The following is a 55,179-nucleotide window of genomic DNA, read 5'->3' on the forward strand; positions in this document are numbered from 1 at the left end:
TCAATGACAATCGACGGTCGAGTGCCCGGCATGCCGATCAACCGGTTAGGCGCGTTGACCCGGGGTTTATCGGTGAATTCCGGGGTCACCGCGCGGCTGCGGCGGCAGCTCGGGCGGTACGGGGAGGCGGTAGAGGCGCATAGGCGGCGACCGACGGACCAGCTTCGAGCCGCGCTTCGGATACCGGCGGTGCTCGGCCGGTCGCACCGACGATATCGCCGCCTGCGCTGTGCGCCGGCCGACCCCGTACGTGGTTTGCCACGCCCGCCCGAACGGCCCCGTACAGCTCGACGTCTCTGTCCAGTGCCAGGGCCCGGCAGGGGATCGGCGTGCGAGCGCCGCTGAGAACGGTATGCGACTGAAGCCGTCCGCCGAGGCCACCGCGTGCATGATCACTGTCGCCGTTTCCGGGGGATGCCGGCGACCACCCGAACTCATCGGCGGGTGCGGTCGGGCGGCCGTGTGCCGATTCGGGCGGACCGAATCCGGCCTCGCCGTGCGGAATATGGGTGCCCGGCCGGTATCGGGAGTCCATTGGGGGCGTTGCCCCGCCCGAAAATGGTAGCTACTGTCATAAAACAGTAACTACCATTTTCGAGAGGCTGTCATGTCGACCCTGCTGTATCGGATCGGGCGGTTCGGTTTTCGCGCTCGACGACTCGTGCTCATGTGCTGGGTGCTGCTCGTGGCCGCCCTGGGAGTGGGGGCCGCCACCCTGGCCTCCCCTTCCGCGACCTCCTTCAGCCTGCCCGACACACAATCCCAGGAAGCCCTCGATCTACTGGCGGAGCGGTTCGCCGAGGTTCCGTCGGCCGGCGGATCCGCCCAGATCGTCTTTATCGCCGAACACGGCACCGTGACCGATCCCGTGCTGCGCCGGCGGATCACCGAGGTGGTCGACGCCGCCGCCGGGGCGGCCGAGGTGGCGGCGGTGCGCAGCCCGTACGACAGCGGCCTGATCTCGGCGGATCGGCGGATCGCCGTCGCCGAGGTGACCTACGCCGTGTCCTTCGAGGCAGTGCGTGATTCGAGTCGTCAGGAACTGATGGACGTGGTCGAACGGAGCGGTTCGGCCGACCTGCGGGTCGCGGTGGGCGGCGACGTGATGGAGCTGATGCCGGATGTCAGTAAGGAACTCATCGGGTTGCTCGTCGCCGCGGTGGTTCTCGTGATCACGCTCGGGTCGCTGGTCGCCGCGGGGATGTCGCTGGTCACCGGGCTCACCGGGGTCGCGGTCGGGCTGCTGGGAATCCTCACGGCCACCGCCTTTCTCGACCTCGGCGTCACGACCCCGATCCTCGCGCTCATGCTCGGTCTCGCCGTCGGTATCGACTACGCGCTGTTCATCGTCTCCCGCTACACCCATGAGCTGACCCGGACTCCAGACTCCGAGGAGGCCATCGGCCGGGCGGTGGGCACCGCCGGATCCGCTGTCCTCTTCGCCGGCCTGACCGTGGTGATCGCACTGCTCGGACTCGGCGTCGTGAGGATCGGGCTGCTCACCGAAATGGGGGTCGCCGCCGCGGTGACCGTGGTCGTCGCGGTGCTGGTGGCCGTCACCCTGCTGCCGGCACTGCTCGGGTTCGCCGGGCGGCGGGTGCTGCGGCGCGGCCGGCTCCGGCAAGCGACCGCGGGTGCCTCGCCGGCGGCGACCGGCCGGCCGCGGCGGACGCTCGCACAGCGCTGGGCGGCGCTGACCACCCGCCGGCCGGTGACGACACTGATCGTCGCGTTTCTCGGACTCGGTGTCCTGACCCTGCCGGCGCTGGATCTGCGCCTCGGCGTGCCGGACCAGGGCACCTATCCCGAGCATTCGACGCAACGTCGGGCCTACGACGCGGTGGCGGAAGGGTTCGGTCCGGGGTTCAACGGACCGCTGCTGGTGGTCGTCGACCTCGCGGGCGCGCCACAGCCCGCGGACGCCGCACGGCAGGTGCACGCGGCCCTGGCCGGAGCCGAAGGGGTCGCCATGGTCGCACCGCCGGAATTCAACCCGGCCGGTGATACGGCCATCATCGGGGTCGTCCCGGAGAGCGGACCCGACAGCGAACAGACCGAGCAACTGGTTCAGCGGCTACGCGGCGGTGTCGCCGACAGCGTCGCCGATTCCGGTGCCCGGATCGCGGTCACCGGAACCGCCGCCGTCATCATCGACTTCAGCAGCCGGATGGCGGACGCCCTGTGGATCTACCTCCTGGTGGTGGTCGGTCTGTCATTCCTGCTGCTGATGACGGTCTTCCGCTCGATCGTCGTACCGCTGAAGGCCACCGGGGGTTTCCTGCTCACCGTGGCGGCGACCTTCGGTGTCCTGGTGGCCACCTTCCAGTGGGGTCATCTGGAATGGCTGGGTATCCGCGATACCGATGTGGTGGTGAGCATGTTGCCGATCTTCATCATCGGCGTCGTGTTCGGGCTGGCCATGGACTATGAGGTGTTCCTGGTGACCCGGATGCGGGAGGAATACGTGCACGGCGCCGCGGCGACCGCGGCGGTCCGCGCCGGTTTCGGGTACGGCGCGCGCGTGGTGTCCGCGGCCGCGATCATCATGGTGAGCGTGTTCGCCGGGTTCGCCACCGGCGAGGCGAGCGATATCGTGCAGATCGGGGTGGCGCTGGCGGCGGCGGTCGCGGTCGACGCCTTCGTGGTCCGGATGACCATCGTCCCGGCGGTACTCGCGCTCGTCGGTGAGAAAGCCTGGTGGTTGCCGCAGTGGCTGGACCGGCTCCTGCCGAACCTCGATGTCGAGGGGGAGAAGCTGCGCGTGGCGCCGGGTCCCGACCCCGCCGACGCACACCACCGCATTGTTGCGCCGGCGAAAGGTTCGGCAGGATGAAACCATGAGCACCGGCGGGCTGCGAGAACTCAAGAAGAAGCGGACGCGTGAAGCCATCCAGGATCACGCCCTGCGCCTCTACCGGGAAAAGGGATACGCCAACACCACGCTCGAGGAGGTGGCCGCGGCCGCCGAGGTCTCGCCGAGCACGCTGTTCCGCTATTTCCCCACCAAACCGGATACGGTGCTCTTCGACCGTGTGGACCCCATCTTCCTGGAGAAGTTCCTCGCCGAGCCCGCCGAGCTCTCCCCCCTGGAAGCCGGTCGCAATGCGCTGCTCGCCGTGCTCGCCAATACCGAGCAGGATCTGGCCGTAGTGGAAACCACCCGGATGAAACTCATTGCCACCGTGCCGGAGCTACGCGGCGCCGTCGCGCAGAAGGTCGAGACGGATCTGCCGCAGTTCATCGAGGCCGTCGCCCGCCGGACCGGCCGGGAACCGGCCGATCCGCGGGTGCGGTACTGGAGCGGTGCGGTGGCGGGCGTCGCTCTGATGGCCTATCTGCGCGCGATCGAGAACGGCGAGGACATCTACGCCGTAGTCGACGAGGCACTGGAGTTCCTCGCGAACGGGATGCCGCTCTGACAGCGAACGACGCCACCGGGTCCGCTACCCGAAGGCGCGCCCCTGCTCCTTGTCCAGTGCGGTCTCGGTCTTGTTCTTCAGTACGAAGAGGTAGACGACCAGCGAGATACCGATGACGACCGTCACGTACCCGATGAACCACGGCACCTGTCCGCCGTTCTTCGCGGCCTGGTAGATCATCGGCGCGGTACCGCCGAACACCGAATTGGCCAGGGCGTACCCGATACCGACGCCCAGGGCCCGGATATGCGAGGGGAACAGCTCGGCCTTGACGATGGCATTGATCGACGTGTAGCCGGTGAGCAGCACGTAACCGACGCAGGTCACCACCAGTGTCGCCGCCACCGAGGTGGCGTCCTGGAGGAAGGTGATGAGGAACCAGGTGTAGAGGACACCGCCGATGCCGAAGAACACCAGGACGGGTCTACGGCCCACCCTGTCGCTGATCAGTCCACCGACCGGCTGCAACAGCATGAGGAACACCAGCCCGGCCAGGTTGATCCAGGTGGCCGTCATCCCCTGACCTTCGAACGCGGTCTTGACCATGGCCGGGGCATTCACGCTGTAGGTGTAGAACGCGAGGGTCCCACCCATGGTGACCAGGAAGCACACCAGCAGCGGCCGCCAGTATTCGACCAGCAGGACGCGCAGGGAGCCCGATTCGGAATCCTCACCGCGCCGGACCGCGTCGAGCTGCTCCTGGGTCAGTGATTCGTCCATGCTCCGGCGCAACCAGAACACCACGACCGCGGCCATACCGCCGATGAAGAAGGCGATACGCCAGCCGAAATCGGAGATCTCCTGCTTGTCCATGAACACCTGCAACACCAGCAGCGTGAGCTGGGCGAGCACATGGCCGCCGATGAGGGTCACGTACTGGAACGACGAGAAGAAGCCGCGGCGTTCCCGGGTGGCCGCCTCGGACATGTAGGTGGCCGACGCACCGTACTCACCGCCGGTCGCGAACCCCTGCACCAGCCGGCACAGGATCAGGATCACGGCCGCGCCCACGCCGATCGTCTCGCGTCCCGGCACGAGTGCGATCACCAGCGAACAGGCCGCCATCAGCGAGACGCTGAAGGTGAGTGCCGCACGCCGGCCGCGCCGGTCGGCGTAGCGGCCGAAGAACCATGAGCCGACCGGGCGCATGAGGAATGTGACGGCGAAGATCGCGTACACGTAGACGGTGGAGTTCTTGTCCGCCGAATCGAAGAAGTGGCTCTCGAAATACGAGGCGAACACGGTGTAGACGTAGACGTCGTACCACTCGACGAGATTGCCCGACGATCCGCGCAGTGTGTTCCAGACCGCACGGCGGGTCGCCGCCCGCGACGAGGCCGATTCGGTGGCCGGTGGCCGGCCGTCGGGAACGGCCGGTCCCGAGGTTATGGTTTCGGACATAAGTGATCCCTCTCGTTCACCCGTACACGGAGCGCGCGAGGACCGGAATCCTGCGCGGCTCGGCACTCAGTGTGCAGGTAGAGGGCACGGTCCGGGGGTGAGGTTCGGAATATCCGTTGTCGGCGCAGGGCGGGTGAGCCCGGATATCCGCACAGCCGCAGGGTCTCCGGCGGCGGCGCGCGACGGACCGGATGCGGCTGTGGTCCGTCGGCGGTGCGCACCACCGGCGGTTACTGGTTCGTGAGCTGCGCGATCACCGTGGCCGGCCCCGGCCGCTCGGCGATCTCGGCCGCGACCTCCCGGGCGCGGCGCCGGTACGAGGCGTCTTCCAGCGCCTTCGTGACCGCCGGCGCGATACCGGCTGCCGAGTCGACCGTGATCGATGCCCCGGAGGCGGCGGCGCGCGCGGCATTGACAGGTTGGTCGGCGCCTTGGGGCCAGAGCACCATCGGCAGGCCGTGTGCCAGGGCACCGAGCACGGTACCGACGCCGCCGGCGCCGACCACCAGATCGGCCCGCTCGAGCAATTGCGCCAACGGGATGAAGGGCACATACCGCACATTCGACCGGCTTGCGTGGTCGCGCGGCGCCGGGACGGACCGGCCGGCTTCCGGATGCCGGAGGGACGAGCCGAGGGTGGCGATCACATCGGCCCCGGTACCCGCCACCGCCGCCACGACCGCCTCGAGAACGTCCGGGTCGGAGAAGATCGTGCCCAGGGTGACGAGCACCGTCGGCCTGCCGCGTTCACCGATGCCGGACAGGTCGATCGCGGCGTCCTGCGGGCGGCGGTGCGCCTGTGGCCGGACCGGAAGCACCCGCGTCCCGGGGGACCAGTCCGGGTCCTGTAGTTGCGGCGGGCACGGGTCGATACAACTCGACGGGGCGACGGGCCGGAGGCCCGCCCGGTCGTACCGGGTGGCGGCCGCGCGATCGATCTCCGTGGTGATCACCGTGGGCAGCGCCGGGCCGATACCCGCCCGGTGCCAGCCGACCCCGAGCCGGGCCGCGACGATCGGGCCGATCGCATCGAACGGTTCCGCGATCACCAGGTCCGCACCCCAGCCGGTGGCCCGGTCGATGCTGTCCTCGATACCGAGGTCGACGCGTGCGCCACCGAAGATCTCCCCGATCATCGCGGGTGCGGGCCGGTACATATCCGTCCCCGTGCGCCGGGCCGCTTCCTCGGAGAACGTGCCGGGCATCGCGCCCGCCCCGAGGTAGTCGACCGCCGGTGGAAGCTCGCCTTCGACAGTGTCGCGGAATCCGGCACTCGACAGGAGGCCGACGCTGTGCCCGGCCGCCACCGCCGCGTGCACGAGCGGCACCAGGGGCAGGATGTGGCCGAAGGCGGGGGTTGCGCTGAACAGCAGTTGCACGGGTTCTCCGGATCGTTGGGGATACGTTCGTCGGCAGCGGATTCCGATATCAGGGTGACATGTCCGCGGCCGGCGGTACGAATTCGCGGAGGGGCGCCGATGCCCGCCCGGCCGTGGCATCCGCGACCAGTACGGTCGCATCGAGCCGGATCGGTGCGGTGGGTGCGCCGCCGGCCGCGAGCCGGGATGCCATTCTCGGAATGCCATCGGGCGAGCAGGGATGTTTCGTGTTCGGTCCCACCGATCGCGGCCATGACGTACTTCCGGAAAACGAACGTGCCTGTGGGCGGCGATGCTAGCCGCGGAGATCCCCGGATATCACCCCACAGTGCGATTCGATCTCATACCGAGGGTTTACCGGGGTCGAGAATCCGGTCGATAGCGTCGGTTCCACGACATCACCACACCGTCTCGCACCGGGCATTACCCGCTGGGTCGGGTCTCCCATCGAGAGAGACCGGACGGCACCGGAAACGGGCGGGCGGGATCCGCACTCGACTCCGAGGAATTTCTATGACAACACCGGCCTTGGTCCCGGAATCACCGCCCCGGTCCGCGCGGCGCGGCGGCACCGGCGGCGACTACGCCCGCCTGCTGCGCCGGATCTCCGACGCGGGACTGATGAACCGGCGGCCCGGCTATTACGCCGTCCGGCTCGGTCTGGTGGGAATCGCGTACGTGGCCGGCTGGCTGGTGTTCGCCCTCGTCGGCGACTCGTGGTGGACACTCGCGGTGGCGGCGTTCCTGGCCGTGGCCTGCGCGCAGGTGGCACTCGTCATGCACGATGTCGCACATCGCCAGGTCTTCCGGCTTCGGCGGCCGACGGAACTCGTGGGCCGGATCGTCGGTAACGCGGGCATCGGCTTGGGCTACGGCTGGTGGCAGGACAAGCACACCCGCCATCACGCCAACCCGAACCACGAGGAACTCGACCCCGATGTCGCGCCCGACATCCTGATCTGGTCGCAACGGCAGGCGCGGGCCGGCCGCGGCCTGCCTCGTATCATCGGACGGGCGCAGGCATTCCTGTTCTTCCCCCTACTGCTGTTGGAAGGTGTCAACCTCCACATTGCGGGCATCCGCGCACTCCGCAATCGATCGATCGGACACCGCGGTGTGGAAGGCGCGCTGCTGCTCGGCCACTTCGCCGCCTACCTGGCCGCGGTGTTCGCGGTCCTGCCCGCCGACAAGGCATTCGCGTTCCTCATCGTCCACAAGGCGCTGTTCGGCCTGTACATGGGCTGCGCCTTCGCCCCGAACCACAAGGGTATGCCGACCCTGACCGGCGACGACCGCCCCGACTATCTACGTCGGCAGGTGCTGACCTCCCGCAATGTGCGGGGCGGTGTCCTGACCGACCTCGCGCTCGGCGGGCTCAACTATCAGATCGAGCACCATCTGTTCCCGAGCATGCCGACGCCGAATCTGCGCCACGCACAACGGATCGTCCGCGACTACTGCGCCGAAATCGGTGTGCCCTATCACGAGACCGGTCTGATCACGTCGTATCGGGAAGCGCTGGCCCACCTGCATCGGGTCGGCGCACCCCTGCGCGCCACCGGCTGACTCCGGGCGTACCGCGCCGCTTGTGCCATCGGAGTTCGCGATACCCCGAGCCCGCCGCGGGCCGGTCGGCGGTGCGGTGTGATCCGCGGCCGCCGACGGGCCCGACAGAGCGTCACCTACTGACTGCCGATGGAATCCACCACCGGATCCGGCCTCGGCACGGCCTGATCAGTAGTAGGCCCCGGAGAGCATGCCCAGCATGTTCAACCACACGATGTATTTCAGGAAGCCAGGCATATCCATCTTTCTCGGTTGTCGGTCCTGGTCATCGAACGGCGGCCATATGCGGATCGCCGTCCGAATCCCACGCGCCGCGCTGGAATGCGTGCGCTGCTGCGTCTTTCGCGCGCCGATGCGTATTCGTTACATTGCCGGCATCGACCGGCGGGTCCGCCCGGTCACAGCGGCAGTAGGTGATGCTTGCGCGGGTAGCGGATGACCTTCTTGTCGCGGAGCAGGTGCAGGGCCCGCCGCAGCTCCAGCCGGGTGGCCGACGGCTCGATCACACTGTCGATGTAGCCGCGCTCGGCCGCGACCCACGGGGTGGCGACGGTCGCGTTGTAGAAGTCGATCATCTGCTGCCGTAGTGCGGCCCGCTGGTCCTCGGGGGTGGCGTCGAGCACCTTGCGCTGGGTCAGGCCCACCGCGCTCTCGGCGCCCATGACCGCGATACGCGCGGTGGGCCAGGCCAGGTAGATATCGCAGCCGAGCGCCTTGGCGCCCATGACCGCCCACCCGCCGCCGTAGGCCTTGCGGACCACCACGGTGACCTTGGGGACGGTGGCCTCCACGTAGGCGAACAGGAACCGGCCGCCGCGTTTGATGACGCCCACCTTCTCCTGTTCCACGCCGGGCAGGAAACCGGGGGTGTCGACGATCAGTACCAGCGGAATCTCGAAGGCGTTGCAGATGTGGATGAAATGCGCTGCCTTGTCGCCGGCCTTGGCGTCGAGCGCGCCCGCGAGCACGGTCGGCTGGTTGGCGACCACACCCACCGGGTGACCGTCGACGCGGGCGAACCCGGTGATCAGGTTCTTGGTGGCGGCCGCGCCGATCTCGTGGAACTCACCGTCGTCGAAGATGCGCAACAGCACGTCGTGCATATCGTAGACGGCATTGTCCGAGTCGGGGACCAGTGTGTTCAGGCTCAGATCGGATTCGGTGACCTCCGGCTCCAGTCCGGGGTTCACGATCGGCGGGAGTTCGACGGCGCTCGACGGCAGGTAGCTCAGGTAGTTGCGCACCCACGCGAAGGCGGACGCCTCGTCCTCGGCCACATGGTGGATATTGCCGTAGGCGGCCTGGTTGTAGGCACCGCCCAGCTCCTCCATGTCCACCTTTTCACCGATGGCGTCCTCGATGATCTTGGGCCCGGTGACGAACATGTGCGCGCTCTTGGTGGCGACTACGACATCGGTGCAGATCGGCTGGTAGACCGCGCCGGCCGCGCAGTTACCGAGGATGAGCGAGACCATCGGTACCGCACCCGAGAGCGGTTCCATCTTGGTCGCCAACTCGCCGTACCAACGCAGCGACGTCACGGCCTCCTGGACACGCGCGCCGCCGGAGTCGTTGATACCGACCAGCGGGCAACCCATCCGGCCCGCCAGGTCCATGATCGCGGCGACCTTCCGGCCGAACATCTCGCCGATGGTGCCGCCGTACACGGTCTGGTCATGGGAGAACACCGCGACGGGCCGGCCGTCCACCAGCCCCCGTCCGGTGACCACTCCGTCACCGTAGAGGGCGTCCTTGTCCGCCGGGTTCCGCACGAGGGCACCGATCTCCACGAAGGTGCCCGGGTCCAGCAGCATCTCGATGCGGTCGCGGGCGGACGGTATGCCCTTACGCGCTCGCTTGGCGGCCCCCGCCTCGCCGGCCGGCTCCTGCGCTAGCTCCAGTTTCTTACGCAGGTCGGCCAGTTTCTCGGCGGTAGAGGTCATCGAGTACATCCTCATTTCTCAGCAGGAAATACCGCACCGTAATCGGGGGTGGATGTCACCGTACCCGGACTGCCGGGCGGGTGGGTTTGTGAGCTCTCACCGATGTCGGTCCGCGCGGCGAGAGCCGTCGGCGCCGCGGTGGTTCCGCGGCCTCCCGGACGTCCGAAAACAGACGAAAACGGACGAAAACGGATCGTGAGATGCATTGCCCGGCAACAGATCCAGGCGCCTAATGAAAGAGCGGGCGGCTATCAGAGCTCGAGTAGATCACTCCATGCAGCGAAGGACATCACTCCGGTAAGAAGGAAGCAGGCACCATGCCTACCATCACATCTCTGTCCCCGACCTCCGGCCCCACCACCGGGGGCACGAGCGTGACCATCACGGGCGCGGGTTACAACGGCCCCACCACTGTCCGCTTCGGCGCCACCGCCACCACCCTCACCCTTGATTCCCCCACCCGGATCACTGCCATCGCCCCCGGTGGTCCGGCCGGTACCGCGGCGGTCGGCGGATCGGTGGGCACGGCACAGGTCACCGTCACGGGCCCTGGCGGGACCAGTAACGGCCTGGGCTACAGCTATATGTGACACCTGAGAGAGCCGGGTCGTCGGCAGGTTCGGCGGGCGACCCGGCCTCGCCGTGGTCGAACCAGCGATGCCGGGGTCTCCGGCACAGTGGCCGGAGACCGGCGGGGTAAAGGGGGTTTTCGTTGGCAACCGTGTTGAAGGTGCTGTTGGCCGAACAGCATTTGAAGAGCCATCCGGACTTCTTGGCCGCGTACGACAGGTGCGCGGCCCAGCTCGACCCGCCCATCCCCCCGGGCTATGGACCGGCGAAAGCCCAGTATTACCAGTGGCTCTCCGGTCGCATGATCGGGCTGCCCCGTGACTATCACTGTCGGGTGCTGGAAAAGATGTTCCCGGGCTGGACAGTCGAGGGTCTGTTCCAGATCGCCGGATCGGCGCCGGCCCCCGGACGATCGCTGCCCGCGGGTGCCGCCGACGTCGATATCCTGCTCGAGGCTTTCTTCGGTGCCGAGATGGTTACGGGGGAGGCCCTTCTCGTGCACCCGTCGTTCGAGTTGACCGGGCCCGTGCACGACCGTCGTTCGCCGGGTGTCGCGCGCCGGTGCCTCTTCGGCAGGAAGGACGGGGCCCCCGCGCCGCGGCAGCCCCCGGAAACCCTGGTCGTACTGGAGAGCGACCTCCGCGGCCTGCTGTACGTTCTCGATCTGCTCCAGCGGCATACACGTATTCCGATCAGGGTGCGGAGTGACCGCGACGTCGCAGCACACCACGACCGCCCCTTCGTCAGCTTCGGGCTCGGCGGCAACGACTGTGTCCGCAGATATGCCGAGATCGCCGAGCGGCCACTGTTCACCGTCGACGACAGCGCGACCGGCGATGGCTTCTACCCACAGTGGGTGGAGCTCAGCGACGGATATCGTTTCGACGCGCACGGCGTCGCCGATATCGGCATCATCGCGCGGGTGCGACCGAGCCCCGACCTGCACCCCGGCCGATACTGGGTGTACTGCGGGGGCCTGGGCCTGCGTGGTACCGCGGGTGCGGGACGGTATCTCGCCGATAACTGGCGCCCCTTGCAGCGCAGTGTCGGCGACCACGATTTCGTGGCGATCGTCGGACTCCACAAGCACTCCGACGAGGCGAACGGTATGGAACATCTGCTGATCGGTTCGGCCGGATAACTCGCCGCCGGACGCGATCCACAGTGGTCCGGCCGGGTGGTGTCGGACGCCGCGGAACAGGGCATCATGCCCGGTGCGGGATCACGAGGCCGGATTCATAGGCCAGGACCACCAATTGGGCGCGGTCGCGGGCGTGGAGTTTGGTCATGGCGCGATTGACGTGGGTTTTGGCGGTGAGCGGGCTGATCACCAGGTGGGTGGCGATCTCATGGTTCGAAAGACCGCGCGCGACGAGGACGACCACCTCCCGCTCACGGGCGGTCAGCCCGATCGTTCCGGCGATCCGGTCCGGGGCCGGCGGCCGGCTGACGTATCGGTCGATGAGTTTGCGCGTGATCGACGGCGCGAGCAGCGCGTCACCGCGGGCCGCGACCCGGACGGCGTGTACGAGGTCTTCCGGGTGGATGTCCTTGACCAGGAATCCAGCCGCGCCCGCCCGCAGGGCATCGAAAACGTGCTCGTCGAGACCGTAGTTGGTCAGGATCACCACATGTACCCGGGCCAGGGCCGGGTCCGCGGCGATACGCCGGGTCGCCTCGATACCGTCCACGACCGGCATCTGGATGTCCACCAGTGCGATATCGGGCAGCTGCTCGCGAGCCAGCTCGAGGCCCCGGGCGCCATCGGCGGCCTCGGCCACCACCTCGATATCGTCTTCCAACTCGAGCAGTGCGCGGAAACCGCTGCGGATCAGCGGTTGGTCGTCGATCAGCAGGACCCGGATCACGGCGCCCGCTCCACGGGCAGTTCGGCTCGGACGGTGAACCCGCCCTCGCTGCGCGGCGCGGCGTGTAACCGGCCGCCGAGAGCGGTGACCCGTTCGCGCATCCCCAGTAGTCCCACACCCGGGCCGGAAGTGAGGTCCGGTGTGGCCCGACCGTCGTCGTCCACCCGGATCACCACAGAGTCCGGGTGGTAATCGATACGGACGGTTGCGGTCCCGGCGGCGGAGTGCCGGGTGATATTGGTCAGCGATTCCTGGATGATCCGGTACGCGGTCCGGTCCACGGCCACCGGTAGCGGGTCGGGCCGCCCGGCGACCGTCAATGTCGTATCCAGGCCGGTGGTGCGGACCCGGTCCACCAGCTCCGCGATATGATCGAGTCCGTACGACGGTGGGCGGTCGTCGCGCAGGACCGCCAGGGTGGCCCGCAGCTCGCGGGACGCCTCGCGCCCGGCCTCCAGGATCGCGAGCAGCGCGTCGGGCACCTGCTCGCCGCGCCGGCGGGCCGAGTGGACGGCCACCTCGGCCTGCACTTTGATCACCGAGATCTGGTGGGTCAGTGAATCGTGCAGCTCCCGCGCGATATGTAATCGCTCTGCGTCCGCCCGGCGCCGCGCGGTCTCCTCACGAGTCCTTTCGGCCTCGTCGGCGCGCCGCTCGGCCTGCCGCAATGCTTCGCCCGCCGCGCCCGCGGCGACCAGCCATGCCAACTGGAGCACGTCGCGCGATTCCATGAACGCCTGGCCCACGAGCAGTCCGCGCGGCGAAATCAGCAGCGCCAAGGGCATGGCCGCCACCATCACCACCGACCCCGCCACGGCCGCCACCCAGCGCCCGGCGCGGACAGCCGCGTACACGGCGACCAGGAACGCCACCGCGGGTACGTCCACCCCGAGGGCCTGATACGCCAACGCGGTCGACCCTGTCACGGCCAGCACGGCGACCGGCGCCCGGCCGGCCGCGGCCGGCGCCAGCCCGCCGACGACCAGCAGCACCCAGCCGACCGGCGGCCCGGACAACCCGGAAACCAGTTGGAACACCGCGATGCCCGCGGCGACCGCCCAGTTCCGGAGCCTTTCCATTGCTGCACCCTAGCTCGACGCGCGTGCAGCAGAATCGTGCACGGGGATGATCACCGGCTACTGCGGCCGCAGTACTCCTGCCGGTACCTGCGCCCTCGGCGGTAACCGGAATGCCTCCGTGCGCAGGACGACCGGAGGTGCACTCGGCGGCGACGATAGCCCATATCGGTTGTCGGAGAAGGAGGACGTCATGTCCGTTCAGCAGCTACTCGTCACCTCGGAGATCCTGGCGCAGGCGGCCGCCGCCGGGCCGACCGCCGGACGTGTGTGGTCCCTGGTGGGTGTGGCGGTGGGAGTCACGGGTGTGGTGCTCGGTGTGCGTGCCGTCATCCGCCGGGCCGGACAGCGTTCGGCGGTTATCGCACTGGTGGCCGGGGTGGTCGGTCTGGTGGTCGGTCTGGCGGTCGTCCTCGGCGCCGAGGGCGGACCCGGCACCGGGTACGGGATCGTCGGCGGCGTCCTCGCACTGGCCATCGGATCGGTCGCCGCGGTCCTCGGTGCGCTCGCGCTGTGGCGGGTTCGGCTCTCGCGGGGGCATCGGGTTCCCGGCCGGGGTCCTCATCGCGGGCGGTAGTCGGCGACAAGCCACTCTTCCCCTACACGCTGCACACTGACGGTTACCAGGGTGGGGACGCCGACCGGTTCCGGGTGCCGGACGTTACGGGTCTGCTGGGTCGCGAAAACCGTGACGAGGTAGTTGTCGGCGTCGACGGCCTCGACCGCGGTGCCCACCACCTCGCCCTGGGCGACGACCTCGGCCTCGGTCATGATCTTCGCGAGTGTGTCGCCGACGGTGTCGTAGCGGTGGGAGAACGCGGCGGTGGTCCCGTGCCGGACGCCGGCGAAGAAGGCGTCGAGACTGCGGAAGTCGTAGGTCAGCGACCGGTGCGCGTAGCCGGCGGCGACCGCGGCCACCCGGTCGCGATCGGTGATGCGGCCGCGCAGGTCGTCGAGTTCGTGCTCGGTGGAATACCAGCGCCATCCGAGAAGTACCGTCAGGACGACGAACGCGGCCGCGGCGAGTCCCCACGCCGATACAGTCGCAGGCGATGCGCGCCGTTCATCGAGCTTCCGCTCTGTGCCGGACGCCGGGGTGTCGCTCACTGTGGATCCTCGCTCGCTACGGAATTCTCGGTGTGCCGGGTTTTTTCGCCGATGGGGGAGACCTCGGGATCGATCCCGCACGGCCGAATGCACGTCATCGGCACGCCGCTCGCTGTCCTGCTCCGGTGAGGCCGGCCGGAGCCCACGGCCAGGCCGAACAGATGGCCGCGGATTCCGTGCTTCCCGCCGGATCGTCCGAGTTCAAACCGCTGATCAGTTCCGGCTTCAGTGACAGGACCTCCACGAGCTGATCGGGGCGAGCAGCGAGTATGCGCAACTGCTCGTGCAGCGCCGGGTAGTCGTCTTCGGGAAGGGACGGTTCGGTGAGCAGCCCGCCGTCCGTATCGAGGCCCGCGTCCTCGGAGAACATTGAGTTCACCAGTTCCGCGGCGTCGTCGAACAGCCCTACCAGGGCGGCGATCCCCTCGATCAGTACACCGACCTGTTCGGCGACACCACCGATCTCGGTGGCGAGTTTCCCCAGGTTGTGAATGAACACCGCCACCGCCGCGTGCTCGTTCGTCGCGTACTCGAGCAGATCGCCCAGAGCCGTCAGGACCGGTCCGATCCCCGTACCGTCGCCCTGGAGGACCCGGCCCACGTTCTCCGCCACCCGGCCAAGTTCCTCGATGTCGAGCGCGGTGAACAACGGCCGGAATCCGTCGAACAGCCGCGATACGTCCACGCCCGGCGTGGTCCGCTCACGTGGAATCGTTGCGCCGGAGTCGAGTACGGCACCTCCGGGCCCGGACTCGAACAATTCCAGGTAGTACTGCCCGAGCAGGCTCTGATAGCGGACCGCGGCGTGGGTGGTCTCCAGGACCGACCGGTCGTGACCGACGGTGAAACCCACCCGGGCCGTGGCGTCGTCGGCGATCTCGATCGCGGTGACGGTTCCGATCCGGGATCCGGCCACTTGTACACCGCTGCCGGCGGTGAGCCCGGAGACATCGGTGAAGACCGCCGCGTATTCGGTATCGCCCTCGGCGGCCGGTCCGCGCGCGGTGGTCATGATCAGGCTCAGGCAACACACTGCGACAACACCGAAGACGGACAACCCGATCGCGGGGCCACGCACGGATGACATCGGACTCCTTCTGGGGTCGGCCGGCCGTGCGATGTGCGGCGCGGTGCCGGCGACGATTCGAGCTGCGCTCGAGCCGGTCGGTCGACGACCGGGGACGCCGCGACGACGGGGCAGTTCCGGTGGCCGGTGACAGGCAAGGGCGACCGAACCGTATGGCACGACCGGTGGCAGACCCAGATCCAGAATCATGGCGAACATATCTCGGCGTAGCGAGATCGCCTGCCGCCGAAGATCTCTCGGCACAAAATGGCCGAGGCGGCCTACGGGCCATCCTCGGCGACCTTCAGATGCGCGGTGAGGTCATCGACGAATCGGCCGAGTAGTCCGCCGAAAGTGCCGCGGTCTTCGTCGGGCCGGTCGGCCAATGCTCCGGTGAACCAACCGAGCATCCCCAGTACAGGTGGGAGATCCCGCCGATGGTCACCGGTTTGCGCGCAGCCGAGGGCCGGGAGCGGATGCCGCCGTGCCGCCCTACCCGGCCCGGCCCGATACTCGTTCCACCACCACGAGCGGAATCTCCCGTTCGGTCTGCTGCTGATGTGCGGCCATATGCGGGAACCGGTCTGCCAGCATCGCGAACAGGCGCTCGCGTTCGGCACCGGTGGCGGTATGCGCGGTACCGGTGAACAGGTCGATACCCGCCGGGGTGGGCCGCTCGACGATGACCTGCGGCTCGGCCATCAGATTCCGGTACCACGCCGGGTGTTCGGCCGCGGCCATATTGGACGCCCACAACACGGTGCGATCATCGCCGTCGGTCAGGTACCCGAGCGGCACGATATGTTGCCGCCCGCTGCGCCTGCCGACAGTGGTCAGTAGAACGAGGTCGGATCCCTTCGGCATCCCGTCCATCGTGATCTTCCCGCCTTCGGCGCGGAAGTTCTCGACCACGGAACGATTGAACGCGCGCATATCACTCGGCAACGACATCTGCGAGATATTAGTCCCCCTGTTCCGCTGTGCGCGGATCGAGACGTCGGTGCCGCGCACGGCGGTAACCGATCTTCCGACTCCGCCGAGCCGGGTCGTGTGGGAGTCTTCGGATGACCGGCCGTCGTCGGGATCAACCCGCCCGGGGAGCGCGATCCGGCTCGGCGGTCCGGGCCGCCTCCTGGAAGTCGACGATGGCCTCGCCGTGGTCTCGCGCCCAATTCGTCAGGACTTCGATGGGTTCGACGAGGGTCCGGCCGAGGTCGGTGAGGCTGTACACGACCCGCCGTGGCGCTTCGGCACGACGGTCGACCAGACCGTACCGCTGGAGCCGGCGCAGTGTCTGGGTGAGGACCTTGCGCGAGATGCCGCCGATGAGGTCGACGAGTTCGCCGTGCCTGCGAGGTCGTTGGCTGAGCCCGAAGAGCACCAGCACGGTCCATTTGTCGGAGATGATCTCGACCGCCAGGCGGGTGGGGCAGTCGGCGAGGAAGGCCGGTCCGGCGGTGTTCTGCATGGAACTCGAAGGTACCAGGAGGTAACGCACGGCTCCGTAGCGTTCTGGAGCAGCGCATTCCGCGCTGGATACGGAGGAATCACCATGTCACGAGTCGTCGTATTCGACCGGTTCGGCGGGCCGGATGTCATGCATATCGTCGAGGAACCGGTCGTCGAGCCCGCAGCCGGTGAAGTACGGGTCAGGATCGAAGCGTTCGCCGTCAATCCACTCGATCTGATGATGCGTTCCGGCAGCATGCCCGCGGCCGTCACCTTGCCGCACGCCCGACTGGGCGTCGAAGGAACCGGCATCGTCGACGCGGTGGGCCCCGAGGTCACCGGATTGGCGGCAGGCGATCCGGTCGTCCTCACCGCCGTTCCGGACGCGAGCGTCCGGGGTAGCTACGCCGAATACACCACGGTCCCCGCGCGCCGTGTCCTCGCGCGGCCGGCCGGGCTCGGCGTCACGGAGGCGGCGGCGATCTGGGTCGCCTTCTCCACTGCCTATGGCGCGCTCGTGGAGAAGGCGCGGATGCGTCCCGGCGACCATGTTCTCATCACGGCCGCGTCCGGCGGCGTCGGCCGGGCGGCGATGCAGATCGCGAACCAGATCGGCGCCGTGCCTCTCGCCGTCACCCGGCATGCCGCGAAGCGGGACGCGTTGACGGCCGCCGGTGCCGCCGGGGTCATCGTCACCGACCAGGTGGATATCGCCGCCGCCGTCCGTCATCACACCGGCGGGATCGGTGCCGATATCGTCCTCGATCTGGTGATGGGCCCCGGCCAGCAGGATCTCCTGGCGGCGGCCCGTCCGGGCGCGACGCTGGTGGCGGCAGGCTTTCTGGATCCGCGACCGACGCTCTTCCCGGGCGGCACGCCGCTCACGATCCACGGCTACCGGAGTTTCGAGCACACCCTCGACGCCGTGGTGGTGCGGCGCATGGCGGCCTTCTTGAACGCCGGTGTACGCCTCGGCGCACTGCGGCCCGCCGTCGATGCGGTGTTCGGCCTCGACGATATCGTCGAGGCGCATCGCCACCTGGAGAAGGGGCTGCACGCCGGGAAGATCGTCGTCACGGTCTAACCGGGCCCGTGCGTACATGTTCGCCTGCCGTACATGGATGGCCGGCGCTGGTCGCGGCCGTGCGCGGTGGTTTCGGTGGCCACCGCGCACCGGCGATTCGTCGAGCGGGGCGGCGTATCCGGCGGCGATGCGGTGGACCCACCGCGCTGAGTGATCTGTATCTCTCTACGCCTCGATGGATTGATCTAAACATTTGTTTAGGTTTCACGATGGTCTCACGCGAACTGCGCAGCTTAAGGAGATCGTCATGAGCATCGCGACCAATCCAGCGGCCACCACGCGGATCCCCGCACTGAATCGCCCCGTCGCCCTCTTCGGCGCGATCGGCGCCGCGCTCCTGGCCAACCTCGTCGTCTGGCTGATCGGGGCGGCCGCCGGTGGCACCTTCGAAATGACCGACGCGGGCCGGGTGCAGAGTGTTGCCCCCGGCGGAATCATCATGATGACGGTGGTCCCGATGCTGACCGGTCTCGGCGCGGCCGTCCTGCTGTCCTACAAGTGGATCGGTGTGCTGCGCATCGCCGCGGTGATCGGCTCGGTGCTCGCCGTCGCCACCATCGGCATGACGGTGAGCGCCGACTTCGACACCGCGTCCACGGTCGCACTGTCGATCACGCACCTGACCCTGGTCCCCGCCCTCGTTGTCGCCACCGAGGGCCTGCGCCGCAAGTTGATCGACAGGTGAGATACGCGGACGAGAGAGGCCTGCGTCCAATGGGCGCAGGCCTCTCTTCGCATGCGATCGTCGCAATTCGTAGCGTTCGGATCGGGCACGTGGTCACGCGTTCTCGGTGTGAGCGGTGGCGGCCGAGGCCCCGCGCAGTGGTGCGATCTCGTGTTCGATGCGCTCGGTTCATCACGGCGCGCCGGTTCAGCGCGTCCCGGCAGGTAGGTGCGGCGGAAGCTGCGCGCCCGCTAACGAGCCCGAACGGGCCCTGTTCGTGTACGGCACGGAACCGGGATCCGGCTCGCCCGACGCACTGCAACTCCGCGCGGCCAGGATCCCCTCCACGCCGACCGGCCGATTCCGGGAGCTGTCGGGCAGCGATGTGGTCCGCCAACCGGTAGGCGGCGCCGCGAGGTCTGCGGCCGAGGAGGCCGGCGATTCCCGCCGGCCGAATCCGCCCGACTGGCTTTTTATTTTTTCTGACGTATGGTCGAAGTCGGTCGGATGGAACTTCGGAAAAGGGAGCGACAGTGGCTGATAAATCGCGCGGGAAATCGTTGAAGAAACCTTCGTCGACCCTCGGGCAGCGCCGGGCAGCGAAGCGTGAGCAGCAGGAGCAGTCGAGGGTTGTCGTACGAAAGAAGAAGCGCTGAAGTAGTTCCCATCTCTTTTGGCTCGGGCGAGCAACCCGGTAAGGGATGAGATCCGGACTGGTGACCCGGTGGGGTCGTCCTCGGTCCAATGGTGACGCGAGACGGTTGTTCTTGCCGTGATCGTCGCATTCGATTCTTTTCGGATAATTATTTTCACCGAACGGACGTGTAACGGTTCACGGCGATGAACCGTGCGATTTTTATATCTCAGGGAGTAATTTATGAACGCACCGGGAATCGCGGACCGAAGAAACGACTGCGGATCGAAGTTCAGCACCGCGGAGATCAAGTCCCGCATCGAGGCGATGTTCGACGTCCGGGCAACTCGCGCACGCACAGACAGGTACGACAGCCGTGATCGCGACGAAAAGGAACCCTAGGAGCCGGGCGTATGCGCGGCCGCGGCGCAGCGTGTTGCGCCCGGCCCCGGACCGCAAGACCGGCCGCTCGCCGCTCGGCGTCGCCCCGGCCCCTCTGGTGGGTGCGATCTTCGCGGAGTTACACCGCGGTGGGATCCCGGCGAGTCCTACCGGCGCATCGCCTGTTTCGCGGTCGTGGCCGGGCGACCGGGCCTCGGCGCCCGCGCGACCGACCGTCGCCGGAATCCGGACCGGCTCGGCGGCGAGCGTCGTCGTCATTATCGATCGGTCGATGGTGAATCGTCTGTTCGGTGCGTCCGACAGCGGTCGAGTGGGCTTCCGGCCGTTTCTTCGGGCGGCGAAGATGCGGTCCTGGGAGAACGAGTTGTGCGAGAAGACGACCGTGACGGCGACCGCCCTCGCCGCCCGGCGCCTCCTCATCGTGTGTGATGCCGGGCAGGTCTCCCCGGCCGAGCGCACGCGCGCGATCCGGTGGGTCCGCGAGGTGGCGCACCGGATCGGCTATGAATGCGCGATCAACGGCCTGCCCGACCTCGGCACCTCATACCTCATCGTGGTCGCCGGTACCGAGGTCGGCGACGCGGCACGGTCGGTCGTCGATTGGTATCGGAGCGGGGAAGTGCGATGACCTCGGACCGGCGGATCCGGGGCGCGATCCGACCGCCGGTCACGCGGCGCCGCTGTAAATGCCGGCGGCTTCCGCCGCGCTCAGCCAGTCGGGGAACTCGCCGAGCAGCCGGTTGTAGAGGTCGGCATCGGTCACCGTGTCGATATCGTCGACAGAGAAGAAGCCGGCATTGTCGACCCGGCGCCCGGTCATCGTGTCCAGGGTGTGTAGGAGTCCATAGTCGGCGTGGCCGAGTCCGATGAACTGCCAGAAGGCGGGCAGCGCGGAAGCTTCCCGCATGAGCGCGGTGATCTTCGCCTTCTCCCGGAATCCGCCGTCGGTGAAGAACAGGACCAATGTCGGTTGCCGATGGCGATTCAACGAGGCGATGATCTCGCGCATCACGGGCAGTTCGTTGTTGGAGCCGCCGATCTCCGCATAGTCGATACCGCCGTGGCGGCCGCGCAGATGCAGGTATTCGGCCGACCACGCATCGGTGCGGTCCACCGTGATATCGGGCAGTCTGGCGTAATCGGCGGCATAGAGGTAGGGCTCGATGCGGCCGTCGTCGTCGAGTTGTATGGCGATCGGGATCATGCGTTCGACGACCCGCCGGACCGTGCCGGCGCTGTAGAGACGCCGCATGCTGCCCGTCTTGTCGAGGACCAGGACCACCCGGGCGCGAACGCCGCAGGCTCCCTTGCCGACGAGTACTTTGGCGACCTCACGCTTACGCAGGTCGAGTTTCGCCCGCTTCTCCAGCGATAACGACTCTTCCCCAGGGGCCGTACGAATCTCGGTGGCGGGCAGCGGTGCGGTCTGTGTGGGACCCGGGTGTTCGCCTCCCACATCGATTCCGTGATCGGTCGCCGATTCCGCGAGGCCGCCCGCATACCCCTGGCCGACGGCCCGGATCTTCCAGCCACCCGAACGGCGGTAGAACTCGACGGCCACGACAGCCTTCTCCCTGCCGAGATCCGCGATCCGGTACTCGTAGAGACAGGTTCCGGCGCTGTCGGTCACGGTGGCGGTCGGGGCGGGCAGCTCGCCGAACACGGTGTCGAGCGCGACCACCACCCGGATCTGCGCGATATCCGCCGGAACCGCCGGCAACGACACCCGCAGTTCGCTCGGCCGTCCGTCGGGGCCGGGCCGCAAATGAACCCCTGGGCCCTCGGGCTGGTTGTAGAACACGAAATCGGCATCCGAACGCACCACCCCCTGCTCGGTAACCAGTATCGCGGCCAGATCCGCCGCCGCGGCGACCTCGACCGAGACCAGCAACTCGGTACGGGCGAGCGGTCCGTTCTGTCCTCTGGTCAGCTGCGTGATCACCCTCTGTATCCCTCCGCCGAAGTTGTGGTGTCCGGGGACCATCGTCGCGACGACCCGATCTGTTGCCGGTCGCGGCCCACTCCGCAACCGTTGCCGTCCGCCGATCGGGCGCGCTGCCGCAGCCCGATCGGCGGCGTGATCCACTACGGGTGCAGGACGATCTTTCCCACCTGCTCCCGGCGCGCGAGTTGCCACCGGTCGTCCTCGCGGAGCAGCGGCAGTCCCGCGGTCACGCGATTGCTCAGCCGGTCGGGCTTGCCCAGCTGGCCGAGCAGTTCCGGAACCCGGGTGCGCGGGCGGGCATCCTGGCCACATTCCTGGTCGTGACCGGGCATTTCGTGGCCTATACCTTCATCGGGCCGGTGCTGCGGCAGCTGTCCGGAATCGCGCGGAGTTCATCGGCCCGCTGTTGCTGGGATTCGGCGTGGCGGGCATCACCGGAAGCTTCTTCGTGGGCGCTTTCACCGGACGCGCCGCGCGTCGCACCGTGCTCGGCATCGCCGCGGGACTGCCCGTGCTGATTTCGCTCTACCCATTACTCGGTCATGGCCCGATCGGCGGGGTGTTGTTGCTGATCGCATGAGGCCTGGTCTCCGGCGGAGTGCCGGTGAGCCTGCAATGCGGCGACACATGTCGCCGATACAGCATCCTGGTCGTTCGGGCCGAGGTCAGGATTCACCGATGAAGAGTGTCGACCACGTCGACCACACCCCGCGTCACCAACGTCACGACCCGCAACAACCGGCCATTCGATAGTTTGCGCGTTTCCGTGCGCGGCATGCGCGGATCAGGTCGAACGAGCACAGGTGCGCTCATAACGTCGGAACAGTCTACCGGGATCGACCACGAAAGGACCACACCATGCCAGTGAGCATCCCACCGAGGTCGGCAACAACTTGTAGATGAAACCGAATGCGGCCCGCGGCGCACAATGGGGTGCGGCCGAATCGAGCAATGGCGCTCGGCTGGGACCGCGATCGCACGCACAGACCGATAGTTGCCCACTTACCACCTACGTCGAATCGACGAAACCACCGCACGCCGAGTCGATGGCAAACAGGTGCGCACCTGCTGCCCAACCCTCACCGACCCGAGACCGCCTCTCATCGGCGGCCGACCCGAAACCGGATACTTCCGATGACTGCTCTCTTACCTCTTGCCTACGGATACTTGCGCGACGATTTACTCCATACCCGAGAATCAAGCGAAACTATGCTGCGGGACGCCGCCCGGTCCCTCGGATACGAGCTGGCCACCGTTTTCCACGAGCCGGCACCACAGAGCGCGACACTGCCCCCGGTGTTCATCGATCTCGTCAAGGAATGCCGGCGAGCCGAAGCGCGTATGGTGCTGACGCTGTGCGGACACCTATCAGGTATGGCGGTGTGCCGAATGGTCCTTCTATCGGTCCTCGACGTCCGAGGCAATGTCGAAGTACAAGAACTCGAGCCCTGAAGCCATCCGCCGGATGGGGGTGACCTCATCCGGGTGGGTGGGCTCGAGGTCCCAACCGTCACCAGCTACGCCGAGGACGTTCTTTCCGCGACGCGAGAAATACCGGAAAGCCGGCTGCGGCCGTTTCGAAGTGCCCTCCTCGGTGCATGGCCGTATGACATGTCCTCGAGGCCTGGACGCTGTCCTGAAGTGATGCTACTGCGGCGCTGGGAATGGTCACCACGCTTGCGCACAGCCTGTGGGGCGTCTTATTGAATGCGAGCTTCCTGCGGAGTGAGCCCATATCGGGCTTTGAAAGCGGCGCCGAAGGCGCTGAGGGACCGGAAACCGCTGGCATAGGCGATCTCGGCCACGGTGCGGTCTACGGAAGCTCCGCGCAGAAGCTGGCGCGCACGGTCGAGCCGCTCGATACGGATCAGCTCGCTCGGCGTCGTACCCGTGCCTTGTAGTGCCAGTTGGACCTGTCGCAGTGACCAGCCCAAGTTGTGCGCGATCACGTTCGGGGTGAGTTCGGGCTCCGCGGCGTGCCGGCGGACGTAGTCACGGACTGCGGTGTCCACTGTCCCCAAGGTGGTGAGCGAGCCCTCCGGGGGACGCAGACACAGCTTGACCAAATCGACGATTACGTCACATGCCGTCGCGAAGCCGAGCCCATCCATTGCCGCGCGCTGCTGGCCGAGTTCGCTGATCATGCCCGCGACCACCGATCCCAGGCCAGTTCTCAGGTCGATGACCGCAGGGCCGTCGCCGATGTCGAAGGGCAATCCGCCCGTGGGAATGTTCATAACCCAAGCTTGGGTGTTCTGCGGTTGACCGAAATCTGCCGGGCGTGTTTTCGTGAACAGTGCGGCCTGTCCCGGAAAGACCTGCACGGCGTTATCCTCCTGTCGGAGGTTGAGTACACCTGTAGTGGGAATGGACAGCCGCAGGCTCGCATCGTCGTCGCGCCGGATATCTTTTGGTGTTCGCGAGTAGATGATGCCGTCGGAACAGACGTCGATCAGCAGGTAGCCCGCGTAGCCCTGCATGGCCATGCTGCCACGGAATGTCGATGCGTCGGCGAAACGAAAGCGCACAGTGCCCTGGTTACGACAGACTCGTTCGGCCCAGAAGTCGGCCGACTCGTCCGCCGCGACCGCGGCGGTGTCGGCTCGTCCAACGAGGTAGGGCTCAGACAGTGTCATGCGGACCCTCCAGCCGCCATACCAGTTCCCGTGCATATCTGCGCGAACCACGTCCGACGTGCTTCAGCGCAGTCATAAAATCAAAAGCCACACTATTTGCAACGATAACAACAAAGAAGAACTCTGCCCGCACCGTGCGGAAATTTGTTCCGAAACGACAGCACGAGTTCGGCAGAGCAGAACAGCCGACGTCCGGACGTCGGCTGTCGCGCCATGATCACGGACGCTCGAACCAGAGGACACTGGCTGGAGGCAGCCGCCAGAGGACACTGGCTGGAGGCAGCCGAACGACGTGCCGCCGGGGCCTCCGTGCCCAAACCGGCACCGGGCATGCTGGACCCCATGGCACCGAGCCGAGCGTTTCCGCCCCATGGCCCTTGTTCAGCATGGGATACGGCGCGCAGGCGGCTCATCGGCCGGATGTTGCAGGTGACGTGACGTCATATGTCAGGCTCGCCGGCATGCCTGGTCGGGATGCAGCGGAATGGATCACCGTGGGTGAAGCCGCGCGGCGGTGCGAGACCACGGTGCGCACGCTGCAGTACTACGACCGGATCGGGCTGCTGGTCGCGGAGCGGGACGAGAGCGGACGGCGGCGCTACGGCCCCGAGCAGCTGGATCGGCTTCGCCGGATCCAGTTGCTGACCAGTGCGGGGTTGCGGCTCGACGAGGCCGACGCGGCGCTCGACCGGCAGGCCGGCCGGCCGCTGGTCGAGACCTACAGCGAACAGGTCCGGCTGCTCGAGATCGCGGAGCTGCGGTTGCGGTGTCAGCGGATCGTGCTGGCCGCGGTGACGGGAATCCTACGGGAACATCCGGATGCGCGGGTGCCGGCCGGAGTCGTGGCCGCCACCATGAGCCTCGACCGCACCCTGCTGCGCCACCCCGGTGTGGAAAACCCGGACGCGCGTGCACCGGTCGGCCTCGATATCGATGTGGAGCGGGTGATCACCACCTACTTCAGATGGAAGGCGCACGCGGTCCAGGCGTTGCTGCTGGTGGAAAACGAGGTGCCGGCCGATTCGCGCTCGGGTCGTCGCCTGGGCCGGGAATGGCAGGCGACCACGGAGTACGCGCTCCGGGATCAGCCCGCCGGGACCGGCGAACTGTACCGCGCGGTGGAACGCTCCGAGCACAACTGGCCACCGGAAGACCGTGTCCTGCATCAGAGAACGAAGGATTTTCTCGACCGATGTCTACTCGCCGCACAGCAGAAATGACCGCCGACCTGCCCGAGGGGCGTGCCGAGGAATTGGGCCGAGGTGCGGAACCCGTCTTCGGAGCAGCCCGCGGGACCGGAGCCCGGCGGGCCGGCCGGCCGCGGTCGCGGTTCCGCCGACTACGCCCGGTCGTCGCCGTTCTCGTCGCCGCGGCGACGCTCGCCTGGCTCATCCTGCGGGACACCTCGCCGGTGGGCCATTTCGACTCGGCCGCCGACAAGACCCGCTATCTGGAGGCGTACCACGAGGCGATGCGGGAGATGCCCGATCCGGAGCGCGTGCTGGACGTACGGACGAGCTACGGGATCGTGCGGGTGTACCGATACGCCGGTCCGGACGGGGCCGATGAGCGGGAACCGTTCCTACTGCTTCCCGGCACCCGTTCGGGCGCACCGGTATTCGCCGACAATATGCCCGGCCTGCTCGCGCAGCGTGCGGTGTACGCGCTGGACCTGCTGGGTGAACCCGGAATGAGCGTGCAGGACCGTCCGATCGAAACCCACGCCGATCAGGCCCGCTGGCTGCACGAAGTCCTGCTCGAGCTGCCCGAACCGGCATTCCACCTGCTCGGACTCTCGATCGGCGGCTGGAGCGCGGCCAACCTCGCCGTCCACGAACCCGAGAAGGTCGCGAGTCTGATCCTGGTCGAGCCGGTGCAGACCTTCGCCGGCCTCTCCGCGGAGTTGCTGGTGCGATCGCTGCCGGCGAGCGTGAGCTGGTTCCCGAAATCGTGGCGGGACGATCTCAGCAGCTGGAGCGCCGGTGGCGCACCGGTCGAGGACGTTCCGGTCGCCCGGATGATCGAGGCCGGAATGTCCTCGTACACAATGAAACTACCGACGCCGAAGCTGATCGGTCCGGAGTGGCTGCGCGCCTTGGAGATGCCGGTCCTGGCGATTATCGCCGGCAACTCGCCGATGCACGACAGTGGTGCGGTCGCCCGGGTCGCCCGGGAGAGCCTGCGGCACGGCACCGTGAAGGTCTATCCCGGCGCGTCTCACGCGATCAACGGCGAACACCCGCAACGGATCGCCACCGATATCGAAGAATTCCTCGCCGGGTAGGCGCACCTCCGCATCGGCGGGGCCGGTGTGGCCTGCGGGTCCCTCCCCGCGGCGGCGATATCGTTCCTCAGCTGTCGGCAGGCGCATCCGCTCGTCCGGCCCCGGATGGCCGGTGCCGTCACCGCATCCGGGGCGCGATCGCGTCCAGGTGTGCTCGGTCCCAGTCGGCGGCATCGGCGGCGGCACCGTAGGTGGATCGCAGGAACTCCAACAGGGTCGCCTCGGGCTCGTCGGCGGTGCGCACGGCCTCGTAGGGAAGCAGGAACTCGTGGACGGATGCGTCGTAGTAGCCGGCCTCCGGCCGGATCCGGGTGTCCGCGTACCCATCGGGCTCGGGATAGGCGTAGGCGCAGAAACTGCCCTCGGCCGAGCCGCCCGGCCAGAAGCCGCTACTGGCCAACTCATGTGAGTAGCCCTCGACCATGACCCAGTCGGCGCAGTTCGGGGCGCCGCCCGGATGCGGCGGGGCGGTACGCCCGGAGAAGCGGGTATAGGCCAGATCCATAGCACCCCAGAAGAAGTGCACGGGGCTGGCCTTGCCGACGAATTCCCCGCGGAACCGGTTCAGGACGCGGTCGGCGGCCATCAGCTGGCGCCAGAAGGCGTTGGCATGGTCCCGGTCGTAGGCGGCATGCGTGGTGTCCTCGGCGAACGGGATCGCCTGTTCCACTTCGACCGGTCTGGCCAGGATCGGGATGTCGATACCCAATGCGTGCAGGGCGGCCATCACTTCTTCGTAGAACGCGGCCACGGTTTGCGGCTCCAGATTGACCCGGTGCCGCGCGCCGGTGCCGGACCGGATGTGCAGCTGGTGATCGATGAAGTCGAATTCGATATCGAATGTGCCGCGCTCGTAGGGGATCGCCGAGGTGGTCAAACCGCGTGCGGAGAGATACAGGGTCACCTGCCACCAGTGGTTGACCATCGGGGCGCGGGCCAAACGGAGCTTGCCGACGATCTGCATCCACATGTGCAGTGTGTCGCGGGTGTCGGCCCAGTCGTCGACCCGCAGGACCGGCCAGATTTCGTTCGATGTGGTGCGCATATCCGTCCCTTCGGCTCGGTGCACCCGGGGATTCGGGGCGGGCGGCGGCGCGTCAGGCTTCGGCCATCACCCCCTTACCGCGCAGCACGGTGCCGAGGCGATCCGGGAACACGGCGAAGACGTGATCCAGCTGGCCGGGCGACATCATCCGGTCCAGCGCCGAGGTGACGCAACCGGCGGTGAACGCGACATCGCCCGCCGGGATCCCGGCGCGCTCGGAGAATTCATCGACGAACTCCGCTACGCCGTGGCCGCCCGGTACCCGGCTGGGCACCCAGCCCTCGTACCAGATGCCGCGCAGGTAATCGGGTAGCTGGGCCGTGAGGTGGGCGGAGTTGGGCACACCTATCCGGTCCCGGACGGTATGCATCCATGCGCGCAGTGCTCGCAGCGCGAATGTGAGGTCTTCGGTTCCCAGAGCGTCGGCGACGGCACGCAACCAGGCGTGTGCGGTGTGCATGCCGGCGGCAAGGGGGTCATTGTGATGCGTCATTGGTGCACCTGCCTTCCGGGTGGCCGGTCCGATGCGCGGTTCGACACCATAATTCTACGGCGTTACCAGCGGGAACAGCAGACTCGATTCCTTTCTCCGCGGCCGTCTCGGGGCAGCACCGCGCCCTGCCTTCCAGACGACCGGGGTCCGCGAGCCGTTCGTACACCGGGCGCGACCCGCCCGTCACGGCACGAAACGTAATGGATACGAGGTGATGCACGATCATCTATGCATGACGATCGCACGCAAAGTGGCCACGACAGCAGCTACCGGACTCGTCGGCGCGGCGATGGCCGTGGTATCACCGGGGGTTGCCACCGCCGCGGATCCCTGCCAGCTCGGGTGGTCGAATGTCGGGCCCCGGTCATGCGCCACGAATGAGGTCCGGACGGCTCCGGCATGGACGGTGGGCAACGGTATCTGCGTCGGCATGCTGAGTGCCGCCGGAGTCGCCTACGACGGCCCCCTGGCGCAGTACCACACCTTCCCGGGCACCAGCCATTCCATAGAACTGCGGCTCACGCAGGGTTTCTCCCCACTGGGCAATTGGGCACCGACCGTCCTGGCCTGCGATGTCACGGCGATCGTGGACTGGCATAACCTCGACACCGGCCGGAGCGGCTCGGTGAGCCAATTCGTCCCCGCCGGCTACACGAGCTCCCGGCCGTTCTACCTGCACGTGGACTCGGGCCCGGGCCGGGTCGCGCTCACCGTGCGTACCGACCGTCCGAGCGTTCCGGCGACGGCCGAGGTATTCGTTCCCTGACCGCGGCAGCGGGGCGTCCGCCCAGCAGTGCCGCCAGTTTTGTCAATTGCGCGGGGCGCTGGGCGGAACGCCAGATCAACGCCATTCTCGACTCCTCGTCGAATCCGGTGACGCGCACATAGCGCAGGTCGGCGCGCTGGTTGCGCTCGGCCACCGGGCGGCAGGTCAGCATCGCGTATCGACCGGTCGCGGCCAGCGTCATCCCCTCCTGGAGGGTCGTCGCACGGACCGTACCGGCGATCTGCTTCCCGAGCGGTGTGAAGCGGGGGAAATGCACATCCCGCCAATATCGTGGTGCCGGCCCGTCCACCGAGACGAGGTCCGCTTCCGCCAGCGCTTCGGCATCGATACGCTCCCGCCGTGCCAGCGGATGGCCGTGGCTCACGGCCAGCATTCGCGGCGCCGGCGGGAACGCGAACCCGACCGCGAGTCCCGGCTCGCGGACCGGGAGCAACGCGATGGCGGCATCGATATCACCGGCCAGCAGTGCGCCGAACGGGTCGCCGAGCGGCAGTTCCCGCAGCGATAGTGCTACGTCCGGGTTCTCCTGGGTGAATCGGGTCAGGGTCCAGGTGATCGTCTCGTAGGCGAGACCCTGGAAACCGATCCGGATCGGCGCGGCCTGCCCGGCCTCCCGCCGCGCGCCGTCGACCAGTTCGACCAGCCGGGCGTACGCGGGACGCACCTGATCGACGAAGTCCGCGCCGCGATCGGTGAGCGTCACCCGGCGGCTGGTGCGTTCCACGAGCTGCGTCCCTATCTTGCGTTCCAGGGCGGCGACGAGCTGGCTGACCCGGCTCTGCGACACCCGTAGCCGCTGTGCTGTCCGGCCGAAGTGCAGTTCCTCGGCCAGTACCAGCAGACATTCCAGCTCACGGACGGGAAGGTCCGGCATCCCGCTCCCTCCGGCGATCGATGAGTTCAGCTGATCGAACAATGAGCTGATCACTGTTGTTCCGGTGCAGCGGGCATCCTTGACTGGATGCATGTCCACTGTGCGTGAATTACCGGCACCCGCAGCCGAATCCGGCGGCCGTTGGCCGGCGATCGCTGTCCTCGCCCTGTCCACATTTCTCGTCGTCACCTCGGAGATGCTTCCGGTCGGCGTGTTGACGCCGATGTCCGAAGGGCTGGGCGTCACGCCGGGGACGGCCGGATTCAGCCTGGCCGTCACCGGGGTCGTGGCCGCTTTGGCCGCGCCTTTTGTCTCTCGGCTGATCGGCGGCGCGGATCGGCGCCACGTCCTGGTGGCGGCCGCGCTCGTGCTCGCCGCCGGAAACCTGATCACCGCGGTCGCCCAGGGTTTCGCTGTGCTCGCCCTCGGCCGCGTGGTCGTCGGGTTCGCCATGGCGACGGTGTGGGCGCTCGCGGCGGCGCTCGCGACCCGGCTGGTCGACGCCTCTCGCGCGGGGCCGGCGGTGTCGACGGTCGTCAGCGGCGTCGCGGTGGCGTCCGTTCTGGGGGTGCCGTTCGGCACCTTTCTCGGCGATATCGCGGGGTGGCGCAGCGCGTTCGGCTCACTTGCCCTGGCCGCCCTCCTGCTCGCCGCGGCGCTTGCCGCGCTCCTGCCGGCGCTGCCACCGCAGCAGGACGCCGGAGCGGACGGTCATTCCGGTTCGCTGCTGGCCGTTCCCGCGGTGCGCCGCGGACTTATCGCGGTAACTCTCCTGGTCACCGCCCATTTCGCCGCCTACACCTACGTGCGGCCCGCATTGGAGGAATTGTCCGGCATCCACGGTGCCGGTGTCTCGCTGCTGCTCCTCCTCTACGGGCTCTGCGGGATCGCCGCGAACTTCGCCGCCGGGGCTGCCGCCATGCGCCGCGTCCGGTTCACTGTGCTCGTCCTGGCGATCGGCATCACCGCCGCCCTGCTGGCGCTGCCGCTGGTGGGTACGTCCCCGATCAGCGCCGCCGTGGTGCTGGTGCTGTGGGGATTCTCTTACGGGGGTGTATCGGTCTGCAGCCAGATCTGGGCAGTCCAGGCCGCGCCCGAACGGCGCGAAGCCGTCACCGGTCTGTTCGTCGGCGCATTCACCGGCAGCATTGCCCTGGGGTCCTTCCTCGGCGGAGTGATCCTCGACGGCGTCGGATTGTCCGTGCTGCTCTGGGTATCGGCGGGCGTGGCGGCCGCGGCCGCCCTGGCCACGGCGCCCGGCGGGGGCGTGGACCGGTCTGCAGTCCGCCGACCGGAACAGCTCCCGGCCGACAGACCGGATCGGCCGGGCGGATACCGCGAACAAGGCTTCTAGTCGATATGGCTACTCGCCGACTGCCCGGACGCCGTCCGCGCCTACATGATGCTCAGTGCAACGTCGCCATCAGGAGAATACCGAGACCCAGCACGATCAGCGCCACGCCGGATGCGCGTTCGAGCCTCGGGAGCGCTCGAACGAATCTGGCCAGGACGACGCGATTGCCGATGAGGACAGCAACGACCAGGTCCCAGACCAGTACGACAGCGCACATCCACATGCCGTATGCGACGAGCTCTCCGGTGCTCGTGCCGACGGTGAGAACGGCGGCGAGACCGGCGTAGAAGAGAGCGTTCTTCGGGTTGAGCGCAGCCGAGGCGAACCTCGTCGCGGCAAGTTTCCACCAGTTCGCAGCGTTTCCGGCGGTTTCGGCGGCAGGCCTCAGCTCGATCGAGGTGGCGCCGGCCGAGCCCAGGAAGCGTATGCCGAGGTAGATGAGGAATCCGGCACCCGCGATCTGGACAGCGGTGAACGCGATGGTGTCCGGCCGTAGGATCGACAGGCCCGTGAACGCTGTCGCGACGAAGACGGCGTTGGCGGCCGCAATGCCCGCACACGCTCCTGTCGCGCGACGCCATCCGGTGGTCATCGACGAGTGCGCGATGAGGAAGAAATCGGGGCCCGGGGACAGCAGGGCAAGGAAATGAGCACCGGCCACGGCAGCGAATTGATTCATTCTTCCTCTGTGCTCGACGGGTACGGACCGGGTCACTGTGCCGTCGTCGCCGCGGAAGTGTCTTGAACGAAATTGCGGGGCCGGTGTGTTCCTTTCAGCGGCTGGCGCCGGCCCGGTACTCGCCGGGTGTGACCCCGGTGCGCGATTTGAAGATCCGGTGGAAGTGGCTCTGGTCGGCGAAGCCGAGGTCGTTGGAAACCTCGGCCAGGCCGCAGCCCGCGCGGAGCCGGGAACGTGCTCTGATGACGCGCTCATTGAGCTGCCAGGCAATGGGGGGCAGCCCGGTGACATCCCGGAACCGACGAACCAACTGGAACCGGCTCAGCCCTGTGTCCGGGACCAGATCACCGAGGGCGACCTGCATGTTCGAGGCGCGAAGGTGCTCGAGGATCGGGGCGACGATGGCCAGGTCCGAATCGCCGACTCCGGTCCCCGCGATGATATGAGCGGGTGCGGTCAGTACCTCGTCGAGAACAGTGACGAGCAGTTCTTCCTTCTCGCGCGGGTCGATGTCGGAGAACAGCACCTCGTTGAGGTGGCAGAAGGCAGCGTATCGTCCGGGCTCGTCGATGATGCGTACCGGCGGTGCGGTCCGGACGGCCCCCATACCGAGTTCGGGGAGCGATTCGGCGAGCCACGCCTCGTCCACATGGAGCATCTGGTAGCTCCACCGGCCTTCGACGGGGTTACAGGCATGGACTCGGTGGGCGGGAATCACCACGAGTTTCTTCGCCGTGAGTTGCACGGGACCGCCGGGTGCGCCGGTGAACACACTGCGCCCTTCGTCGACCGCGCCGATCGACACCGCATCGTGGGAGTGCGGCTTGTAGCACGACACGGCGCGGCAGGCGCGCCTGCTCTCGAGAAAGGGGAGCGCATCGCTACGCCAGAACTCTGCCTGCACCACAGGAGCAAGCCTAGAACTGCGCCGATGCTTCCGCGCACGCCAAAGATATTGAACTATAACGGTTCCCGGTAGTATCCGCCGGCATGCCCACACTACGAATGCCATCCCATCCCGCAGCGGGCCGGAAGGGACACCACCCGGCACCGGTCGGGGGAGTCACGCGTTGAGCGATACAGATCCGGGTTCGCAGGGGGGATCCCTGATCGCGCACGGGTCCCCGGTACCGGCCGTCTCACATGTGCGGCTGGACACCCCCTCGTTCGCGGCCGATCCGCACCGCGTGTACGCGGATATGCGCCGGCACGGCCCGCTGGTGCCGATCGAGCTCTCTCCGGGTGTGCCGGCGACGCTCGTGATCGGTTATCAGGTGGCCATGCGGATCCTCAACGACGAGGCCCATTTCCCCGCCGACCCGCGCCGATGGGAGAAGAACGCCCCCGCGGACTCCCCGATGCTGCCGATGCTGGGCTACCGCCAGAACGCGCTGCGAACCGCCGGTCTGGAACACGAGCGTTACCGGCGCACCATCATCGCGGCGTTGGACACCGTGGATATGCACAGGGTGCACGGTGCGGTGGCGCGGGCCGCCGACGCGCTGATCAACGACTTCTGCGAACGCGGTACCGCCGACCTGCGAACGGATTACGCGTATCCGTTGACCTTCCGGGTTCTCAGTGAACTGATGGGATTTCCCGAGGACGCCGCGGCCGAGGCCTACCACGGTATGGCGGCCATGCTGGAGGGGGTCGGTGCCGAGGAGGGGCAGCAACGCTTCGTCCAGGCTCTGATCGGCGTTGTCGAGCAGAAACGGGCCGCGCCGGGTGACGATCTGACCTCGGAGCTGTTGAAGCACCCGGACGGGCTCGATGCCATGGAGATGGTGAATCAGGCCGCGCTCCTGTTCTCGATGGGTACGGAACCTACCTGCAATCTCATCCTCAACGCGCTGCTGCTGTTGATGACCGACGAGCAGTACGGGGGCGAGGTCCTCAGCGGCGCCATGGCCACCCGGGACGCTATCGACGCGGTGCTGTTCGAGGATCCGCCGCTGGCGAATTGGTGTGTGAGCTACCCCAGACAACCGCAACTCGTCGGCGATGTGTGGCTGCCGGCCGATCAGCCGGTGGTGATCAGCTTGGCCGCGTGCAACAACGATCCCAGCGTCGCGGGCGGTGACCGCAGGGGTAACCGATCGCACCTCGCATGGGGAGGCGGCCCGCACGGTTGCCCGGCCCAGACCCTCGCCCAGACCATCGCCGCGCAGGGCATCGACCTGCTGCTCGATGCCTTGCCGGATATCCGCCCGAAAGTGCCTGCGCAGCAATTACCCTGGCGGCAGGGCCAGTTCCACCGCGCAATGGCATCGCTACCGGTCGAATTTCCGGCGTGCCCGCCGATGCGTCTCGTCTGAGCGGGGACTACGTCGGACACCACACGGCGGCGGGCGCGTGCGGCACCCGCCACCGGCAGTACCTCTCGGTCACCGCGTCAGCGTGAACCCGGCGTAGTCGTCGGCGGCGACCTGGTCGCACTTTTCCCGGAATGCGCCCACGCCGCCGATGTAGGCGTACATCACTCTCGGTTTACCGGGCACATTCGATCCCACGTACCAGGAGTCCACCTTCGGATACAGCGTCATATCGCCGGCTTCGCCGACGTGCCGCGTCCATTCCCGCTCCGCGTCGGTCCGGGCCTCCATAGTCGTGACGCCCTTGGCGCGCATTACCTCGATCGCGTCCGCTACCCAGTCGACGTGCTGTTCGATGGACACCGTCATGTTCGACAGGACCGCCGGGCTACCCGGGCCCGTGATCGTGAAGAGGTTCGGAAAGCCCGCCACGGCGAGACCGAGGTAGGTCAGGGGCCCGTCGGCCCACTTCTCCCGCAGCGACGCGCCACCCCGGCCGCGGATATCGACCGCGTCCAGCGCACCGGTCATCGCGTCGTATCCGGTGGCGTAGATGATGTCGTCGAATTCGAAACTTTCCTGCGTCGTCTCGAGCCCGGCCTCGGTGATCTCTTCGAGCGGGGTCGCGGAGACGTCCACGAGCCGGACATTGGGACGGTTGAAGGTCTCGTAGTAGTCCGTGCCGAGGACCGGGCGTTTGACACCGAACAGGCCGGAGGGCTGAAGTAGCCGGGCGACAGCCGGATCCGTCACGACCTCGGCGATGCGGTCGCGGATGAACTGGGCGGCGGTCTCGTTGGCGGCTTCGTCGACGAGGGTGTCCGTGAAACCGGTCAGCATGCTGACCAGTTCACTGTTCTTGTCCTCCCATACCGCCCGGTAGAAAGCATTTCGCTCGTCTTCGCTCACCTCGAGCGCCCCTTTGGTGGCTTCGGGCCGCGCGATGCCGAACGACGATTTCCGGTTGGCCTCGCGCACCTCGCGATAACGAGACTTGATATCGCGCTGGAATTCTGGATCGATCGCGTGATTGCCGGCGGGCAGGACATAGTTCGCGGTCCGCTGGAACACGGTGAGCTGCTCGGCCGTTTCGGCGACGAGCGGAATGACCTGCACCCCGGAGGAACCGGTGCCGATCACCGCGACCCGCCGACCGCTGAAATCGACCTCCTGGTCGGGCCAGTTGCCGGTGTGGAAACTGCGACCCCGGAACGTCTCGATGCCCGGGACCTCCACCATCTTCGGCGCCGACAGGCAGCCTGTCGCCATGATCGCGAACCGTGCCGAGACGACCTCGCCTCGATCGGTCGTGATCCGCCACCGCGCGGCGGCTTCGTCGTACACCGCGGCGGTGACCCGGGTCCGCAACTGCACATCCTTACGCAGGTCGAAACGATCCGCGACATGGTTGATGTAGCGGAGCAATTCCGGCTGCGGCGGCAACTTCTCCGTCCACTCCCACTCCTGCTCGAGCTCCGCGTCGAAGGAGTAGTTGTAGTACATGCTCTTCACATCGACCCGCGCACCCGGATAACGGTTCCAGTACCACGTGCCGCCGAGTCCGGCCCCTGCCTCGTACACCTGCACCGAGAGCCCGAGTTCCCGCAACTTGTACAGCGTGTACAGGCCGGCGAATCCGGCGCCGACGACGACTGCGTCGATCTCGCGGGCCCCCTGCCCGGTCGAGGATCTGGAATGCTCCGAGGTCGTTGTCATCGTGGGACCTGCCTTTCCATCGGTCGCCGTGGGAGGGACACAGCGATTCGGTTCGACTCCGTGGCGAGCCGGCAGTCGCCTGGTCGAGGAAAGAGCTGGGCGTGGTGTGGTGGTCGGATGTGGTAGACGGTGACACCGCGGAAGTTCCTGCCCCCTCCCTCATATCGCGACAACTCGGCCGATGTCATGAGCTCATCGGTGCGCGAACGAGACTCGCCGAGCGTCAGTATTGCAGACCGGTACAGGTTGCAGTTGGCGGAACAGCGTTGCACGCGTTGATGTTTGCGCGATTCTACCCACTCCGGTGGCCGAACCCGACGGGGCCGACGACGACCGACTCGTCGGACCGGCCGTCCGGACAGCCGGGCTCGACGGCCTTGTCGCCGGCGGTGGTGCGGGCCTGCCGGTCGATGTCGTCGGCCGTGCTCCGGGCAACCCGCTTGTCGTTCGTCATCCGTACCTCGTCCTCGGCGGCACCCGGGTAGTACGCCCTACTGCGGCGCCTGGAAACCGCCGATCTGCTGCTCGAGCAGTTCGGCCAACCGCAGCGGGGTGCGGTCCTCGAACCTCGGACCGACGAGTTGTACTCCCACCGGTAGTCCCTCGGGGGACCGCCCCGTAGGTATCGCGGTGGCGGGCAGCCCGGGCATGGTGGCCACGCCGGCCCAGACGAGCTGGTCGAAGTACGGGTACTCGACGCCGTCGATGTCGATGTGCCGGTCCTCCAAACCTCCGCTGTGGTCGTGTGCGAAGGCGGGCGTGGGTGTGATGGGGCACACCACGGCGTCGTACTCGGCGAAGAGCTGCCGCCAGCCGTGGCGGTGGAGTTCGCGACGGTTGTTCGCCTCGACCCAGTCGCGGTGGCTCAGCACCATGCCGCGCAGCCGCGCCGCGTCGAGACTCCGGTCGTCCGCGCTCAGGGCCGCGGCCTGGGTCCGCAGCTGTGCGTACACGTCGCCGGGGAGACTCGCGGCGGCGTTCGACAGCATCAGCAGCATGTAGAGCGTCGCCGCCTCGGTGAGATCGGGCAGCAGCGGACTGTGCCGCTCGACGCGGGCGCCCGCGTCGGCGAGCGCCTCGGCGACCCGGTTCACGCCCGCCCGCACCGCCGACCCGGTCGGGATGAGCGGATGATCCTCGATGATCAGGACACGGAAGTCCGACAGCCGCTCGTGGCGCGCGGGTGGCAGTGCGACGTCGTAGGCGAGGCCGTAAGTCAGCGGGTCCGGTCCGGTCATCACGTCGAGCAGCAGCGTGAGGTCGCGGGCGGTGCGGGCCATCGGGCCCACGACGGCGAGGTCGAGGTCGATCGGCAGGGCAGGCCCGGGCGGCGCGACCATGCCGCGGGTCGGCGCCGGCCCCGGCGTCGGCTTGTGCGCGTAGATGCCACAGAAATGCGCGGGGGTGCGCAGCGAACCGGCGAGGTCGGAGCCGATGGACAGCGCGCCGAACCCGGCCGCCAGGGCCGCCGCCGAACCGCCGGACGACCCACCCGATGTGCGGCCGTGATCCCACGGATTGTTGGTGGTGCCGTAGATCTCGTTGAAACTCTGGATATCTCGCAGTGCCAACGGCACATTGGTCTTACCGAGCAGTACCGCACCGGCCGCCTTCAACCGCGACACCTGCAGCGCGTCCTCGGCCGGTACGTAGTTGGCGTGCTGCGGCATACCCCAGGTCGTGGGCAGCCCGGCCATATCGTAGGACTCCTTGACCGTCACCGGAATGCCGAGCAGCGGCCGATCCTCGCCGCGGGCGCGTGCCTGGTCGGCAGCGCGTGCGGCGGCCCGCGCACGATCGAAATCCGGTACACAGATCGCGTTGATCGCCTCGTCGTCCCGCTCGATCCCGGTGATCGCTTCCTCGGTCAGTTCCACCGATTTCACATCACCGGACCGCAGGGCGGCCGCGAGTTCTTCCGCCGAATGAAAGCTCCAATTCATGAAAAGCGACGCTATTGGTATGCCGAAGAGGGCATAGAATGCCGCTTCGCACAATGGAAAGTCGAGTGAATCAAGTGCACAGGTGATATCAGCCGCTCGTTCTGCCGACGAGGACGTCCTACCCCAGGTCGCGGCGTCGGCAGGGGGCAACTACTTTGTCGCGGGGCATAAGAACGCCCCGTCGTGCAATGGGATAGATGTCTCGATGCTCATCTGGCCGAGCGCGCCACATGCGTTGTGCGCCGGAGTCGGCGACCGAGCGGTTCGGCACAATGCTGTAGCCGCGTCGGGTGTCCACCGGACCGTGTCGGGGAATACCTTCACGGGATCGGCCAGGCGCGCGCCGACCCCTGTGAATCTGGATGCCCGTCGCCTACGTGATGACCGCACGACCGTGACGGCAGTCACGATCACGCGGATTCGGTGTACTAGACGAGAGGTAGCGCCGCCGGCGATGTCGTGGCGATCGAGGCCGACTCGACCCGGCCGCCTCCGGTTGTCGCGAGCACCGCCGCGGTCGTCTTCCCGACCTCACGGCAAGCGAGGTTCATCACCGGTGACACCCGTGGGTGATGCCGGCGGTGCTGTATGCCGCTGCTCGCGGTGCGGGCTGCCTTCACTCGCCGTTTCTCGTCTTGAAAACTGTTGTCGCGGGCCAGCCGAACTGTGGTCCATCGTGAGAACAACTGCACCAGCGGCCCCATCGTGATCGCGATCAACAATGTGCCGACTCCGATCACTCCACCCATCAGAAAACCAAGAGCAACGACGACTAGTTCAATAACGGTACGCACGATCCAGATGGGTTTACCTGTTGCTCGAACAAGGCCGGTCATGAGACCGTCGCGGGGGCCGGCGCCGAACTGGGCTCCAAGGTAGAGCGCGCAACAGAAGGACAGCGCTACCAGGCCGAGTACGTAGTACAGCAACTGCTGTCGGAAGGAATCGGCATCGGGTATCAATCCGGCTGTCGCGTCGGCGGCAAAGCCTACGAGAAAGACATTCAAAAATGTCCCAGGACCCGGCTTCTCCTTCAATGGAATCCAGCAGAGCAGCACAATGACGGCAATTATATTGGTGACCCAACCGAACGTGATGCCGGTGTGAAGCGAAATACCTTCCGCGAGAACATTCCAGCTCGCTGCCCCCAGTGAAGATTTCACCAGAAACTCTGTTGCTACTCCGAATCCGATCACGCCGACGAAGAGTAGTGAAAGTCTCAGGATTCTTTTCTCGGCTCGCAGTTGCTCCATGGCCGCCATCCGCTTTGCGGTAAGATCGTACGGCTTTCCTGATTTCATTGTGGGAACCATCTGTAATCCCTTTGTTCTACGCATTCGCGAATCGATTTGTCTTCGGCTCACTACCGGATTTTCGGCGCTGGGTTTTCGAGGACCGCTTCATCGATCCGGTGATCTCGTGCGTATTTCCGAGACTTCCGCGCCGCGCTCGCCGGCGTGTTTGTCACACTCGGCCGCTGAATCCGTTGAGTGTCAGTGGATCTCACGCAAGGGCAGATCGCGTTCGCCGGTGAGTGCGGTCGTTTGCACCGGAGCCGAAATCCAGAGCCGTCGAGACCGCGGGAAACCTCGATGGCAATAGAGCGCGGCGTCGAGTTTCGCGTCTCGGTGTCGTGCGCGTCGACCCGGCCGTGCGTCCACCCAGTGCTCGCCGGACCGGCGCGTCGGCTCATGATGTCCTCTTCCCTGTCTGTCGACCGAGCGATGTTCAACCTGTCCAAGCCACGACATTACGTCATTGGGCACCGTGCCGTCATCTAACGGTACATTGATCATGTGGCTCAGGGGCCTGGTGATGGTCAGGGGAAATGCCTGCTAGAGCGCGCTTCTGTCGCATGCGGCGGCGCGTGCTGGTGATCTTGCTCATAAGTATTGAGCCGATGTGCGGTGCCATGTGTCGCGATCGCGCGTATCGAGCGGCCGCAACGCCGTGCGCGTTCGCTGTCCTTCGAGCGCAGTGCCGGGCGGCCTACCGCGTCGCCGTGCGCGGCAGGCGACAGGTCGGCGACGACCACCTCCGGCTTCGATCCGGTTCTGCTGGAGTACGCGGCGGCGAGTCACTCATCCGATTCGGTGAGGTCCAGCACTCCGCCGGCGTGCGCCTGCTGGATGAGCGTTGTCGCGTTGTGTCGCCGGCGCGCACCGCCGGGAGAAGCGGTCAGGTCGAGCGGAGGCAGAAAGGATGTCCGGCGGGGCTGGCATAAACGCCGGAGCCCTGCCGGGTGCCGGCGGCATCATCCGTCGGCCGCAATCGGCGTCCGCCCGCGTCCAGCACTCGCCGGTCGGCGGCCCCGAGGTCGTCCGTGGCGAGGTCGAAGTGCATCTGCTGCGAGACTCCGTCGGGCCACTGCGGCGGCCGGTGGCCGGGAGCGTATTGGATCACGACCGTGGGGAATCGGTCGCTCTGCAGAAAGTGGTGCGTCGGGGTCTTCGTGACGGAGCCGCCGAGTAGCCGGTGCCAGAACGTGCTCTCGCGCTCCGGATCGGCGGCGTCGATGATCAGTGACGTCAGTCGGACGTTCATGATGGATCCTCGATTCTTGTTCGGTGTGTTCAGACCGTGGGGATGATGCCGCCGTCGACCCGGAACTGTGCGCCGGTGAGCCATTTGGCGCGACCGGAGGCGAGGAAGGCGATCATTTCCGCGACATCGTCGGGTTCGCCGGGGTGTCCCATGGGGACCCGTAGCTGGTTCACGATGTGTTTCTCGATGTCGTCGATGCCGACGTCGTGGCTGTTCGCGAGCTGCTGGAGATGTGCGGACGCGCCCTGGGTGAGGATGAAGCCCGGCAGCACGCACACCACGCGGACGCCGTGCCCTCCCACCGCCGTCGCCAGCTCGCGGCTGTAGGCGTTGAGCGCCGCCTTCGCCGCGGCATACGACGACTCGGCCGGCTGGGGGAGGTGGGCGGCGATAGACGAGATGTGCACCACGACGCCGGAGCCACGCTCGACCATTCCGGGCACCAGGGCGCGATCGAGACGGACCGCGCTGAGCAGGTTCATTTCCAGATCGGCGAGCCAGGACGCGTCGTTGCGCTCCAGGGTCGGCGCCGGCCCGCTCGCGGCTCCCGCATTGTTCACCAGAACATCGATGCCGCCGACGCTGTCGAGTACGCGCTGTCCGAGGTCGGCGACTCCCGCCTCCGAGCGCAGGTCGGCGCGGAGGAAGGTGGCCGGCGAGTCGTGCGGGGGTGGCGTTCGCGAGGCGGTCAGCACGGTGGCTCCGGCGGCGGCGAAACGCCGGACCGTCGCTTCGCCCAGGCCTCGGCTACCCCCGGTCACCAGCACACGCAGGCCGGCGAGCCCTTCGTCCTCGAGTGTCATGTACGTGCTCCTTCGGTAATATGAACCCGACTCCGGAAACGGTACACCTAAGCGGAGCCCGGCTCACCTTATGGAGGTCTCTTGCCGTCATCACGCCCGCTGCGCGCCGACGCCCGCCGCAACCGTGCCGCCCTGCTGGCCGCGGCACGCGAGGCGCTGCTCGCCGACGGCGATGCCTATGTGGAGGACATCGCTCGCCGGGCCGGCGTCTCCGTCGGCACCCTGTACCGCCATTTCGAGACACGCGAAGCGCTCGTCGCGCAGGTGTACCGCCAAGAGGTGGCCGAACTCTGCGCGACCCCCGCTCGTCTGCTCGAGACGCACGCGCCCGATGAAGCTCTGCGCACCTTCCTGCTGCTGCTCGTGGAACACGCGGCAGTGGGCAGAGGTATGGGTGAAGTGCTGGAGAGCATCATGGCCACCGATTCCCCGGTCTACGGCGACACCCGCGACGAGATGGCCCGCGCCCTGGACGAACTGCTCACGGCGGGCGCTGCCGCGGGTCTCCTGCGCGAGGGTGTCAGCGGACGTATCGTCCTGCGTGCGCTCGGTGGTATCTGCGGGTTGCGTACCAGCGGATGGAAGGAGGACGCGGTGCGTATCGCAACCATCTTGTACGACGGATTGCGTTATGGCACAACGGTTTCACGTCATACCGAACTATCGAATCCCTAGCCCGGTCGTCTCTCCTGGGATGGTCGGGCTGTCCCGCGGCGTGCGCCTGTTACCGGCGCAGTTTCTTGTAGGACACAGGGGGCCGGGCGGCGGAGGGGGCATCGATGGCCGGGTGTGGTGGCCACTCGTGTTCGGATTGCCGGCGGGGCCGGTGCTGCGAGGGTAACTGACGGTGTAGAGGTGGTTGGGGAGGGTACGGGCTCGGGTTCGATCGCGGCGGCGCCTGATGGGCGAGGTGACACAACGCTCGCGCGCAGTCCTCGACCACGCGCGTCACCCACGTCCGACCCGGGGGGGGCTTCTGTGGAGATCCGCCGAGTGCCGGTGGCCCGCCACGCCGGCGATCGCCGCAGTCCGGTCGTGACGTTCCTCCGGAGGTAATGGGCAGTAGGATGACCGTTACAAATAGCTGGGAAAACAATCCGAGTTCTGGAGTCGGCGGCTTACTCGACAGCGCTTGCGAAAGGGTCCAGCAGACTTATGTGCACTCGTGTGATCTGGCCGGAGGCGAACGGATCCGTCCTGGTGGGCCGGAATATGGACTTCCACAAGGATTTGATGACCAACCTGTGGAAGCAGCCTCGCGGAGTCGTCCGTGACGACGGCGTCCATGGTGAGCTGACCTGGACCTCTCGTTACGGAAGTGTTATCGCGGCCGCCTTCGATATTATTTCGGTGGACGGCCTCAACGAGGCGGGGTTGGGTGGGCATATCCTGTGGCTCGCCGAATCGACCTACGGAGAACTCGACACTTCACGCCCCGCGCTGAGCCAGGCCATCTGGCTGCAGTATTTCCTGGATAATTTCGCCACCGTGGCAGAGGCCGTGGACTGGATCGAGAAAACGAACGTTCAGGTCGTACAGATGCCGGACCCGACAGGTGGGAAACCGCCCGCGGTCCATCTCGCTCTCGATGACGCACACGGTGATTCCGCGATCGTCGAGTACATCGATGGCCACCCGAACGTCTACCACAGTCGCGACTATCGCGTAATGACGAATTCGCCCACCTACGACCGGCAGATCGAACTGCTCACCCGCTGGGAAGGGCTCGGCGGAAACGAACCGGTACCCGGCGATACGCTGGCCGAACATCGTTTCGCGCGCGCGGAATACTATGCGAAACGGCTACCCGAGCCGAACAGTCGACTGGAAGCCATAGCCAGCATATTCAGCGTCATCCGCAACGTGGCGCAGCCGTTCCGCATCCCGGACCCCGGGAAACCGGATGCGTCGCAGACGATTTGGCAGGCGGTGCTGGACTTGACGAACAAGCGGTACGTGTTCGAGTCCACGTTGCGGCCCAATATCGTCTGGGTCGATCTGGCAGATCTGGATTTCGGGGTGGGCTCGCCGCAGCTCAAACTGGACCTGCTCGGGAAGCTTTCGCTGGAAGGCGGTATCGCCGGCGAAGTGAGCGGGTCGTTCGAGGATGCCGGTCCCATGGTGTTCTTCTCGTTCCAGGCCGCCGAAAAGCTCGCGGCGGGGGATACTCATTCGCCGGGCCCGTCGGATCCGGTGAGTCGATAACCGGCCGGGATCACGAGCGGGCCGGGACACGTTCGGTCGCTCGCGCCGCGCTACGGAACTGACCGGGAGCCTGCGAGCGCTCCCGTCGAAACGCTCGACTGAACGCGTAGACCGAGGTGTATCCGACCGACCGGGCGATGGTCTCGAGTGGGTCGTCGCTGTCCCGCAACCGGATCGCGGCCAGATCCATCCGCCATCGCGTCAGGTATTCGGCCGGCGCGGCACCGGTGGCGGCGCGGAACCGCCGCGTCAGCGTGCTGCGGGAGAGCGTCATCTCCGCGGCGAGTGAGTCGATGGTCCACCCCCGGGCCGGCTCCTGATGGAGTTTCGCGAGCGCGTCGCCGACCACCGGGTCGGCCAGCACGCCGAGCCAGGAATCGCGCGCCTCGTCCGGGCTTCTCGCCGACCAGACCCGTAGCAACTGCACCAACAGGATGTCGACCAAGCGGTTGAGTACGAATGCGGTCGCGATCTGCGGGTAGGCCAACTCCCGCGACAGCAGCCGGACGGTGTCGTCGAGACAGTTGCCGCCGTGGTCGGCCCTGATGTGCAGAACCGGCGGCAGCGATGTCATCACCTGCGTCGATACCGTGCGGTCGTATTCGTAACTCGCGCCGAGAATATGCGTCTGCACCGCACCGGTGCCCAGCCGCAACACACTGCCGTTCTCCATCGCCGCGTCACCGCCGCACCCGCCGCACGGGGCCGGCGGCACGCCGGGAGCACTGCTCAACGTGTGCTCAGCCCCGCTCGGCAACAGCACCACATCGCCGGGCATGAGCTGTTGCGCCTCCCCGCCGGACAGGCGCAACCAGGCGGTGCCCGAGGTGACGGCATAGAACGCGGCGTCGCGGCGCGCGTCCCAGGAGATTCCCCAGGTGCCGCCCGCCTCGATGCGTGCTCCCGCGGTCCCGCGGACACCGCCGACCGTGAGTACATCGGCAAGAATGTCCATATGATCAATAATAGTGCGACAAACGGATATGTTTCTGGCCGATTCTGCTATCGATCAATTCACCCGGTACCGCATATGGTCGACCCATGGCAGACGCGGACGACATCATCGAGATGAACACCCAGGTCATCACTGAATTCCGGGAGAAAGGCGGCACCGTCGGCGGTATGTTCGAAGGCTTTCCGCTGATCCTCGTGCATCACAGAGGCGCGAAATCGGGCGTCGAACGCATCGCGCCGCTGGTCCCCTACGTGGAGGATGACCGGATCTTCGTCTTCGCGAGCCTGGGTGGCAGCCCGAAGCACCCGGCCTGGTACCACAACCTGGTGGCCAACCCGGACACCACCGTAGAGTTCGGCGCGGAGACGTTCCCGGTCGCCGCTCGGGTGCTGCCTCGGGCCGAACGCGATGAGATCTACGCCAAACAAGTCGCCGTGCAGCCCCAGTTCGGTGAGTATCAGCGCAAGACCGACCGGGTCATCCCCGTGGTCGAGTTGCAGCGGACGGGTTACTGACGCGGGTGGCCGAGGCTGCCTCGATGCACGCGGGCGGTATCGAATGTATCCGGGCCGCGGGCCGGTGACGCGAGTACACTCGCGGCGAGTGAGAGCAATCGTGACGGCCGTCGGCCGCAGTCGGGAGCACACCTTCACCAAACCCACCGTCGCGAGCATCGGTCTCGTCGCCGGGCAGGGCGTGGAGGGTGATGCCCATCAGGGCGTCACGGTCAAACACCGGTCCCGGGTGGCGCGTGATCCGAGCGCACCGAACCTGCGACAGGTCCACCTCATCCACTCCGAACTGTTCGACGACCTCCGTGCGGCCGGATTCGAGGTGCGGCCGGGACAACTCGGCGAGAACGTCACCACGCGTGGTGTGGATCTGCTCGGTCTGCCCACCGGCACGCTCCTGCGGCTCGGTGCCGAAGCGGTGGTCGAGGTGACAGGTCTGCGCAACCCGTGCGTCCAGATCGACCACTTCCGACAGGGTGTGCTCGAGCGCGTTGTCGGGCGCGACGAGCAGGGGGCGGTGATCCGCAGAGCCGGGATCATGTCGATCGTCCTGACCGGGGGCCGAGTCCTGCCCGGAGACGACATCATCGTCGAACTGCCCACCGGACTACACAGGCCACTTCAACCGGTCTAGAAACGCGCCCTTGTCGTGACCGGGACGTAGTCCCCCGGCGGCCTCGCTCCCACTCGAATAGGCGAGCCGCGGACCGGCCTCAACGGGATCAACTGATTTTTCTGCTGAGCGTGCCAGTGGTGATCCCTCGCCGAGCGATATGCTCAACTCGTGGCCGCCGACGATCGCCGCCGCATCGGCGCCCCATAGGGCGAACGAGACGTGGGGTGGTGACTCCGCGGCACCAGTACTGGTCAGAAGTCGCTCGAGTAGTCCTGGCTGATCCAGCGGTCGGGGCGAATCGTGAACAGGACGGACTGCGCGCCGTCCATCTGATCGGCGAACTCGCGTCCGCCTTCTGGACCGAGATAGCGGACGGCGATGGCTTCCCGCGCCGCATGAGGCGACGGGGTCTCGGCATCGACGACGGTGCCCTCCACGATGACGTACTGATACGGCAACTCTTCGCGCTGGACGACCAAGGTCACCACACCGGCTTCCTGGATGAGCCTGGCCTTGCGCCGGTTCGTGCCGGTGTTGACCCTGATATCACCGCCCGGGACGTAGTCGTACCAGATCGGGACCGAGGCGGGCGGCCGTCCGTCGGTCGCCGCGACCGACAGCACCGCAATGTGCTTGCCCGCGAGGAATTCATGACGTTCGGCTTCGGTGAAAGGTTTCGGCATACCGCATGTAACCGGCCGGTCGGTGGCTCTCTTCCCGCAGCGCATGACGCAGCACCGACCGTCCCGGTCCTTTACTTCGAGTGGACCGAAACGCATGCGGCACCGGCTGTCGCGAGCTACCCGGCAGCCGGAGTTGGTCCGGAGGTGTTCCGAATCGAGGCAACCGTGCCGTCCGAGGACGGCGCCGCGATCGCCGTGGTGGAGTTCTCGACCGCGGACGCCGAAGCCGGGCCGCAATACCGCCGGATGGTTCTCGATATGGCGATGTCGGTGACCTTCCCGCAACCGCTTTCGGATAGTAGGAGTTCCAGTCTTGCGCTCTGACGAAACGAGCACTCCGCCATATGACCGCGGCATTCTGATCGGAGCAGTAGCCGCCCTGCCCGTCTTTGATCCGGTGATCCAGCGCGCTCGGTGGACGGCGTTGCTGCCATGGTGAGCCGTACCGGGGTTCCGGCGGTCGGCCGGTGCCCGAGAACTGGGGTGACTGCTGTGCGGCCCGGCTGCGGGCAACCCGGCTGCGGACTCAGTTGCCGACGACGGCCCCGAGCCACCCCACGATGGGCCGCAGGGTCTCCCACGACGTGCGTACCTCCGTGGCGGCGCGCGGTGTTTTCAGCCAGCCCGGGGTTCCGAACTCCCGGCTGACCACGAGCGTTTTGTGCCGCAGCAGGTCAATGCGCGGGTGGTCGAGTGGATAGCCCCTGGGGCGGGTTTTCAGCTTGCTCCCACCGAGGACGTAGCCCGCCTGGACGAGCTTTTCCAAGACCTTCTCGAACTCGGCGCCGCGCACATCGTCATCCAGGGTGGCGCGCAGGCGGGACAGCTGTTCCGGTGAGGCCGCGTAGAGGCCACCCGCGACGAACAGCCCGGGTGCGCCGATCTGGACGTACCAGCCGACCCCCGGCGCGGTGTGCGCGACGGCGCCCTGATGGGTCTTGTACGGTGATTTGTCCCTGGAGAACCGTACGTCGCGGTAAGGACGGAAGATCTTGACCGGGCCGAAGTCCGGCTCGAGATCGGAGCTCAGCGCGGTCATCGGCCGTTTCACGGCGTCCTCGTAGATGTGCTTGTTGGCAGTCCAGAACGTCTTCGAGTTATCGGCCTCGAGATCCTCGTAGAAGTCCGGCCCCGCGATCGGGAATCCCGCGAACTCGCTCATACCGTCGAATCTATCGCCCGCCGTACGAGTGGGACGACGGGGAGTCGACCGGTCGACCTTAGAGTGCGTCGTGAATCTTCATGCCCAGCGCTTCCGCGGGACGCAAGTCCTCGGCGCGTAGTTCCTGACGATGCCGCGCCGGTGCAGAACGCATCTACGACGGCTGTCCGGACGTCGCCCTCGAGATGATCGAGCACCGCACCGTCGACGGCCGCATCCAGCTGGTCGAGTACAAGCCCCGCGTGCTCGAGCACCTGCCGCTCGGCGCCCCTGCGTGACGCTCACTGTCCGCCGGTTCGGACCCGGTACGGGACCAGGCGCCGAGTACCCGGCCTCGGATCGGCCCGGGCTTCGGGCCGCCCAGCGGATCTCGTGGCGCCGTGTTTCGAGGCGATCGTGATACCCGCCCCGATCACAGACCGTGTATGTATGGCCCCGCCCGCGCAGGCTCGGCTGTGACGGCGGGTAGGCGGATCGACGGCGTGCGTGCGAGGCGGTAGGAATCGGTTCCGGTGTTGATGATGTGGCCGCCGAAAGTGAGTCGGTCGACGATCTTGGCGCTGAGTCGCGGGTCGGTGCAGGTCTTCGGCCGGCCCTGCCCGGTTCGGACTCTGTCGGTACGGCTTGGTAGAACTCGCCGATCGATACCGGCGCGGAATGAAGGATGAGTGGGCATGTCCGAAATCGACCATGTCTGGGAGTTGTGTGGGTTGCGCGCCTTCGACTTCCCTTACCACGATCTACAAGTCGCGGCGCAACTCGGGGATGTGCAAGAGCTGCCTGCGGCGGAATCGGTGGCTTGGCGCATCAACCTGGACTACTGCGTCTGCCACCCGCAGTCATGGGCGGACATCTTCGCGCAGTTCCTCGACATCGTCGACCCGACGCAGGTGCGGGCACTGATCGTGGGTGTCTGGAGCGAGGATTGCGAGGCCGGCCCGGACGTGGTGATCGATGCTCTGGTGGCGGCCCGGCGCCGGTTGCCCGCGTTGCGCGGACTGTTTCTGGGTGACATCGTGCCGGAAGAGTGTGAACTGTCCTGGATCACCCAGGGGCCTGTGACCGAGCTGCTGGAGGCATTTCCCGAATTGGAGGAATTCGGGGTGCGCGGCGGCGAGAACCTGGCTTTCCCCGCCGTCCGGCACGTTCGACTGCGGGAGCTTACTGTGGAAACCTGTGGCATCCCGGTGGATGCTGTGCGCGGTATCGCTGCGAGCGACCTTCCCGCCCTCAATCATCTCGATCTGTGGCTGGGCCCGGGGTATGACGACGTGACCGATCTGGCGCCGATTTTCGCGGGGATCCGCCTGCCGAACCTGACCTATCTGGCATTACGTAACAGCGAAATCCATGACGACATCTGTGCCGCGCTGGCTTCGGCGCCCGTGGTGAGTCGGCTGAAATTCTTGAGTATTTCGCTGGGCGTGCTGACCGACGATGGTGCGGCCGCTCTGCTCGCCGGTCAGCCACTGGGTCATCTGGAATTTCTCGATCTGCAATACAACTACCTGAGTGACGAGATGCGTGACCGGCTGCAACAAGCCTTGGAACCGGAGGGCGTAAACCTGCTCCTGTACGCCGAGCACGACGAGGACGAGGACGAGGCCGGCGAATTCTCGCGTTATGTCGCGGTCGGCGAATGATGCCACGAAGGATCACAAACCGGCCGCTACCAGTCCGCTCGTGATGTCACTTGCGCAGATGTACCGAGGCCGAGGCGCGGGCGGGTGACGACATCGACGCGGTCACTTCGGGCGCTGTCACCTCCCAGGTTCGGCCCTCGGCCGACACTGCCGCCCGCCCGGCGGCGAGTACGTTCTGCAGCCAGTCCACTTGGTTCCCATAACCCAGCGGAATGATGAACTCGTCCTGCATACGATCTGCCCCGACCGGCATCGACTACTGTTTGCCTGATTTTCTGCCGGTCTGCCGGATGGCTGCAGCGTAGGAATTCTTCTTCCCGGCAAACCGCGATCACCGTGATCCGATGACGTTGTCGTCTGCTCGATTACCCGATACGCGTCCGGGTCCGATCACGGACGGGCTTTTGTTCGAGCTGGATTGGGGTGCGGTGCGCAGGATCGGGGGATGCAAAAATATTGCCGGCCCGCTCCGGTAAAGCGCTGCAGGGCGACCACCGTGGCGGGTCGTCTGCTCCCCAGTGGGGATCAGCGCACCTTCCGTACCCGTAATCTTGCGGTGAAAATTTCGTTGGTCGAGAGCCTCGCCCCAGACGATCTCGTAGACCCTGCGTAACTCCGCTACGGTGAATTCCGGGGGGCAGAATCGGGTGGCCAGGGTCGTATATTCCAGTTTGCTTCTGGCTCGCTCGATCGCGTCGGCGACGATCTGCTCGTGGTCGAAAGCCAGATCGGTGCGGGAAGTCAGTACGGATTCGACAGGAGTCCACGCTGCCGTTCGAGCGTCTCCACCTGCTTCGGGTGCTGGCAGGTCGGGTACCAAAGCCAGGTAGCAGATGCTCACTACGCGCCTACGTGGATCCCTGTCCGGGGAGCCATAGGTGCGAAGCTGCTCCAGATGCGCGCTGCCGAGGTCCAGGCCGGTTTCTTCGGTCAGCTCGCGTTCCGCTGCAGCATCCAGGTCCTCGCGGCTATCGCTGAGGAACCCACCCGGTAGGGCCAAGGAGCCCTGCCACGGTGGTGTCCCGCGCTCCACCAGCAGGATCTGCAAAGTGTCATCCCGCACGGTCAGCACCGCAAGGTCTACCGCAATAGCGGCCTCGGTGATTCTCCAGTTCCGCTCGGCCATCTCGGTCTCCTCTCCTCGACGGCAAGTTTACGTCATCTTGACGTAAATGCTGACGGCGGCTACCGTCGCTGCACGGAGCCCGTGACTGGCACTCCACTCTGAACACGTTGGGGAGAAACAATGTTCGTGATTCTGACTGCTCTTGGTGTCGAGCAGGATGCCGTGTTGGAACACCTGGTCGATGTGCAGGTGCATGAGCACGAGAAGGGCACGTTATTCGATGTGGGCACGATCGCTGGGCACCCGGAGCATCGAGTTGCTGTTGGTGTCACCGGCGCGGGCACAACTACCGCGGCCACGCTCACCGAACGTGCCCGGGCTGAATTTGCGCCCGCTGTGATGATGTTCGTGGGTGTCGCCGGTGGGCGGCGGGACTATCTGACCATCGGTGACGTAGTGGTAGCCACCAAGATCCATTCTTACCAGGGTGGGCGAAGTGAGGATGACGAGTTCCTGGTGCGGCCCCGTTCATGGGAGCTTTCGCACCGCTTGGACCAATTGGCCCGGCGGCAATGCAGGAACGACCGTTGGGCCAGGTTTCTGCCTGAGGGGATAGATACGCCAAAGGTGCATTTCGACCCGATCGCGGTGGGAGATGTGGTGTTGAACTCCACCCGGTCGGATCTGGCTCGTCGGATCCACAGCTCTTACAACGATGCGGTCGCCGTGGAAATGGAGGGCTCCGGTTTCGCTCATGCGGCAGCGCTCGGCGATCAATTGCCTGCCGTGGTCGTACGCGGTATCAGCGACCTCGCGGATGGGAGCAAGGCGCGTGCTGATCGTGCCGGTGGCCAGGCCAGAGCTGCGCGAAACGCGGCCGCCTTCGCCATCGCGCTGGCCGTCTCGCTCGAGCCGGGGCCCCACCGGACGGGAAAGAAACCGACACCGCCGGGTCCGACCTTGCCGCCGATCAACAACAAGGTGGTCGCGCGTGACCATGCGAAGGTCGACAAGCAGGTCGGTATGCAGTTCAACTGGGGGCAGGGATGAGCGCCGGTTTCGGCCAGTCACCGACCCAGATGTCGGTGGACAGCAAAGTCTCCGCGACCGACCACGCACAGGTGGGTCAGCAGGTCGGCGTGCAATTCGCCGGTTCCGTACTGCACAACGCGACGATCTACACCACAGAGTTGGGCGATCCGCCCGACCGCCTGCATGAAGTTGCCAGGGCTCATCTGGACGGCGGTAATCCCCGCCGAGCCGAGGAGATATTGCACGGTCTGTTCATGGATAACCAGGGGACCACTGAACGTGCCTATCTCTACGTCCTTTCCATACTCAGCGACCGGCCGTTTACCGAGGTCACCGCAGTGTTATCCGACGAGATCGGCACAGCCATGAAGGTGGCCGCGAGCCACCGGAAGGACGAGTGGCGTGACGCACTCGATGTAATCGATTCGCTCCTGCGCTACGCGCACGCCGAGTTCGTGGAGGGGGTCATAGCGCAGGAACTCAGCGTCGCGCTGGATGCGTTCGGCTCGCTGGCCCCGGCTCGGCAGGACGAAATCGACAGGCATTTGAACTTGATTCTCAGCGGTGCTGTGCAGGAGCGGCTTACCAGTGAGCGCAAGTACCAGGTCGCGGTGGAACGGATGAGTGGCGACCGTGTCCGGCGGGCATGGATGTTCTTCGAAGCCAACCCCCGACCGCCTATGAAGTGGCAGATACCGCCTGTTCGCCCCACCACGACCGAGTGGCGGGACGTAATCCTCGGCTCCGCGGCGATGGCGTGGGCGATTGTTTGCGTAGGCGTCGTCGGGGTAAGCATCGGTGCCGTGGTCGGGCTGGTGGCTATCGCGATCGGCGCTTCGTTTGTGCTGAGATCTACGCTCGAGCAGGAGGCTTCTGAGCGCCACATCTGGAGCCTGCGGGCGAATCATCAGATGCTGCCTTATCAGCAGGCCACGAGGTTCGACAGACTGATTGACCAGTGCTTCAGAGAGCAGCTTCCAGGAAGTCTCTGGGGAGAAGTCACCGTAGGCTACCGGGGATACCTCAAACGTAGGTTGCAACACCAATACTACGGTGAGGAGATCTACCCCGGCGAGCTGAAATGGCTGATCATGTGGCATGTCATGCGAGCCGGCCAACAATTTTCCTACCCATCGCCGACACCCCCCGCCCCGCATCGCGCGGCAAGCTACCGGGCCATCGGTATAGTCGTATGGATAACCGGCCTGGTCTGGATGGTATTCGCTGGCCAACCCGTGGCGGCTTTTCTCGCCGTAGGTGGTTGGTGGGGTGTTCGCGGCATCGCTCGCATAGCTTCCGGCTCCCAGGTACGATCGCTGCTCGATCGGGACGCCGAAGCATTGCTTGCCGAAGAGTGGGCTTCATATCATCGCTGGATCGAAGTTCTTCGCGACCGTCCGCGGGATGCGGAGATGGCCCGCTGGCTGGCCCTTGACAAGGCCTTCCTCAAGGACGACGCGCTACGGCGAGCGAATTTGCGCGAGCGTGACCTGGTGACCCACGTAGTCCTGGCCGAACGAGCCCCTTTCGCGCGTAAGGGCAGGGTGACCGACGGCCCGGCTCGGTACGAGAAGTATCTGGTTCATGTCTTTCTGCTGACTCAATACGGAATACGCACTACGCGGACACATCTGAGTCTCGCTGAGGGTGAGGTGCGCAATGAACAACGTCAGATGTACACCTACGACGCGGTGGCATCGGCTTCCGTCGAGGAGAGGGGCGTGCGTACCTTCCTGGCCGACGGTCGTCCGTTCGGCGATTGCCTCAAAGAAAGGGTGTTTCAGCTGACTTTGCTCAACGGCGTGCGCATTGCGGAGGTCAGGGAGAACGCCCGAGCAGTGGACGACAACTGGTTGACGGACGGCGAAGGGTTGGGCGACGTGGTATCCGCACAGGCCTCGGGGTTCGACAGTGCCCTGCAGGTGCTGGAGGCGGTGGCCACCGAAGGCAGAGATTGGATAGTCCGTGACCGGGAGCGGAAGCAGCGATGGGCACGCAACTGGTGTACGGAACCTTCGTCGGAGCACGAGGAAGGACCAGGGTCAACTTTGGTCGGACCGTCCTACGTTGGAGAGCGTCAGGGTTAGCTGGTCACCGTTGCACGAACCCGGTCCGATGGATGGGGGTCGGGTCGGCAAGCTTTACAGACGAACAGAGTGAGTGAAGACACTGTCATGGTCGCCGAGCTGCGTGACTGGATACGCCCGTCGCTCAACGCACAGGAGTGGATATGCGGGTCGCGGTGACCGGGCATATGAACATCACTGAGGAAACCGCAGTGCTGATGCGCGAGGAGATCATTCGGCTGCTCGCCGAGGTTACCGATCTGTTGGCGGTGAGCTGTATCGCGCGTGGGGCCGATTCGGCGGTCGCTCGAGCAGCACTGGAGGGTGGTCGGATCGAGGTGGTCTTGCCCACCCGGAACTACGGCGCGGCCGATGAGTTTGCGACTTCCGGCCGGTCGAAGCTCGTGACACCCTAGGAAAGGACACCGTCATGCCTGAGCTTCTCGTCGACTTCATCACCTCGCTCGACGGCTACGCATCAGGACAAGGATGGCCCGGTTTCTGGGGCCTGGAGGGCCCGGAGTATCTCGCGTGGCTCGGCGAGCAGCCGAGGTCACCTACCTGATGGGAGCGAACACCTACCGTCTGATGTCGGGCTTCGCCGCCGGCGAGGTCCCGGAGGGCCAAGAGGAGTTCAGGCCCGAAGAAGAGGCGTCGGTCGATGAACTCACGCAAGCGTCCAAGGTGGTGTTCTCCTCCTCCCTGGAGGAGCCGCTGACGTGGGCCAACTCCACGCTGGTCCGCGACGACGCCGTCGAGGCGGTCCGCGCCATGAAGTCGAGTGGCTCGGGGCTCCTCAGCACGATCGGCAGCCTCGGCCTGAGCCGGTCCCTGCTGCGAGCCGGGCTCGTCGACCGCTTCCGGGTGGTGATGTTCCCGGTGATCACCGGGGCGACGGGCGAGGAACGCATCTACGACGGCTATCCGGACGTCGCTCTCGACATGACCGAGCACCGTACCTTCGATGGCCGCATCCAGCTGGTCGAGTACAAGCCCCGCGTGCTCGAGCACCCGCCGCTCGGCGCCCCCGCGTGAAAACTCCTGTCCGCCGGTCCGGCCCACACTCACACTGCATGCCGCCTCGGTACAGTGACTTCGTATGACCGGCACCGAGCTGGAGATCACCGCAGACCTGGTCCGCGACCTGCTGCGGGAGCAGCATCCCGACCTCGCGGGCCTGACCATCCGCGAGGTGGCGGGTGGCTGGGGCAACCAGATGTGGCGTCTCGGGGACGAGTTGGCCGTACGCATGCAGCGTATGGACCCCACCTCGGACCTGCAGCTGAAGGAGCGGCGGTGGCTACCCGCGCTGGCCCCGCGCCTGCCGCTGCCGGTGCCGACCCCGGTGCGATTCGGTGAACCGTCCGAGCGTTTCCCCAAGCACTGGACCGTGATGACGTGGGTTCCCGGCGAGCCGCTCGACCACGCCACGATCAGCCGCGGCGCCCATGCGGCCGATACGCTGGCAGCTTTCCTCCGGGCGCTGCACGTTCCCGCACCCGCCGAGGCGCCGATCGCCACCGACCGCGGCGCCCATCCCAGGGACTGCACAGATGGCTTCGAAGCCTTCTGCCGAGCCGTCGCCCCTGCCGACCGCGCCGCCGACGTCCGGGCGGTCTGGGACGATGCCGTCGCCGCCGGCGTGTGGGCGGGCCCGCCGGTGTGGGTGCACGGCGACCTCCATCCCGCGAACGTCGTCGTCTCGGACGGAACACTCTCGGGCATAGTCGACTTCGGTGACCTGTTCGCCGGTGACCCGGCGTGGGACCTCGCCGCCGCCTGGGTCCTGCTGCCCGCGGACATGGCCACACGGTTCTTCGACAGCTACGCGCTCGCGGACGAGGCGGGGATCCGGCGGGCCCGCGGACTGGCGGCCATGAAGAGTTTGTTCCTGATGCTCATGGGGCAGAACGGAGATCGGGGCCTGCCGGGCGGAAAACCGCACTGGGGGCCGGTGGGCCGAGCGGCACTCGAGCGTGTTCTGTTCTGCTCGTCGGGACGGTCGTGTTGCTGATCGCCGCCCGGGGGCTGGACGCGCTCGTTTCGGGTGACCGACACCCGGAACCGCTGCATCGGCGGTTTCCGCTCGGTGGGGATGGCCATCGAAAGTCCTCTCGCCGTTGTGCAGTACGGCGAGACTACGAACGAGCCGAGCCGCGTCGCATCACTCCCCGGGAGACTTCCCGGTAGTAC

At 66.7% G+C, this 55,179-nt stretch carries 57 protein-coding genes and 2 pseudogenes; 28 read left to right on the top strand and 31 right to left on the bottom strand.

The annotated features are described in order from the left end of the window. Nucleotides 1-607 precede the first annotated feature (607 nt). A complete protein-coding gene (locus NGR01S_RS21070; RefSeq protein WP_063039467.1) occupies nucleotides 608-2,833 on the top strand; it encodes an MMPL family transporter in 2,226 nt (741 codons plus the stop codon). Nucleotides 2,834-2,837: 4 nt separating this feature from the next. Continuing rightward, nucleotides 2,838-3,419 carry a TetR/AcrR family transcriptional regulator gene (locus NGR01S_RS21075; protein ID WP_063039469.1) on the top strand — a complete coding sequence of 194 codons (582 nt, stop codon included), beginning with the start codon at nucleotides 2,838-2,840 and terminating at the stop codon, nucleotides 3,417-3,419. A gap of 24 nt (nucleotides 3,420-3,443) precedes the next feature. Here the strand turns inward: NGR01S_RS21075 and NGR01S_RS21080 are convergent, their stop codons facing one another. Further along, nucleotides 3,444-4,820, bottom strand: a complete 1,377-nt coding sequence (locus NGR01S_RS21080) for an MFS transporter (protein WP_063039471.1) — start codon at nucleotides 4,818-4,820, stop codon at nucleotides 3,444-3,446. Between the two features lie 230 nt (nucleotides 4,821-5,050). Beyond that, entirely contained in the window at nucleotides 5,051-6,199 is a 1,149-nt protein-coding gene (locus NGR01S_RS21085) for a glycosyltransferase (RefSeq protein ID WP_063039473.1), read from the bottom strand. A gap of 513 nt (nucleotides 6,200-6,712) precedes the next feature. Between NGR01S_RS21085 and NGR01S_RS21090 the strand changes: the two genes are divergently transcribed. Next, on the top strand, nucleotides 6,713-7,765 hold the full coding sequence (locus NGR01S_RS21090) for a fatty acid desaturase family protein (RefSeq protein WP_063039474.1): 1,053 nt from the start codon (nucleotides 6,713-6,715) through the stop codon (nucleotides 7,763-7,765). A gap of 398 nt (nucleotides 7,766-8,163) precedes the next feature. Here NGR01S_RS21090 and NGR01S_RS21095 read toward each other — a convergent pair whose 3' ends face one another. After that, entirely contained in the window at nucleotides 8,164-9,708 is a 1,545-nt protein-coding gene (locus NGR01S_RS21095; RefSeq protein WP_063039887.1) for an acyl-CoA carboxylase subunit beta, read from the bottom strand. 317 nt (nucleotides 9,709-10,025) lie between these two features. Between NGR01S_RS21095 and NGR01S_RS21100 the strand changes: the two genes are divergently transcribed. Then, complete coding sequence (locus tag NGR01S_RS21100) at nucleotides 10,026-10,298, top strand: IPT/TIG domain-containing protein (protein ID WP_084481540.1); 273 nt, start codon at nucleotides 10,026-10,028, stop codon at nucleotides 10,296-10,298. Between the two features lie 122 nt (nucleotides 10,299-10,420). Beyond that, complete coding sequence (locus NGR01S_RS21105) at nucleotides 10,421-11,419, top strand: hypothetical protein (protein WP_157107363.1); 999 nt, start codon at nucleotides 10,421-10,423, stop codon at nucleotides 11,417-11,419. A 64-nt stretch (nucleotides 11,420-11,483) separates the two neighbouring features. Here the strand turns inward: NGR01S_RS21105 and NGR01S_RS21110 are convergent, their stop codons facing one another. Next, the gene (locus NGR01S_RS21110; protein WP_063039481.1) at nucleotides 11,484-12,146 is read right to left on the bottom strand and encodes a response regulator; all 663 of its coding nucleotides are present in this window, start codon (nucleotides 12,144-12,146) and stop codon (nucleotides 11,484-11,486) included. Beyond that, nucleotides 12,143-13,225, bottom strand: a complete 1,083-nt coding sequence (locus NGR01S_RS21115; RefSeq protein ID WP_063039483.1) for a sensor histidine kinase — start codon at nucleotides 13,223-13,225, stop codon at nucleotides 12,143-12,145. The genes NGR01S_RS21110 and NGR01S_RS21115 overlap by 4 nt, the downstream gene beginning before the upstream one ends. Before the next feature lie 190 nt (nucleotides 13,226-13,415). On the opposite strand from NGR01S_RS21115, the gene NGR01S_RS21120 reads away from it, so the two are divergent. Beyond that, nucleotides 13,416-13,799 carry a DUF6223 family protein gene (locus NGR01S_RS21120; protein WP_063039889.1) on the top strand — a complete coding sequence of 128 codons (384 nt, stop codon included), beginning with the start codon at nucleotides 13,416-13,418 and terminating at the stop codon, nucleotides 13,797-13,799. On the opposite strand, the gene NGR01S_RS21125 is transcribed toward NGR01S_RS21120, so the two are convergent. From NGR01S_RS21125 to NGR01S_RS21140, 5 genes are all read right to left on the bottom strand, one after another. Beyond that, the gene (locus tag NGR01S_RS21125) at nucleotides 13,784-14,329 is read right to left on the bottom strand and encodes a hypothetical protein (RefSeq protein ID WP_063039491.1); all 546 of its coding nucleotides are present in this window, start codon (nucleotides 14,327-14,329) and stop codon (nucleotides 13,784-13,786) included. The genes NGR01S_RS21120 and NGR01S_RS21125 overlap by 16 nt on opposite strands. A 94-nt stretch (nucleotides 14,330-14,423) precedes the next feature. After that, nucleotides 14,424-15,416 carry an MlaD family protein gene (locus NGR01S_RS21130; protein ID WP_084481541.1) on the bottom strand — a complete coding sequence of 331 codons (993 nt, stop codon included), beginning with the start codon at nucleotides 15,414-15,416 and terminating at the stop codon, nucleotides 14,424-14,426. 260 nt (nucleotides 15,417-15,676) lie between these two features. Next, nucleotides 15,677-15,805 (bottom strand): hypothetical protein, encoded by a 129-nt coding sequence (locus tag NGR01S_RS32885; RefSeq protein WP_281179782.1) that lies wholly within the window; start codon nucleotides 15,803-15,805, stop codon nucleotides 15,677-15,679. An 82-nt stretch (nucleotides 15,806-15,887) separates the two neighbouring features. Continuing rightward, the gene (locus NGR01S_RS21135) at nucleotides 15,888-16,346 is read right to left on the bottom strand and encodes a nitroreductase/quinone reductase family protein (protein WP_063039891.1); all 459 of its coding nucleotides are present in this window, start codon (nucleotides 16,344-16,346) and stop codon (nucleotides 15,888-15,890) included. A gap of 133 nt (nucleotides 16,347-16,479) precedes the next feature. Continuing rightward, on the bottom strand, nucleotides 16,480-16,863 hold the full coding sequence (locus NGR01S_RS21140) for a winged helix-turn-helix transcriptional regulator (protein ID WP_063039495.1): 384 nt from the start codon (nucleotides 16,861-16,863) through the stop codon (nucleotides 16,480-16,482). Nucleotides 16,864-16,947: 84 nt separating this feature from the next. Between NGR01S_RS21140 and NGR01S_RS21145 the strand changes: the two genes are divergently transcribed. From NGR01S_RS21145 to NGR01S_RS31090, 4 genes are all read left to right on the top strand, one after another. Continuing rightward, the gene (locus NGR01S_RS21145; RefSeq protein WP_063039498.1) at nucleotides 16,948-17,928 is read left to right on the top strand and encodes a zinc-dependent alcohol dehydrogenase family protein; all 981 of its coding nucleotides are present in this window, start codon (nucleotides 16,948-16,950) and stop codon (nucleotides 17,926-17,928) included. 247 nt (nucleotides 17,929-18,175) lie between these two features. Beyond that, nucleotides 18,176-18,613 carry a DUF6069 family protein gene (locus NGR01S_RS21150; RefSeq protein WP_063039500.1) on the top strand — a complete coding sequence of 146 codons (438 nt, stop codon included), beginning with the start codon at nucleotides 18,176-18,178 and terminating at the stop codon, nucleotides 18,611-18,613. 512 nt (nucleotides 18,614-19,125) lie between these two features. After that, nucleotides 19,126-19,248, top strand: a complete 123-nt coding sequence (locus NGR01S_RS32890; protein ID WP_281179783.1) for a hypothetical protein — start codon at nucleotides 19,126-19,128, stop codon at nucleotides 19,246-19,248. A 651-nt stretch (nucleotides 19,249-19,899) separates the two neighbouring features. Continuing rightward, the gene (locus tag NGR01S_RS31090) at nucleotides 19,900-20,256 is read left to right on the top strand and encodes a hypothetical protein (protein WP_157107365.1); all 357 of its coding nucleotides are present in this window, start codon (nucleotides 19,900-19,902) and stop codon (nucleotides 20,254-20,256) included. A 39-nt stretch (nucleotides 20,257-20,295) separates the two neighbouring features. Here the strand turns inward: NGR01S_RS31090 and NGR01S_RS21160 are convergent, their stop codons facing one another. Together NGR01S_RS21160 and NGR01S_RS21165 are read right to left on the bottom strand one after the other, a co-directional pair. Continuing rightward, nucleotides 20,296-21,570: a VWA domain-containing protein gene (locus tag NGR01S_RS21160; protein ID WP_245664698.1), complete on the bottom strand. Its 1,275-nt coding sequence runs from the start codon at nucleotides 21,568-21,570 to the stop codon at nucleotides 20,296-20,298. Between the two features lie 143 nt (nucleotides 21,571-21,713). Further along, complete coding sequence (locus NGR01S_RS21165; RefSeq protein WP_063039506.1) at nucleotides 21,714-21,905, bottom strand: hypothetical protein; 192 nt, start codon at nucleotides 21,903-21,905, stop codon at nucleotides 21,714-21,716. An 89-nt stretch (nucleotides 21,906-21,994) separates the two neighbouring features. On the opposite strand from NGR01S_RS21165, the gene NGR01S_RS31095 reads away from it, so the two are divergent. Together NGR01S_RS31095 and NGR01S_RS21170 are read left to right on the top strand one after the other, a co-directional pair. Continuing rightward, entirely contained in the window at nucleotides 21,995-22,153 is a 159-nt protein-coding gene (locus NGR01S_RS31095) for a hypothetical protein (protein WP_157107366.1), read from the top strand. A 629-nt stretch (nucleotides 22,154-22,782) separates the two neighbouring features. Next, entirely contained in the window at nucleotides 22,783-23,025 is a 243-nt protein-coding gene (locus NGR01S_RS21170) for a hypothetical protein (protein ID WP_063039508.1), read from the top strand. 248 nt (nucleotides 23,026-23,273) lie between these two features. On the opposite strand, the gene NGR01S_RS21175 is transcribed toward NGR01S_RS21170, so the two are convergent. Next, complete coding sequence (locus NGR01S_RS21175) at nucleotides 23,274-24,209, bottom strand: AraC family transcriptional regulator (protein ID WP_063039510.1); 936 nt, start codon at nucleotides 24,207-24,209, stop codon at nucleotides 23,274-23,276. 461 nt (nucleotides 24,210-24,670) lie between these two features. Between NGR01S_RS21175 and NGR01S_RS31100 the strand changes: the two genes are divergently transcribed. Both NGR01S_RS31100 and NGR01S_RS21185 read left to right on the top strand, forming a co-directional pair. Further along, nucleotides 24,671-25,429: a MerR family transcriptional regulator gene (locus NGR01S_RS31100; protein WP_063039512.1), complete on the top strand. Its 759-nt coding sequence runs from the start codon at nucleotides 24,671-24,673 to the stop codon at nucleotides 25,427-25,429. After that, nucleotides 25,402-26,493, top strand: coding sequence for an alpha/beta fold hydrolase (locus NGR01S_RS21185; RefSeq protein ID WP_245664699.1), 1,092 nt, complete (start codon nucleotides 25,402-25,404; stop codon nucleotides 26,491-26,493). Before NGR01S_RS31100 ends, NGR01S_RS21185 begins: the two co-directional genes overlap by 28 nt. Nucleotides 26,494-26,611: 118 nt before the next feature. Here the strand turns inward: NGR01S_RS21185 and NGR01S_RS21190 are convergent, their stop codons facing one another. Next, nucleotides 26,612-27,538, bottom strand: coding sequence for a DUF5996 family protein (locus NGR01S_RS21190; RefSeq protein WP_063039514.1), 927 nt, complete (start codon nucleotides 27,536-27,538; stop codon nucleotides 26,612-26,614). Between the two features lie 52 nt (nucleotides 27,539-27,590). After that, the gene (locus NGR01S_RS21195) at nucleotides 27,591-28,031 is read right to left on the bottom strand and encodes a DUF2267 domain-containing protein (RefSeq protein ID WP_063039516.1); all 441 of its coding nucleotides are present in this window, start codon (nucleotides 28,029-28,031) and stop codon (nucleotides 27,591-27,593) included. A 232-nt stretch (nucleotides 28,032-28,263) separates the two neighbouring features. Here NGR01S_RS21195 and NGR01S_RS32640 point away from each other — a divergent pair, with 232 nt between their 5' ends. After that, nucleotides 28,264-28,797: a hypothetical protein gene (locus NGR01S_RS32640; RefSeq protein WP_245664700.1), complete on the top strand. Its 534-nt coding sequence runs from the start codon at nucleotides 28,264-28,266 to the stop codon at nucleotides 28,795-28,797. On the opposite strand, the gene NGR01S_RS21205 is transcribed toward NGR01S_RS32640, so the two are convergent. After that, nucleotides 28,739-29,692: a LysR family transcriptional regulator gene (locus tag NGR01S_RS21205; protein ID WP_084481544.1), complete on the bottom strand. Its 954-nt coding sequence runs from the start codon at nucleotides 29,690-29,692 to the stop codon at nucleotides 28,739-28,741. The genes NGR01S_RS32640 and NGR01S_RS21205 overlap by 59 nt on opposite strands. 91 nt (nucleotides 29,693-29,783) lie before the next feature. Between NGR01S_RS21205 and NGR01S_RS21210 the strand changes: the two genes are divergently transcribed. After that, nucleotides 29,784-31,046 (top strand): MFS transporter, encoded by a 1,263-nt coding sequence (locus tag NGR01S_RS21210; RefSeq protein ID WP_084481545.1) that lies wholly within the window; start codon nucleotides 29,784-29,786, stop codon nucleotides 31,044-31,046. A 52-nt stretch (nucleotides 31,047-31,098) separates the two neighbouring features. Here NGR01S_RS21210 and NGR01S_RS21215 read toward each other — a convergent pair whose 3' ends face one another. Both NGR01S_RS21215 and NGR01S_RS21220 read right to left on the bottom strand, forming a co-directional pair. Beyond that, nucleotides 31,099-31,725: a LysE family translocator gene (locus NGR01S_RS21215; RefSeq protein ID WP_063039518.1), complete on the bottom strand. Its 627-nt coding sequence runs from the start codon at nucleotides 31,723-31,725 to the stop codon at nucleotides 31,099-31,101. 94 nt (nucleotides 31,726-31,819) lie between these two features. Then, on the bottom strand, nucleotides 31,820-32,632 hold the full coding sequence (locus NGR01S_RS21220; protein ID WP_218020807.1) for a helix-turn-helix transcriptional regulator: 813 nt from the start codon (nucleotides 32,630-32,632) through the stop codon (nucleotides 31,820-31,822). 163 nt (nucleotides 32,633-32,795) lie between these two features. Between NGR01S_RS21220 and NGR01S_RS21225 the strand changes: the two genes are divergently transcribed. Beyond that, nucleotides 32,796-34,043 (top strand): cytochrome P450 family protein, encoded by a 1,248-nt coding sequence (locus NGR01S_RS21225; protein ID WP_063039522.1) that lies wholly within the window; start codon nucleotides 32,796-32,798, stop codon nucleotides 34,041-34,043. A 69-nt stretch (nucleotides 34,044-34,112) separates the two neighbouring features. Here NGR01S_RS21225 and NGR01S_RS21230 read toward each other — a convergent pair whose 3' ends face one another. The 6 genes from NGR01S_RS21230 to NGR01S_RS21250 all read right to left on the bottom strand — a co-directional run bounded on the left by NGR01S_RS21230 (nucleotide 34,113) and on the right by NGR01S_RS21250 (nucleotide 41,046). Further along, entirely contained in the window at nucleotides 34,113-35,756 is a 1,644-nt protein-coding gene (locus NGR01S_RS21230; protein WP_063039524.1) for a flavin-containing monooxygenase, read from the bottom strand. A gap of 292 nt (nucleotides 35,757-36,048) precedes the next feature. Beyond that, nucleotides 36,049-36,210: a hypothetical protein gene (locus NGR01S_RS31105; protein WP_157107367.1), complete on the bottom strand. Its 162-nt coding sequence runs from the start codon at nucleotides 36,208-36,210 to the stop codon at nucleotides 36,049-36,051. A 37-nt stretch (nucleotides 36,211-36,247) separates the two neighbouring features. After that, nucleotides 36,248-37,699 (bottom strand): amidase, encoded by a 1,452-nt coding sequence (locus NGR01S_RS21235; RefSeq protein WP_063039526.1) that lies wholly within the window; start codon nucleotides 37,697-37,699, stop codon nucleotides 36,248-36,250. 428 nt (nucleotides 37,700-38,127) lie between these two features. Next, nucleotides 38,128-39,000 (bottom strand): membrane protein YczE, encoded by an 873-nt coding sequence (gene yczE / locus NGR01S_RS21240; RefSeq protein WP_174551729.1) that lies wholly within the window; start codon nucleotides 38,998-39,000, stop codon nucleotides 38,128-38,130. A gap of 877 nt (nucleotides 39,001-39,877) precedes the next feature. Then, nucleotides 39,878-40,243, bottom strand: a complete 366-nt coding sequence (locus tag NGR01S_RS21245) for a VOC family protein (RefSeq protein ID WP_063039528.1) — start codon at nucleotides 40,241-40,243, stop codon at nucleotides 39,878-39,880. A 29-nt stretch (nucleotides 40,244-40,272) separates the two neighbouring features. Continuing rightward, nucleotides 40,273-41,046: an oxidoreductase gene (locus NGR01S_RS21250; protein WP_063039530.1), complete on the bottom strand. Its 774-nt coding sequence runs from the start codon at nucleotides 41,044-41,046 to the stop codon at nucleotides 40,273-40,275. 81 nt (nucleotides 41,047-41,127) lie between these two features. On the opposite strand from NGR01S_RS21250, the gene NGR01S_RS21255 reads away from it, so the two are divergent. After that, entirely contained in the window at nucleotides 41,128-41,721 is a 594-nt protein-coding gene (locus tag NGR01S_RS21255; protein WP_063039532.1) for a TetR/AcrR family transcriptional regulator, read from the top strand. A 480-nt stretch (nucleotides 41,722-42,201) separates the two neighbouring features. Continuing rightward, nucleotides 42,202-43,251, top strand: a complete 1,050-nt coding sequence (locus tag NGR01S_RS21260) for a linear amide C-N hydrolase (protein ID WP_063039534.1) — start codon at nucleotides 42,202-42,204, stop codon at nucleotides 43,249-43,251. A gap of 10 nt (nucleotides 43,252-43,261) precedes the next feature. Here NGR01S_RS21260 and NGR01S_RS21265 read toward each other — a convergent pair whose 3' ends face one another. After that, on the bottom strand, nucleotides 43,262-44,206 hold the full coding sequence (locus NGR01S_RS21265; protein ID WP_063039535.1) for an AraC family transcriptional regulator: 945 nt from the start codon (nucleotides 44,204-44,206) through the stop codon (nucleotides 43,262-43,264). Nucleotides 44,207-44,292: 86 nt separating this feature from the next. Here NGR01S_RS21265 and NGR01S_RS21270 point away from each other — a divergent pair, with 86 nt between their 5' ends. Continuing rightward, nucleotides 44,293-44,721, top strand: a complete 429-nt coding sequence (locus NGR01S_RS21270) for a nitroreductase family deazaflavin-dependent oxidoreductase (protein WP_063039537.1) — start codon at nucleotides 44,293-44,295, stop codon at nucleotides 44,719-44,721. Nucleotides 44,722-44,809: 88 nt separating this feature from the next. Further along, nucleotides 44,810-45,352: an MOSC domain-containing protein gene (locus NGR01S_RS21275; protein ID WP_245664701.1), complete on the top strand. Its 543-nt coding sequence runs from the start codon at nucleotides 44,810-44,812 to the stop codon at nucleotides 45,350-45,352. Here NGR01S_RS21275 and NGR01S_RS33245 read toward each other — a convergent pair. Next, entirely contained in the window at nucleotides 45,326-45,619 is a 294-nt protein-coding gene (locus NGR01S_RS33245; RefSeq protein ID WP_157107385.1) for an AAC(3) family N-acetyltransferase, read from the bottom strand. The genes NGR01S_RS21275 and NGR01S_RS33245 overlap by 27 nt on opposite strands. Next, on the bottom strand, nucleotides 45,586-46,017 hold the full coding sequence (locus NGR01S_RS21280) for a pyridoxamine 5'-phosphate oxidase family protein (protein ID WP_063039541.1): 432 nt from the start codon (nucleotides 46,015-46,017) through the stop codon (nucleotides 45,586-45,588). Before NGR01S_RS21280 ends, NGR01S_RS33245 begins: the two co-directional genes overlap by 34 nt. Here NGR01S_RS21280 and NGR01S_RS31115 point away from each other — a divergent pair. Beyond that, nucleotides 45,985-46,341 carry a hypothetical protein gene (locus NGR01S_RS31115; RefSeq protein ID WP_157107368.1) on the top strand — a complete coding sequence of 119 codons (357 nt, stop codon included), beginning with the start codon at nucleotides 45,985-45,987 and terminating at the stop codon, nucleotides 46,339-46,341. The two genes, NGR01S_RS21280 and NGR01S_RS31115, sit on opposite strands and share 33 nt — an antisense overlap. A gap of 202 nt (nucleotides 46,342-46,543) precedes the next feature. Here NGR01S_RS31115 and NGR01S_RS21290 read toward each other — a convergent pair whose 3' ends face one another. Then, a complete protein-coding gene (locus NGR01S_RS21290) occupies nucleotides 46,544-47,179 on the bottom strand; it encodes a DUF2461 domain-containing protein (RefSeq protein ID WP_063039545.1) in 636 nt (211 codons plus the stop codon). Nucleotides 47,180-47,591: 412 nt separating this feature from the next. Then, nucleotides 47,592-47,774, bottom strand: a pseudogene (locus NGR01S_RS33320) (IS21-like element helper ATPase IstB); the annotation flags it as partial. 79 nt (nucleotides 47,775-47,853) lie between these two features. Between NGR01S_RS33320 and NGR01S_RS21300 the strand changes: the two are divergent. After that, nucleotides 47,854-48,822, top strand: a complete 969-nt coding sequence (locus tag NGR01S_RS21300) for an STM4015 family protein (protein WP_063039549.1) — start codon at nucleotides 47,854-47,856, stop codon at nucleotides 48,820-48,822. Between the two features lie 46 nt (nucleotides 48,823-48,868). Here the strand turns inward: NGR01S_RS21300 and NGR01S_RS21305 are convergent, their stop codons facing one another. Then, entirely contained in the window at nucleotides 48,869-49,054 is a 186-nt protein-coding gene (locus NGR01S_RS21305; RefSeq protein WP_063039551.1) for a hypothetical protein, read from the bottom strand. Between the two features lie 99 nt (nucleotides 49,055-49,153). Further along, on the bottom strand, nucleotides 49,154-49,948 hold the full coding sequence (locus tag NGR01S_RS30435; RefSeq protein ID WP_084481547.1) for an NUDIX hydrolase: 795 nt from the start codon (nucleotides 49,946-49,948) through the stop codon (nucleotides 49,154-49,156). A 120-nt stretch (nucleotides 49,949-50,068) separates the two neighbouring features. On the opposite strand from NGR01S_RS30435, the gene NGR01S_RS21315 reads away from it, so the two are divergent. The 5 genes and pseudogenes from NGR01S_RS21315 (at nucleotide 50,069) to NGR01S_RS21335 (ending at nucleotide 55,000) form a co-directional block, all read left to right on the top strand. Further along, on the top strand, nucleotides 50,069-50,938 hold the full coding sequence (locus NGR01S_RS21315) for a 5'-methylthioadenosine/S-adenosylhomocysteine nucleosidase family protein (protein ID WP_063039555.1): 870 nt from the start codon (nucleotides 50,069-50,071) through the stop codon (nucleotides 50,936-50,938). A 35-nt stretch (nucleotides 50,939-50,973) separates the two neighbouring features. After that, complete coding sequence (locus NGR01S_RS21320; protein WP_157107369.1) at nucleotides 50,974-53,007, top strand: hypothetical protein; 2,034 nt, start codon at nucleotides 50,974-50,976, stop codon at nucleotides 53,005-53,007. Between the two features lie 143 nt (nucleotides 53,008-53,150). Beyond that, complete coding sequence (locus NGR01S_RS21325; protein WP_157107370.1) at nucleotides 53,151-53,402, top strand: hypothetical protein; 252 nt, start codon at nucleotides 53,151-53,153, stop codon at nucleotides 53,400-53,402. Between the two features lie 14 nt (nucleotides 53,403-53,416). Next, nucleotides 53,417-54,021, top strand: a pseudogene (locus NGR01S_RS21330) (dihydrofolate reductase family protein). 64 nt (nucleotides 54,022-54,085) lie between these two features. Continuing rightward, nucleotides 54,086-55,000: an aminoglycoside phosphotransferase family protein gene (locus tag NGR01S_RS21335; RefSeq protein WP_063039561.1), complete on the top strand. Its 915-nt coding sequence runs from the start codon at nucleotides 54,086-54,088 to the stop codon at nucleotides 54,998-55,000. Nucleotides 55,001-55,179 lie beyond the last annotated feature (179 nt).

The sequence above is a fragment of the Nocardia grenadensis NBRC 108939 genome (genome assembly GCF_001613445.1).
In the GTDB taxonomy this organism is placed as follows: Bacteria; Actinomycetota; Actinomycetes; order Mycobacteriales; family Mycobacteriaceae; genus Nocardia; species Nocardia grenadensis.

Coding starts and splice junctions, on each gene's coding strand:
- NGR01S_RS21070 (WP_063039467.1), top strand. CDS start 608: ATGTCGACCCTGCTGTATCGGATCGGGCGGTTCGGTTTTCGCGCTCGA.
- NGR01S_RS21075 (WP_063039469.1), top strand. CDS start 2,838: ATGAGCACCGGCGGGCTGCGAGAACTCAAGAAGAAGCGGACGCGTGAA.
- NGR01S_RS21080 (WP_063039471.1), bottom strand. CDS start 4,820: ATGTCCGAAACCATAACCTCGGGACCGGCCGTTCCCGACGGCCGGCCA.
- NGR01S_RS21090 (WP_063039474.1), top strand. CDS start 6,713: ATGACAACACCGGCCTTGGTCCCGGAATCACCGCCCCGGTCCGCGCGG.
- NGR01S_RS21095 (WP_063039887.1), bottom strand. CDS start 9,708: ATGACCTCTACCGCCGAGAAACTGGCCGACCTGCGTAAGAAACTGGAG.
- NGR01S_RS21100 (WP_084481540.1), top strand. CDS start 10,026: ATGCCTACCATCACATCTCTGTCCCCGACCTCCGGCCCCACCACCGGG.
- NGR01S_RS21115 (WP_063039483.1), bottom strand. CDS start 13,225: ATGGAAAGGCTCCGGAACTGGGCGGTCGCCGCGGGCATCGCGGTGTTC.
- NGR01S_RS21120 (WP_063039889.1), top strand. CDS start 13,416: ATGTCCGTTCAGCAGCTACTCGTCACCTCGGAGATCCTGGCGCAGGCG.
- NGR01S_RS21130 (WP_084481541.1), bottom strand. CDS start 15,416: ATGTCATCCGTGCGTGGCCCCGCGATCGGGTTGTCCGTCTTCGGTGTT.
- NGR01S_RS32885 (WP_281179782.1), bottom strand. CDS start 15,805: ATGCTCGGTTGGTTCACCGGAGCATTGGCCGACCGGCCCGACGAAGAC.
- NGR01S_RS21135 (WP_063039891.1), bottom strand. CDS start 16,346: ATGTCGTTGCCGAGTGATATGCGCGCGTTCAATCGTTCCGTGGTCGAG.
- NGR01S_RS21140 (WP_063039495.1), bottom strand. CDS start 16,863: ATGCAGAACACCGCCGGACCGGCCTTCCTCGCCGACTGCCCCACCCGC.
- NGR01S_RS21145 (WP_063039498.1), top strand. CDS start 16,948: ATGTCACGAGTCGTCGTATTCGACCGGTTCGGCGGGCCGGATGTCATG.
- NGR01S_RS21150 (WP_063039500.1), top strand. CDS start 18,176: ATGAGCATCGCGACCAATCCAGCGGCCACCACGCGGATCCCCGCACTG.
- NGR01S_RS31090 (WP_157107365.1), top strand. CDS start 19,900: ATGGTGAATCGTCTGTTCGGTGCGTCCGACAGCGGTCGAGTGGGCTTC.
- NGR01S_RS21165 (WP_063039506.1), bottom strand. CDS start 21,905: ATGCCCGGTCACGACCAGGAATGTGGCCAGGATGCCCGCCCGCGCACC.
- NGR01S_RS21170 (WP_063039508.1), top strand. CDS start 22,783: ATGCTGCGGGACGCCGCCCGGTCCCTCGGATACGAGCTGGCCACCGTT.
- NGR01S_RS21175 (WP_063039510.1), bottom strand. CDS start 24,209: ATGACACTGTCTGAGCCCTACCTCGTTGGACGAGCCGACACCGCCGCG.
- NGR01S_RS31100 (WP_063039512.1), top strand. CDS start 24,671: ATGCCTGGTCGGGATGCAGCGGAATGGATCACCGTGGGTGAAGCCGCG.
- NGR01S_RS21185 (WP_245664699.1), top strand. CDS start 25,402: ATGTCTACTCGCCGCACAGCAGAAATGACCGCCGACCTGCCCGAGGGG.
- NGR01S_RS21190 (WP_063039514.1), bottom strand. CDS start 27,538: ATGCGCACCACATCGAACGAAATCTGGCCGGTCCTGCGGGTCGACGAC.
- NGR01S_RS21195 (WP_063039516.1), bottom strand. CDS start 28,031: ATGACGCATCACAATGACCCCCTTGCCGCCGGCATGCACACCGCACAC.
- NGR01S_RS32640 (WP_245664700.1), top strand. CDS start 28,264: ATGACGATCGCACGCAAAGTGGCCACGACAGCAGCTACCGGACTCGTC.
- NGR01S_RS21205 (WP_084481544.1), bottom strand. CDS start 29,692: ATGCCGGACCTTCCCGTCCGTGAGCTGGAATGTCTGCTGGTACTGGCC.
- NGR01S_RS21210 (WP_084481545.1), top strand. CDS start 29,784: ATGTCCACTGTGCGTGAATTACCGGCACCCGCAGCCGAATCCGGCGGC.
- NGR01S_RS21215 (WP_063039518.1), bottom strand. CDS start 31,725: ATGAATCAATTCGCTGCCGTGGCCGGTGCTCATTTCCTTGCCCTGCTG.
- NGR01S_RS21230 (WP_063039524.1), bottom strand. CDS start 35,756: ATGACAACGACCTCGGAGCATTCCAGATCCTCGACCGGGCAGGGGGCC.
- NGR01S_RS31105 (WP_157107367.1), bottom strand. CDS start 36,210: ATGACGAACGACAAGCGGGTTGCCCGGAGCACGGCCGACGACATCGAC.
- NGR01S_RS21235 (WP_063039526.1), bottom strand. CDS start 37,699: ATGAATTGGAGCTTTCATTCGGCGGAAGAACTCGCGGCCGCCCTGCGG.
- yczE (WP_174551729.1), bottom strand. CDS start 39,000: ATGAAATCAGGAAAGCCGTACGATCTTACCGCAAAGCGGATGGCGGCC.
- NGR01S_RS21245 (WP_063039528.1), bottom strand. CDS start 40,243: ATGAACGTCCGACTGACGTCACTGATCATCGACGCCGCCGATCCGGAG.
- NGR01S_RS21250 (WP_063039530.1), bottom strand. CDS start 41,046: ATGACACTCGAGGACGAAGGGCTCGCCGGCCTGCGTGTGCTGGTGACC.
- NGR01S_RS21260 (WP_063039534.1), top strand. CDS start 42,202: ATGTGCACTCGTGTGATCTGGCCGGAGGCGAACGGATCCGTCCTGGTG.
- NGR01S_RS21265 (WP_063039535.1), bottom strand. CDS start 44,206: ATGGACATTCTTGCCGATGTACTCACGGTCGGCGGTGTCCGCGGGACC.
- NGR01S_RS21270 (WP_063039537.1), top strand. CDS start 44,293: ATGGCAGACGCGGACGACATCATCGAGATGAACACCCAGGTCATCACT.
- NGR01S_RS31115 (WP_157107368.1), top strand. CDS start 45,985: ATGACGTTCGGCTTCGGTGAAAGGTTTCGGCATACCGCATGTAACCGG.
- NGR01S_RS21280 (WP_063039541.1), bottom strand. CDS start 46,017: ATGCCGAAACCTTTCACCGAAGCCGAACGTCATGAATTCCTCGCGGGC.
- NGR01S_RS21290 (WP_063039545.1), bottom strand. CDS start 47,179: ATGAGCGAGTTCGCGGGATTCCCGATCGCGGGGCCGGACTTCTACGAG.
- NGR01S_RS21300 (WP_063039549.1), top strand. CDS start 47,854: ATGTCCGAAATCGACCATGTCTGGGAGTTGTGTGGGTTGCGCGCCTTC.
- NGR01S_RS21305 (WP_063039551.1), bottom strand. CDS start 49,054: ATGCAGGACGAGTTCATCATTCCGCTGGGTTATGGGAACCAAGTGGAC.
- NGR01S_RS30435 (WP_084481547.1), bottom strand. CDS start 49,948: ATGGCCGAGCGGAACTGGAGAATCACCGAGGCCGCTATTGCGGTAGAC.
- NGR01S_RS21315 (WP_063039555.1), top strand. CDS start 50,069: ATGTTCGTGATTCTGACTGCTCTTGGTGTCGAGCAGGATGCCGTGTTG.
- NGR01S_RS21325 (WP_157107370.1), top strand. CDS start 53,151: ATGCGGGTCGCGGTGACCGGGCATATGAACATCACTGAGGAAACCGCA.
- NGR01S_RS21335 (WP_063039561.1), top strand. CDS start 54,086: ATGACCGGCACCGAGCTGGAGATCACCGCAGACCTGGTCCGCGACCTG.